The sequence below is a fragment of the Kitasatospora sp. NPDC097605 genome, assembly GCF_040302725.1.
GTDB lineage: Bacteria > Actinomycetota > Actinomycetes > Streptomycetales > Streptomycetaceae > Kitasatospora.
In genome coordinates this window covers 1-41,253 of sequence record NZ_JBEOSF010000059.1, presented here as the reverse complement: position 1 = coordinate 41,253, position 41,253 = coordinate 1, and the positions used below count along the sequence as shown (strand labels likewise).

The 41,253-nt window shown below is 75.9% G+C and carries 42 protein-coding genes and 2 pseudogenes; 24 read left to right on the top strand and 20 right to left on the bottom strand.

Going from position 1 to position 41,253, the window contains the following annotated elements; genetic code table 11:
- The first annotated feature begins 141 nt into the window (after positions 1-141).
- Genes ABTX81_RS37855 through ABTX81_RS37840 form a run of 4 tightly spaced genes read left to right on the top strand, consistent with a single transcriptional unit; the run spans position 142 to position 4,529 of the window.
- Complete coding sequence (locus ABTX81_RS37855; RefSeq protein WP_350555164.1) at positions 142-1,635, top strand: hypothetical protein; 1,494 nt, start codon at positions 142-144, stop codon at positions 1,633-1,635.
- 46 nt (positions 1,636-1,681) lie between these two features.
- On the top strand, positions 1,682-2,245 hold the full coding sequence (locus ABTX81_RS37850) for a helix-turn-helix domain-containing protein (RefSeq protein WP_350555162.1): 564 nt from the start codon (positions 1,682-1,684) through the stop codon (positions 2,243-2,245).
- Positions 2,242-3,747 carry an MFS transporter gene (locus tag ABTX81_RS37845; protein ID WP_350555160.1) on the top strand — a complete coding sequence of 502 codons (1,506 nt, stop codon included), beginning with the start codon at positions 2,242-2,244 and terminating at the stop codon, positions 3,745-3,747. The genes ABTX81_RS37850 and ABTX81_RS37845 overlap by 4 nt, the downstream gene beginning before the upstream one ends.
- Positions 3,748-3,800: 53 nt before the next feature.
- The gene (locus ABTX81_RS37840; protein WP_350555158.1) at positions 3,801-4,529 is read left to right on the top strand and encodes an alpha/beta fold hydrolase; all 729 of its coding nucleotides are present in this window, start codon (positions 3,801-3,803) and stop codon (positions 4,527-4,529) included.
- Here the strand turns inward: ABTX81_RS37840 and ABTX81_RS37835 are convergent, their stop codons facing one another.
- Positions 4,530-5,966, bottom strand: coding sequence for a DUF2252 domain-containing protein (locus tag ABTX81_RS37835; protein ID WP_350555170.1), 1,437 nt, complete (start codon positions 5,964-5,966; stop codon positions 4,530-4,532).
- Positions 5,967-6,139: 173 nt separating this feature from the next.
- Here ABTX81_RS37835 and ABTX81_RS37830 point away from each other — a divergent pair, with 173 nt between their 5' ends.
- Positions 6,140-6,541, top strand: coding sequence for a ribosomal maturation YjgA family protein (locus ABTX81_RS37830; protein ID WP_350555156.1), 402 nt, complete (start codon positions 6,140-6,142; stop codon positions 6,539-6,541).
- A gap of 7 nt (positions 6,542-6,548) precedes the next feature.
- On the opposite strand, the gene ABTX81_RS37825 is transcribed toward ABTX81_RS37830, so the two are convergent.
- Positions 6,549-7,331: an SGNH/GDSL hydrolase family protein gene (locus ABTX81_RS37825; RefSeq protein WP_350555154.1), complete on the bottom strand. Its 783-nt coding sequence runs from the start codon at positions 7,329-7,331 to the stop codon at positions 6,549-6,551.
- Between the two features lie 219 nt (positions 7,332-7,550).
- Here ABTX81_RS37825 and ddaH point away from each other — a divergent pair, with 219 nt between their 5' ends.
- Complete coding sequence (gene ddaH / locus ABTX81_RS37820; RefSeq protein WP_350555152.1) at positions 7,551-8,378, top strand: dimethylargininase; 828 nt, start codon at positions 7,551-7,553, stop codon at positions 8,376-8,378.
- A 58-nt stretch (positions 8,379-8,436) separates the two neighbouring features.
- On the top strand, positions 8,437-8,829 hold the full coding sequence (locus tag ABTX81_RS37815; RefSeq protein WP_350555151.1) for a hypothetical protein: 393 nt from the start codon (positions 8,437-8,439) through the stop codon (positions 8,827-8,829).
- A gap of 14 nt (positions 8,830-8,843) precedes the next feature.
- Here the strand turns inward: ABTX81_RS37815 and ABTX81_RS37810 are convergent, their stop codons facing one another.
- The 3 genes from ABTX81_RS37810 to ABTX81_RS37800 are packed head-to-tail and all read right to left on the bottom strand — an operon-like array spanning position 8,844 to position 11,718.
- On the bottom strand, positions 8,844-9,518 hold the full coding sequence (locus tag ABTX81_RS37810) for a LutC/YkgG family protein (protein ID WP_350555149.1): 675 nt from the start codon (positions 9,516-9,518) through the stop codon (positions 8,844-8,846).
- Positions 9,515-10,972 (bottom strand): lactate utilization protein B, encoded by a 1,458-nt coding sequence (locus ABTX81_RS37805; RefSeq protein WP_502892948.1) that lies wholly within the window; start codon positions 10,970-10,972, stop codon positions 9,515-9,517. The genes ABTX81_RS37810 and ABTX81_RS37805 overlap by 4 nt, the downstream gene beginning before the upstream one ends.
- A complete protein-coding gene (locus ABTX81_RS37800) occupies positions 10,969-11,718 on the bottom strand; it encodes a (Fe-S)-binding protein (protein WP_350555147.1) in 750 nt (249 codons plus the stop codon). The genes ABTX81_RS37805 and ABTX81_RS37800 overlap by 4 nt, the downstream gene beginning before the upstream one ends.
- 24 nt (positions 11,719-11,742) lie before the next feature.
- On the opposite strand from ABTX81_RS37800, the gene ABTX81_RS37795 reads away from it, so the two are divergent.
- Positions 11,743-12,177, top strand: coding sequence for a hypothetical protein (locus ABTX81_RS37795; RefSeq protein WP_350555145.1), 435 nt, complete (start codon positions 11,743-11,745; stop codon positions 12,175-12,177).
- Between the two features lie 33 nt (positions 12,178-12,210).
- Here the strand turns inward: ABTX81_RS37795 and ABTX81_RS37790 are convergent, their stop codons facing one another.
- Together ABTX81_RS37790 and ABTX81_RS37785 are read right to left on the bottom strand one after the other, a co-directional pair.
- Complete coding sequence (locus ABTX81_RS37790; RefSeq protein ID WP_350555143.1) at positions 12,211-13,425, bottom strand: globin domain-containing protein; 1,215 nt, start codon at positions 13,423-13,425, stop codon at positions 12,211-12,213.
- Positions 13,426-13,566: 141 nt separating this feature from the next.
- Entirely contained in the window at positions 13,567-14,046 is a 480-nt protein-coding gene (locus ABTX81_RS37785; RefSeq protein WP_350555141.1) for an RrF2 family transcriptional regulator, read from the bottom strand.
- Positions 14,047-14,341: 295 nt separating this feature from the next.
- Here ABTX81_RS37785 and ABTX81_RS37780 point away from each other — a divergent pair, with 295 nt between their 5' ends.
- The 3 genes from ABTX81_RS37780 (at position 14,342) to ABTX81_RS37770 (ending at position 17,595) form a co-directional block, all read left to right on the top strand.
- Positions 14,342-16,192, top strand: coding sequence for an AbeC-like domain-containing protein (locus ABTX81_RS37780; protein ID WP_350555139.1), 1,851 nt, complete (start codon positions 14,342-14,344; stop codon positions 16,190-16,192).
- Complete coding sequence (locus tag ABTX81_RS37775) at positions 16,189-16,608, top strand: hypothetical protein (protein ID WP_350555137.1); 420 nt, start codon at positions 16,189-16,191, stop codon at positions 16,606-16,608. The genes ABTX81_RS37780 and ABTX81_RS37775 overlap by 4 nt, the downstream gene beginning before the upstream one ends.
- 132 nt (positions 16,609-16,740) lie before the next feature.
- Entirely contained in the window at positions 16,741-17,595 is an 855-nt protein-coding gene (locus tag ABTX81_RS37770) for an SAM-dependent methyltransferase (RefSeq protein WP_350555135.1), read from the top strand.
- 9 nt (positions 17,596-17,604) lie between these two features.
- On the opposite strand, the gene ABTX81_RS37765 is transcribed toward ABTX81_RS37770, so the two are convergent.
- Positions 17,605-18,504, bottom strand: coding sequence for a PaaX family transcriptional regulator C-terminal domain-containing protein (locus ABTX81_RS37765; protein ID WP_350555133.1), 900 nt, complete (start codon positions 18,502-18,504; stop codon positions 17,605-17,607).
- A gap of 288 nt (positions 18,505-18,792) precedes the next feature.
- Here ABTX81_RS37765 and ABTX81_RS37760 point away from each other — a divergent pair, with 288 nt between their 5' ends.
- Both ABTX81_RS37760 and ABTX81_RS37755 read left to right on the top strand, forming a co-directional pair.
- Positions 18,793-20,187 carry a beta-propeller fold lactonase family protein gene (locus ABTX81_RS37760; protein WP_350555131.1) on the top strand — a complete coding sequence of 465 codons (1,395 nt, stop codon included), beginning with the start codon at positions 18,793-18,795 and terminating at the stop codon, positions 20,185-20,187.
- 107 nt (positions 20,188-20,294) lie between these two features.
- Positions 20,295-21,431: an aminotransferase class I/II-fold pyridoxal phosphate-dependent enzyme gene (locus ABTX81_RS37755; protein WP_350555129.1), complete on the top strand. Its 1,137-nt coding sequence runs from the start codon at positions 20,295-20,297 to the stop codon at positions 21,429-21,431.
- A gap of 42 nt (positions 21,432-21,473) precedes the next feature.
- On the opposite strand, the gene ABTX81_RS37750 is transcribed toward ABTX81_RS37755, so the two are convergent.
- The gene (locus ABTX81_RS37750) at positions 21,474-21,899 is read right to left on the bottom strand and encodes a hypothetical protein (RefSeq protein ID WP_350555127.1); all 426 of its coding nucleotides are present in this window, start codon (positions 21,897-21,899) and stop codon (positions 21,474-21,476) included.
- Positions 21,900-22,195: 296 nt separating this feature from the next.
- Here ABTX81_RS37750 and ABTX81_RS37745 point away from each other — a divergent pair, with 296 nt between their 5' ends.
- From ABTX81_RS37745 to ABTX81_RS37735, 3 genes are all read left to right on the top strand, one after another.
- On the top strand, positions 22,196-23,020 hold the full coding sequence (locus ABTX81_RS37745; RefSeq protein ID WP_350555125.1) for a serine/threonine protein kinase: 825 nt from the start codon (positions 22,196-22,198) through the stop codon (positions 23,018-23,020).
- Positions 23,017-24,678, top strand: coding sequence for a serine/threonine-protein kinase (locus ABTX81_RS37740; protein ID WP_350555123.1), 1,662 nt, complete (start codon positions 23,017-23,019; stop codon positions 24,676-24,678). The genes ABTX81_RS37745 and ABTX81_RS37740 overlap by 4 nt, the downstream gene beginning before the upstream one ends.
- Positions 24,679-24,751: 73 nt before the next feature.
- The gene (locus ABTX81_RS37735) at positions 24,752-25,852 is read left to right on the top strand and encodes a calcium:cation antiporter (RefSeq protein WP_350555121.1); all 1,101 of its coding nucleotides are present in this window, start codon (positions 24,752-24,754) and stop codon (positions 25,850-25,852) included.
- A gap of 97 nt (positions 25,853-25,949) precedes the next feature.
- On the opposite strand, the gene ABTX81_RS37730 is transcribed toward ABTX81_RS37735, so the two are convergent.
- Positions 25,950-27,062 carry an LAETG motif-containing sortase-dependent surface protein gene (locus ABTX81_RS37730; protein ID WP_350555119.1) on the bottom strand — a complete coding sequence of 371 codons (1,113 nt, stop codon included), beginning with the start codon at positions 27,060-27,062 and terminating at the stop codon, positions 25,950-25,952.
- Between the two features lie 348 nt (positions 27,063-27,410).
- Here ABTX81_RS37730 and ABTX81_RS37725 point away from each other — a divergent pair, with 348 nt between their 5' ends.
- A complete protein-coding gene (locus ABTX81_RS37725; RefSeq protein WP_350555117.1) occupies positions 27,411-28,808 on the top strand; it encodes a geranylgeranyl reductase family protein in 1,398 nt (465 codons plus the stop codon).
- A gap of 40 nt (positions 28,809-28,848) precedes the next feature.
- On the opposite strand, the gene ABTX81_RS37720 is transcribed toward ABTX81_RS37725, so the two are convergent.
- A complete protein-coding gene (locus ABTX81_RS37720) occupies positions 28,849-29,211 on the bottom strand; it encodes a hypothetical protein (RefSeq protein WP_350555115.1) in 363 nt (120 codons plus the stop codon).
- A 399-nt stretch (positions 29,212-29,610) separates the two neighbouring features.
- On the opposite strand from ABTX81_RS37720, the gene ABTX81_RS37715 reads away from it, so the two are divergent.
- The gene (locus ABTX81_RS37715; protein ID WP_350555113.1) at positions 29,611-30,261 is read left to right on the top strand and encodes a TNT domain-containing protein; all 651 of its coding nucleotides are present in this window, start codon (positions 29,611-29,613) and stop codon (positions 30,259-30,261) included.
- Positions 30,262-30,294: 33 nt separating this feature from the next.
- Here the strand turns inward: ABTX81_RS37715 and ABTX81_RS37710 are convergent, their stop codons facing one another.
- A complete protein-coding gene (locus ABTX81_RS37710) occupies positions 30,295-30,456 on the bottom strand; it encodes a hypothetical protein (protein ID WP_350555111.1) in 162 nt (53 codons plus the stop codon).
- A 233-nt stretch (positions 30,457-30,689) separates the two neighbouring features.
- Between ABTX81_RS37710 and ABTX81_RS37705 the strand changes: the two genes are divergently transcribed.
- The 5 genes and pseudogenes from ABTX81_RS37705 to ABTX81_RS37685 form a co-directional block, all read left to right on the top strand.
- Positions 30,690-31,286: a GNAT family N-acetyltransferase gene (locus tag ABTX81_RS37705; protein WP_350555109.1), complete on the top strand. Its 597-nt coding sequence runs from the start codon at positions 30,690-30,692 to the stop codon at positions 31,284-31,286.
- A 97-nt stretch (positions 31,287-31,383) separates the two neighbouring features.
- On the top strand, positions 31,384-31,836 hold the full coding sequence (locus ABTX81_RS37700; protein WP_350555107.1) for an HAD family hydrolase: 453 nt from the start codon (positions 31,384-31,386) through the stop codon (positions 31,834-31,836).
- 68 nt (positions 31,837-31,904) lie between these two features.
- On the top strand, positions 31,905-32,387 hold the full coding sequence (locus ABTX81_RS37695) for a DUF3040 domain-containing protein (RefSeq protein WP_350555105.1): 483 nt from the start codon (positions 31,905-31,907) through the stop codon (positions 32,385-32,387).
- Positions 32,387-32,719 carry a PRC-barrel domain containing protein gene (locus tag ABTX81_RS37690; RefSeq protein ID WP_350555103.1) on the top strand — a complete coding sequence of 111 codons (333 nt, stop codon included), beginning with the start codon at positions 32,387-32,389 and terminating at the stop codon, positions 32,717-32,719. Before ABTX81_RS37695 ends, ABTX81_RS37690 begins: the two co-directional genes overlap by 1 nt.
- 36 nt (positions 32,720-32,755) lie before the next feature.
- Positions 32,756-33,310 (top strand): annotated as a pseudogene (locus ABTX81_RS37685) (type 1 glutamine amidotransferase domain-containing protein); the annotation flags it as partial.
- An 82-nt stretch (positions 33,311-33,392) separates the two neighbouring features.
- Here the strand turns inward: ABTX81_RS37685 and ABTX81_RS37680 are convergent.
- The 8 genes and pseudogenes from ABTX81_RS37680 to ABTX81_RS37645 all read right to left on the bottom strand — a co-directional run bounded on the left by ABTX81_RS37680 (position 33,393) and on the right by ABTX81_RS37645 (position 40,543).
- Positions 33,393-34,391 (bottom strand): cyanobactin maturation protease PatG family protein, encoded by a 999-nt coding sequence (locus ABTX81_RS37680; RefSeq protein ID WP_350555101.1) that lies wholly within the window; start codon positions 34,389-34,391, stop codon positions 33,393-33,395.
- Between the two features lie 87 nt (positions 34,392-34,478).
- On the bottom strand, positions 34,479-35,333 hold the full coding sequence (locus ABTX81_RS37675; protein WP_350555166.1) for an ATP-dependent DNA ligase: 855 nt from the start codon (positions 35,331-35,333) through the stop codon (positions 34,479-34,481).
- Between the two features lie 93 nt (positions 35,334-35,426).
- A pseudogene (gene ligD, locus ABTX81_RS37670) lies at positions 35,427-36,308 on the bottom strand (non-homologous end-joining DNA ligase); the annotation flags it as partial.
- 84 nt (positions 36,309-36,392) lie between these two features.
- Positions 36,393-36,935: a TetR family transcriptional regulator gene (locus ABTX81_RS37665; protein ID WP_350555099.1), complete on the bottom strand. Its 543-nt coding sequence runs from the start codon at positions 36,933-36,935 to the stop codon at positions 36,393-36,395.
- Positions 36,936-37,519: 584 nt separating this feature from the next.
- Entirely contained in the window at positions 37,520-38,671 is a 1,152-nt protein-coding gene (locus ABTX81_RS37660) for a saccharopine dehydrogenase family protein (RefSeq protein ID WP_350555097.1), read from the bottom strand.
- A 36-nt stretch (positions 38,672-38,707) separates the two neighbouring features.
- Positions 38,708-39,064 carry an MmcQ/YjbR family DNA-binding protein gene (locus ABTX81_RS37655; protein WP_350555094.1) on the bottom strand — a complete coding sequence of 119 codons (357 nt, stop codon included), beginning with the start codon at positions 39,062-39,064 and terminating at the stop codon, positions 38,708-38,710.
- A 45-nt stretch (positions 39,065-39,109) separates the two neighbouring features.
- Positions 39,110-39,562 carry a VOC family protein gene (locus ABTX81_RS37650; RefSeq protein WP_350555091.1) on the bottom strand — a complete coding sequence of 151 codons (453 nt, stop codon included), beginning with the start codon at positions 39,560-39,562 and terminating at the stop codon, positions 39,110-39,112.
- A gap of 63 nt (positions 39,563-39,625) precedes the next feature.
- Entirely contained in the window at positions 39,626-40,543 is a 918-nt protein-coding gene (locus tag ABTX81_RS37645) for a helix-turn-helix domain-containing protein (protein ID WP_350555089.1), read from the bottom strand.
- A gap of 171 nt (positions 40,544-40,714) precedes the next feature.
- Here ABTX81_RS37645 and ABTX81_RS37640 point away from each other — a divergent pair, with 171 nt between their 5' ends.
- Positions 40,715-41,149 (top strand): CBS domain-containing protein, encoded by a 435-nt coding sequence (locus ABTX81_RS37640; RefSeq protein ID WP_350555087.1) that lies wholly within the window; start codon positions 40,715-40,717, stop codon positions 41,147-41,149.
- Positions 41,150-41,253: the final 104 nt, after the last annotated feature.

Genomic DNA, 41,253 nt, shown 5'->3' with positions numbered 1-41,253 from the left:
GCCCTGCTCGCCGGCGCCGGGCGCCCGGAGGGCCGTGTTTATTCGTTGTCCATCGCCGCCCGGGAGCATGCCGTCCGGACATCGCCGCGCGAACCCGCCCCTCGGGAAGGCCGGTTCGCGCCGAGGGACGCGGAGGAACACGTGAGCAGAGCCCTGACCGCCGCCGAGCAGAAGGTGCTGGAGGCGCTGACTGTCCGGGTCGAGCGCATCGTCGCCCTCGGCACCGCCGCGGAGCTGGCCGGGACCACCGTCCTGAGCGGCCCCGGCCCGGCCCCGGACTACACGGTCTTCCACCGGCGCTTCGCGCTCCTGGCCCGCCGGATGCGCGAAGTGCGGTTCGTGGTGCGGGAGGACCTGCCCGAGACGATGGGGGCGAGCACGGTCATCAGCAGCGGACCGGTGCCCTCGGTGCTGGAGATCCAGCTGCGCCCGGCCATGGTCGGCCCGGGCACCCGCGCGCTCACCACCCGGGCGCTCACCCTGGTGCACGAGCTGTCCCACAGCCTGCCGGAGGGCCTGACGCACCCGGTCAAGGACTACGCGTACCGGACCGGCTGGGCGTGGGGCCACCTGCCCGCCGTGCTCGCCCAGGACAACGCCGACACCTACGCGGAGGCCGCCGCGCTGCTCGTCGAGCGCGACGAGAAGACCTGGGGCCGGTACCAGGTGCTCGGCCGGGTGGCGGCGCAGCGCGGCCGGCTGGTGAAGCGGGCGCGGACCACCACCCTCGGCGCGGCGCTGGCCTGGCTGGACATCCTGGTCAACCGGGCCTGGGTGCGCGCCAACGACTGCACGGGGTTCGCCCGGCTCACCTTCGGCGAAGCCAAGTGGAACACTCCCGAGTGGTCCGTCTGGAAGCAGCACGCCCGGCTGCTCGGCGTGGAGTGCGGGCTGGCGGCCAGGGGGTTCATCGCCGGGCGGAGCCTGCGTGCCGGTGTCGCCGGGCTGAGCGCCGGCGACCAGGCGGTGGTGGACGAACTGTTCACCTACCTGGGCGAGTTGAAGAACGCCGTGGACCGGATCGACCCGCTCCCGGTCGAGCACGGTGACCGGATCGACTACGACCCGGCCACCGGCGCGCTGCGGCTCCCGCGCACCGTGGTGAACCGCGGGCCGCTGGAGCTGGCCGACCTGGTGCTGGACGCCCTGATCGCGGCCACGGGCACCACGTCGGCGGCGCGGCGGTTCGGCGCGCAGGCGCGGGAACTCGTCCACACGCTGGTGAACGAGGACCGGCCGGAGGAACGGGAGGCCGTCGCCGCGCTGCGGACCGGGTTCGCGGCGGTCCCGGCCGTCCAGCCGACCGCCGACCAGTGGGCCACGCTGGCCATCGAGTTGCAGGCGGCCGTCCTGGAGGACGTGCGGACCCGGTGGGAAGGCCTGCGGGTGTCGGTTCCCGAGGTGGCCGCGATGCCGGAGGAGGTGGACCGCAAGGTGCTGGGCGACCTCGCCGGGTCGTTCACGAAGGATGTCGACCTGCTGCACGCCCTCAACGGCCGGGTGCCGGTGCCGAGTCCGCTGGTCACCGGCCTGACCGGACTCCTGGACGGTATGACGCCGTACCTGGTGAAGGCCGACGGGCGGCAGCGGCCGGAGCTCGCGAAGCTGCGCGGACGGCTGGGCGAGCTGCTCTGAGACCCGTTCTCCTGGGGCGTCCCGTATCCGGGATAGCATCACGGATATGGGAATCGAAACGGCCGCCGACGAACGGTTGGCGGAGCGGCTCGCGGAGTTGCGGGTCGCGCGCGGATGGACGCTGGAGGAGCTGGCCCGACGGGCCGACGTCAGCCGCTCGACGCTGTCGCGGGTCGAGCGGGCGGAGGTGAGCCCGACGGCGGCGCTGCTCGGGCGGCTCTGCGCCGTGTACGGGCGGAGCATGTCCCGGCTGCTCGCCGAGGTGGAGGCGGCGCCCGCTCGGCTGGTGCGGGCGGCGGACCAGCGGGTCTGGCGGGACGAGGCGACCGGGTTCGTCCGGCGCTCCGTCTCGCCGCCGCACGGGTCGCTGCGCGCCGAGGTGGTCGAGGGCCGGCTGCCGGCCGGCGGTGACATCGCCTACGACAAGCCCTGCGACACCGGCCGGGAGCACCACCTCTGGCTGCTGGAGGGCCGGTTGGCGCTGACCGTCGACGGCGCCGAGGAACTGCTGGAGGCCGGCGACTGCCTGCGGTTCGTCCCCGGGACCACCCGCTTCCGCTGCCCCGGCCCGGACGCGGCCCGGTACGCGCTGGTGGTGGTCGAGCCGTGAGCGCGACCGGCGCGATACCGGCGCCGCCCGGCAAGGAGAGGTTCGACGCGGCCGGGCGGCGGGTGCTGCTGGTCTGCGTCGCCGGCGGCTTCACCACCCTCCTCGACCAGTCGGTGCTCAACACCTCGATCCCCGCGCTGCGCGAGTCGCTGCACGCCCAGCCCGCGCACCTGCAGTGGATCGTGGCCGGCTACTCGCTCGCCTTCGGCCTGGCCCTGATCCCCGGCGGGCGGCTCGGCGACGTCCGGGGCCGCAAGTGGTTCTTCGTCGGCGGCCTCGCCGTCTTCACCGTGGTCAGCCTGCTCTCCGCGACCGCCACCGAGCCGTGGGTGCTGGTCGCCTCCCGGCTGCTCCAGGGCGCGGGCGCCGGACTGGTCAACTCCCAGATGATCGGCACCCTCCAGGACGTCTTCCGGGGCCAGCTGCGGGCCCGGGCGCTCGGGATGTACGCGGTCACCGGCGGCCTCGCCTTCGCGCTCGGCCCGCCGGTCGGCGGGGCGGTGCTCGCCGCCGTCGGGCCGGAGCACGGCTGGCGGCTGACCTTCCTGCTGAACGTCCCGTTCGGGCTGGCCACCGTCTGGCTGGCGGCCCGCCACCTGCCCCGCCCGCGCCCCGCCACCCGCGGCGCCGACCTCGACCTGGTCGGGCTGCTGCTGGTCGGCGCGCTCACCCTGGTGCTGATGCTGCCGTTCGTCCAGCCGCCCGGCTGGGCGGGCCGGATCGGCTTCGTCGGCGCCGCGGTCCTGCTGCTCGCCGCGCTGGCCTGGTGGCAGCGCCGCGTCGCCCGGGCCGGCGGCCATCCGCTGATCCACCCGGCGCTGACCCGCTCGGCGCCGTACGCGCTGGGGACGGCGGTGGCGATGGCCCAGTTCGGCTCCTCGCTGGCCGCCGGGCTGGTGCTGACCATGTTCCTGCAGGACGGGCTCGGCCTGTCGCCGCTCGGCGCGGCGCTGGTGGCGCTGCCCTCGGCGGTCGCGATGGGCTTCGCCTCGGCGGTGGCCTGGCGGGTGGTGCAGCGCTTCGGCCGGCGGACCGTCACCGCGGGCATGACGTGCTCGGCGCTGACCATGCTGACCGGCGGGCTGGCCGCGCTCTGGGCGCCGGCCGGCTCGCTGCCCTGGCTGCTGGCGCTGCTGCAGCTGCTGGGCGGCGCCTCGATCGGGCTGATGGGCGCGCCCAACCAGGCCTTCGTGCTGCGGCACGCGCCCGCCGAGGCGGCCGGGGTGAGCGGGGCGATCCTGCAGATGGCGCAGCGGATCGCGGCGGCGGTCGGCGTCTCGGCGCTCTCCGGCGTCTATCTGCGGGCGACCGGCGGGGGCGGCGGGCACCGGGCGGCGTTCGCCTGGTCGAGCGGCGTCTGCGCGGCGGTGGCCGCGCTCGCGGTGCTGGCCTCGGTGCTGGCGGGCCGGGCGACGGCGCGCGAGGAGGCGGCCCGGGCGGCCGCCCCGGGGGAGGCGCGGGCGGCCGCGCCGCTCCGGGAGGGGACCCGGGCGTCCGGTTGAGCGGTGGGCGAACGCCGGGTCCTCGGACGCCGGACCGGCCTACCGTGGTCGGCATGACTGAGCATCGGACGCCTCGGACGCCTCGGACGGTGGAACTGCCGGGCCTCTCCCTCGCCTACCGGGAGAGCGGCCCGGCCGACGGCCCGCCGCTGGTCCTGCTGCACGCGCTCGGCGAGCGGGCCGCCGACTGGGAGCCGGTGCTGCCCGCCCTCGCCCCGCACCACCGCGTGCTGGCGCTCGACCAGCGCGGCCACGGCGACAGCGCCCGCCCCGGCCACTACGGCCTGGAGGCGATGCGCGACGACGTGCTCGCCTTCCTGGACGCGCTCGGGCTGCCCATGGCCGACCTGGTCGGCCACTCGATGGGCGGCGCGGTCGCCTATCTGGTCGCCCAGGAACGGCCCGAGCGGGTCGGCCGGCTGGTGCTGGAGGACGTCCCCGTCCCGCGCCCGCGCCCGGCGAGCCCGGTGGCCGACGCCCCCGACGGGCCGGTGGACTTCGACTGGGCGGCGGTCCGGGCGGTCAAGGAGCAGATCGACCGGCCCGACCCGCGCTGGCTGGAGCGGATGGCCGCGATCACCGCGCCCACCCTGCTGGTGGCCGGCGGCGCGGCCAGCCACGTCCCGCAGGCCGGACTGGCCGAGCTGGCCGGGCTGATCGCGGACTGCCGGCTGGTGACCATCGAGGCCGGGCACCTGGTGCACCTGGCCCGGCCGGCCGAGTTCGTCGCGGCGGTGGCGCCGTTCCTGGACCCGGCCGGCCGTGACGACCGGGCGGGTTGATCAGACGCCGTGCTCGGCCGGGAGCCGGCCCGAGCGGATCGCCGCGACCAGATCGGCGTGGTCGGCCTCGGTGCGGTCCGCGTAGGCCACCGCGAACGCGGCCACCGCCTCGTCCAGCGCCTCGTTCTTGCCGCAGTAGCCGGTGATCACCCCGGGGTCGGCGGTGTGCGCGTGGGCGCGGGCGAGCAGCGAGCCGGTCATCCGGGCGTAGTCGTCGAGCTGGGCCGGCAGCAGCGCCGCCGGGTCCACGCTGCCCTTGCGGTTGCGGAACTGCCGCACCTGGTAGGGGAGTCCGTCCACCGTCGTCCAGCCGAGCAGGGTGTCGCTGACCACCTGCATCCGCTTCTGGCCGAGCACCACCCGGCGGCCCTCGTGGCTGTCCGGCGCGGTCACCGGGTACCCGGCCCGGGCCAGGTACGGCAGCAGCACCGAGGGCCGGGCCTCCTTCACCTGGAGCACCAGCGGCTGCTCGCGGTGGTCGGTGAGCAGCACGACGTACGAGCGGGTGCCGACGCTTCCGGTGCCCACCACGCGGAACGCCACGTCCTGCACCCGGTAGCGGGACAGCAGCGGGTGCAGCTCGGCCGGCACCGTGCGCACGTACGGGCCGAGCGCGGTGGCCACCGCCGAGGCCGTGTCGTCCGCCACCTCGCTGAGCACCGGAGGCGCGGCGGTGAACCGCCAACCGCCGTCCTCCGCCCGGACGGTGGACTTGGCGGCGAAGCGCGCGCTGGTGTTGCCGAGCGCCTTGGCGGCCACCTTCTCCAGCACCTCGGCGAGGTCGTGCGCCTGGGCGAAGGAGACCAGCTGCTCGTCCGCGACGGCGTTCCAGGCGTCCAGCGCCGACAGCTTCGCCAGCGTGCGCATGGTGCGGCGGTACGCGCCGACCGCGTCGAAGGCGGCCCGGCGGGCGGTGTCCTCGTCCGCGCCGACCTCCCGGCCGGCCAGCACCAGGCTCGCCGCGAGGCGCTTGAGGTCCCACTCCCACGGGCCGGGCACGGTCTCGTCGAAGTCGTTGATGTCCATCACCAGCCGGCCGCGGGCGTCGCCGTACAGGCCGAAGTTGGCGGCGTGCGCGTCGCCGCACAGCTGGGCGACGACGCCGCTGGTCGGCGTGGCGGCGAGGTCGGCGGCCATCAGGCCGGCCGAGCCGCGCAGGAACGCGAACGGGGTGGCGGCCATCCGGCCCAGCCGGATCGGCACCAGCTCGGTGAGGCGGCCCGCGTTGGAGGCCTCGATCGCCTCGACGGCGGTCGGCCGGTCGGCGGCCGGGGCGAACTCGGCGTGCCGCTCGCGGGGGCTGCGGGCGCGCAGGGCCTTGCCGCGCGCCCGCGCGCCGCCGTCCTGGCCCGGCGCGAAGCCCTCCACGGTGAACCGCCGCCCGGGCCCCTGCCCGGTCCCCGCCGCGTCCGCCGGTATCCCGGACCCGATCACCATCTCGGTCAGCTGCGTCACTGCGCCCCGCCCTGTTCTGAGTCGTTCCCGCCCGCGACCAGCGCGGACCCGGCCGCGTACGGGCCGGCCAGCAGGCTACCGGGCCGCCCGCGCGGCCTGTCGGCAGGGAGGGACGCCGAAGGGGCCGGCAACGGTTCCGGGGTTAGGGTGCCGTGATGGACGATCTTCGGGGGCGGTGGGCGGTACGGGGCTCGGCCGCGGTGGCGGCCGGGCTGACCGTGGTGGCGGGGCTCGGGGTGCGGGCGGTGGCCGGCGGCGCGGCCGCCAAGTACGCGGGCGACGCGCTCTACACCGTGCTGCTGTACGCGCTGGCGGTGCTGGTCGCGCCGCGCCTGCGGCCGTGGGCGGCCGCGGCCTGGGCCACCGGGCTGAGCTGGGCCGTCGAACTGGGCCAGCTCACCGGCGTCCCCGACGACCTCGCCCGGCGCAGCACGCTCGCCCGGCTGGTGCTCGGCTCCACCTTCAATCCGCCCGACCTGTTCTGGTACCCGGTCGGCGCGGTCCTGGCCGCCCTCGCCCACCTGGGCGCGCGGGCGGCCGGGCGGCGCTACGCCTGACCGGCCGTCAGAGCGGCATCAGCTCGGGCCGCTTGGCCTCGACGTGGTCACCGGACGACTCGCCGCGGATCCGGCGGCCGACCCAGGGCAGCAGGTACTCGCGCGCCCACTGGAGGTTCTCCCGGCGCTGCTCGGCGGGCGAGAGCACCGGCGCGGACGGCCACGGCGCCTCCGGGTCCTGCCCGGTGCGCAGGCCCAGCGAGCGGGCGGCCAGCAGGGCGACCCGCTGGTGGCCCTCGGGGGAGAGGTGCAGCCGGTCCTCGCTCCACGCCCGGCGGTCCTGGACGGCCCGCAGCGACCACAGGTCGGCCACCTGGCAGCCGTGCCGGTCGGCGACCGCCCGCATGTGGCCGTTGTAGGTGGCGATCTTGCCGCGCAGGTGCTTGAACAGCGGCACACCGCGGGTGTCGAAGCCGGTGCAGATCAGCACCGTGCCCGCCGATTCGGCGAGTTGGGCGACGGCGGCCTCGAAGCGCTCGGCGACCTCGTCCGGGTCGCTGCCGGGCCGCAGGATGTCGTTGCCGCCGGCGCAGAAGGTGACCAGGTCCGGCTGGATGCGGCGGACCTGCGGCACCTGCTCGGCCATGATCTGGTCCAGCAGCCGGCCGCGCACCGCGAGGTTGGCGTACCGGAACCCGCCCGGCGGCCGGCCCGCGGCGAGCAGCGCCGCCAGCCGGTCGGCCCAGCCGGCGAAGGCGCCGTCGGCCGCGGGGTCGTTCAGCCCCTCGGTGAAGCTGTCGCCGAGGGCGACGTACGAATCGAGGTCAAGAGTCTCCTGGAGGTTCGGCATGACAGAGATAGTTCACCTTCTGAAGTGACCTACGCCACCGTAGGTGACCGGTTGCGGTACGTGAGATCGGCCACGTGCGGTTCCGCGCCCCCGTGCGCCGGGGCACTGCGCCGTTCGTCCGCCGATCCCGGGTGTGCGAACCGCCCGGTCGGGGCAGCCGCCCTGTGGGCCGCGAGACGCCCGTAGCGCAGTCCCTTCCCGATGGCGGAGGTCGCCGCAATGCCCCACCGTTTCCCGGAGCGCACCGCGAGGCCGCGGCGCTACCTCATGTGCCGTCCGACCTACTTCACCGTCGAGTACGCGATCAACCCCTGGATGGACCCCTCCAAGCCGACCGACACCTCGCTCGCCGTCCGCCAGTGGGAGCGGCTGTGCGCGCTGTACCGGGAACTCGGCCACACCGTGGAGCTGATCGAGCCGGTGCCGGGCCTGCCGGACATGGTGTACACGGCCAACGGCGCGACCGTGCTCGACGGCCGGGTGCTGGTGGCGACCTTCCGGCACGCCGAGCGGGCCGCCGAGTCCGAGGCCCACCAGGCCTGGTTCCGGGCCGGCGGCTACCGCGAGGTGCGGCGTGCCCGGCACGTCAACGAGGGCGAGGGCGACCACCTGCTGGTCGGCCGCCGGGTGCTGGCCGGCTCGGGCTTCCGCACCGACCCGGCCGCGCACGCCGAGGCGCGGGCCGTGTTCGGCCTGCCGGTGCTCGGCCTGGAGCTGGTGGACCCGCGCTTCTACCACCTGGACACCGCGCTGGCCGTGCTCTCCGACGACCAGGTCATGTACTACCCGGAGGCCTTCACCCCCGACAGTCAGGCGCTGCTGCGCAGCCTCTACCCGGACGCCGTCCTCGCCGAGCGGGAGGACGCCGAGGTGTTCGGCCTGAACGCGGTCTCCGACGGCCGCCGGGTGCTGCTCCCGGAGGCGGCGAAGTCCCTGGCCGCCCGCCTGGCCGACGCCGGCTACGAGCCGGTGCCGGTCGACCTCTCCGAACTCTTCAAGGGCGGCGGCGGCCCCAAGTGCTGCACCCTGGAACTCCGCCCGGCCTGAGGCGTTATGGAGTGACAGACCGAGTGCGAACGGTGTACGGGTTCGAAGGGGAGGGCCGATGGGCGGAGAACGGGTGGACGCCGAGCCGAAGCGGGGGGACTGGGAGTTCCTGGAGCGCGTTGCCGAGGCGTGGGACGAGCGGAGCCGTACCTCCACGGACACCTGGGTGCCGCCCATCATGGCGCCCCTCGTCCGGGAGGCACGGCGCAGCACGCTGTCCCGGTTCCATCCGTTCACCAGCCACGCCAGGCTGTGCTTCAGCGACGGTCCGGAGTACTGGTCGGGCAGGGGGAAGAAGCTGCCGGTGTGGATCGGCCTGCTCCCGGAGGGCTGTTACGAGGTGGGCCGGCTGTACGAGCGGCGCGACCTGCCGGGCTACGAGGTGCTGCTGGAGACGGCCGACCCCGTCGAGGCGGTCGCGGAGGCGGAACGGGCGCTGAGCGGGTTCTGACGCCCGGCCGTCGGTCAGCCGCCGTCCGTCACCAGGACGACCTCCAGGGTGCGGGGGCCGTGCACGCCCTCCACGCGGTCGAGTTCGATGTCGCTGGTCGCCGAGGGGCCGGAGATCCAGGTCTGCGGGCGGGTCGGGTCGAGGCGGGGGAGGGCGAGCGGGACGGAGGCGACCACCTGGCCCGGGGCCAGCACCACGCAGACGTGGTGGTCCGGGACGAGGGTGAGCAGCCGTCGGCCCTGGGCCGGGCCGGCGTCCAGCACCAGGGTGCCGGTCTCGGCGATGGCCAGGGCACAGCCGGTGAGCACGCTGTCGACGGTGTCCAGCCGGGCGGCGGTGAGCGGGCCGTCCGGGCCGTCGTCCGGCAGCGGGCGGGCCCGGGTGACGGCGAGCCAGTCGGGCGGCAGGCCGGGCGGGACGGCCACGGTGCGGGTGCCGCGGGCCTCGAACAGGGCGGCGAGCAGCAGCGGCAGCCGGTCGGGGGTGCAGCGGTGGACCAGGGCGCGGTAGTCGGCGAGGTTGTGCTGCAGCAGGTCGAGCAGCGCCTCGGGATCGTCGGCGGGGACGTGGGCGCGCAGGTAGTCGCGCGGCACGGGCGCCTGGTCCGGCCCGCTGCCGCGCAGCGCGGCCCGGATCCGGGCGAGCACCAGGTCTCGCGAGCCGCCGGCGGCGGACGGCGGGCTGTTCATGAGCGATTCCTCCGCCACCAGTCGCGGAACGGTTCGGGTGGGACGGCCGGCAGTTCGCGGGTGTCGGTCCAGGCCTTGCCGGGGCCGGGCAGGCGGCGCGGGTGGAGCCGGCGGGTGCGGGCGGCGGCCCGTTCGGCGGCCCGCAGCAGGGCCGGCCGGTCGAGGACGTAGGTGGCGGCGGCCATCGCGGCGCGCTCCAGCCGGTGGCCGCGCTGCCCGGTGACCCGCTCGCGCAGGTGGACCAGCACCTCGGGGATGTCGATGGCGACCGGGCAGACCTCGTAGCAGGCCCCGCAGAGCGACGAGGCGAACGGCAGCGAGGCGTCCAACGGGGTGGTGGTGCCGCGCAGTTGGGGGGTGAGGACGGCGCCGATCGGCCCGGGGTAGACCGAGCCGTAGGCGTGTCCGCCGGCCCGCTCGTACACCGGGCAGACGTTGAGGCAGGCCGAGCAGCGGATGCAGCGCAGCGTCTGGCGGCCGACCCGGTCGGCGAGCGCGTCGGTGCGGCCGTTGTCGAGCAGGACGAGGTGGAACTCCTCGGGCCCGTCGCCGTCCGGACCCTCGCCGTGGGTGCCGGTCCACAGCGAGGTGTAGGGGTTCATCCGCTCGGCGGTGGCGGAGCGGGGCAGCAGTTGCAGGAAGATCTCCAGGTCCTGCCGGCTGGGCAGGACCTTCTCGATGCCGACCACCGAGATCAGGGTGCGCGGGAGGGTCAGGCACATCCGTCCGTTGCCCTCGGACTCGACGACCACCAGGGTGCCGGTCTCGGCGATCATGAAGTTGGCGCCGGAGACCGCGACCCGGGCCCGCAGGAACTTCTCCCGCAGGTGCAGCCGGGCCGCCTCGGCGAGTTCGCCGGGCGCGTCGGTGAGCCCGTCGGGGGCCGGGCGGCCCCAGTCGGCCATCCGGCGGGCGAAGATCTCCCGGATCTCGCCGCGGTTGCGGTGGATCGCCGGGACGAGCAGATGGGAGGGCCGGTCGTCGCCCAACTGGACGATCAGCTCGGCGAGATCGGTCTCGTAGGCGCGGATGCCGGCCTCGGCCAGCGCCTCGTTGAGCCCGATCTCCTGGGTGGCCATCGACTTGACCTTGACCACCTCCCGCTCACCGGTGGCCCGGACCAGCCCGGTGACGATCCGGTTGGCCTCGGCGGCGTCGGCGGCCCAGTGCACGGTGCCGCCGGCGGCGGTCACCTTCTCCTCCAACTGGAGCAGGTAGCGGTCGAGTTGACCCAGGGTGTGGTCCTTGACGGCCTTGGCGGCGGCGCGCAGCTCGGCCCAGTCGGCGAGTTCGGCGACGGCGCGGGCCCGCTTCTCCCGGATGGTGCGGGTGGCGTGCCGCAGGTTGGCGCGCAGCCGCTCGTCCCGCACGGCCCCGGCGGCGGCCTCCGGGAAGGCGACCCGCGGGGAGACGCCCGGCGGGAAGGCGGGCATGCCGAGGAAGGTCCCGCTCACGGCGCCGCCCGCCAGGGCTCGGCCTCGGTACTGGCGAGGATCTCGGCGAGGTGGACCGTCCGCAGCGGCGCGCCCTGCCGGCGCAGCGTGCCGTCGAGGTGCAGCAGGCAGGAGTTGTCGCCGCCGCACAGCACCTCGGAGCCGGTGGCCAGGGCGTTGGCGGTCTTGTCGGCGGCCATCGCGGCCGAGACCGCCGGGTTCTTCACGGCGAAGGTGCCGCCGAAGCCGCAGCACTCCTCGGCACCCGGCAGCTCGACCAGCTCCAGCCCGCGCACGGCACGCAGCAGCCGCAGCGGCCGGTCGCCGAGGCCGAGCAGCCGCAGGCCGTGGCAGGAGGGGTGGTAGGTGACCCTGTGCGGGAACCAGGCGCCGACGTCCTCGACGCCCAGCACATCGGTGAGGAACTCGGCCAGTTCACGCACCCGGGGCGTCAACTCGGCGACAGCGGTGGTGAGTGCGCCGCCGGCGCGGGCGGCGATCCGGGGGTGGGCGTCGCGCACCATGGCCACGCAGGAGCCGGAGGGCGCCACCACGTGGTCGTACCCGGCGAAGGCCCGCACGGTGCGGCGGACCAGCGGTTCGCAGGCCTTCGGGTAACCGCTGTTGTACTGCGGCTGACCGCAACAGCTCTGCGCGGGCGGGAAGTCGACCTCGACGCCGAGGCGTTCGAGCAGCCGCACGGTGGCGATCGCGGTGGACGGCAGCAGCGCGTCGTTGACGCAGGTGGCGAACAACGCGACGCGCAACGGTCCTCCCGCGCCCTCGGTCCGATGTCGAGCCGGATGCTACTGGAAAACCCCGCCGGATGCGCGCACGCTGGAAAGAAGGAATTCTCGATCGTCGATTTCGAGGCGGACCCGAATCTGCAGACCCGGGGCGGCGCCGGATCGATCGTGTACCGCAACACGGTGCAGACCGCCAAGACCGAGATCACCCTGTGGAACCGGGTCGGCATGACCCCGAGCACGGGGGAAACGGTGAACCTTCCGATCGCCGACCTCACCGGAATGTCCGGCGGGCCCTTCCCCGGAATCCGGCTCTTCCCGGTCGTCTTCGACATCGACGCGGGGGATGTCTGCGAAGTGTGGATCTATCTGTGGAACGCCTGCTCCGGCACCGAGGGCAAGCCCTTCCTCTGCACCCAGCTCGGCCGGGTGCCGCTGGTGACCGTCACCGCCGAACCGCCGTTCGTCCCGCCGCACTGAGGCGGGCGACGAACGGCGGCCGGGCCGGTCGGGTCAGGCGTCCTGGCCGAGCCAGAGGTCCGGGCCGAACACCTCGTAGTGGATGTCCGCGGCCGGGACCCCCGCGGCGAGGAGCTGGCCGCGGACGGCGCGCAGGAAGGGCAGCGGGCCGCACAGGTAGGCGGTGGTGCCCGCCGGGACCTCGACCGAGGAGAGGTCGACCAGGCCGGTGCGCTCGGCCGGCCACGCGCCGAGCGGACGCTCGTAGAAGACGTGGCTGGCGGCGTTCGGCAGGGTGGCGGTCAGCTGGACGAGGTCGGCGCGGAAGGCGTGCGACAGCTGGTCGCGGTCGCCGTGCACGGTGACGATCCGGCGGGTCGAGCCGGTGGCGGCGAGGTGGGCCAGCATCGCGGTCATCGGCGTGTTGCCGATGCCGGCCGAGGCGAGCAGGACCGGGCCGTCGCCGTCGGCGAGCGCGACATCGCCGAACGGCGGGGCGATGTCGAGGGTGTCGCCGGCGCGCAGGGTCGCCTGGAGGTGGTTGGAGACCTCGCCCTCGGGACCGCCGGGGACCTCGGCGGTGGCGCGCTTCACGCTGAACTGGAGCGCGCCCTCGGGGGCGCCGGAGAGGCTGTACTGGCGGATCTGCCGGGCGCCGTCCGGGAGTTCGGCGCGCACCGAGACGTACTGGCCGGGCTTGGCGGCGGGCAGCGGCTTGCCGTCGGCCGGGCGGACCAGGTAGGTGGTGACGTCGTCGGTCTCCTGGTAGCGGGCCACCACCGTGTAGGGGCGCCACAGGTCGGCCGGGTCGAGGCTCTGGGCGGCGGCGGATTCGGCGCGCAGGCGGTCCTCGATGGCGATCAGCGCGTTGGCCATCAGCCAGTAGACCTCGTCCCAGGCGGCGGCGACCTCGGGGGTGACGGCCTCGCCGAGCACCTCGACGATGGCGGCGAACAGGTGCTCGTGGACGATCTTGTACTGCTCGTCGGTGATGCCGACCGAGACGTGCTTGTGGGCGATCCGGGCGAGCAGGGCGTCCGGACGGCTGTCCGGAGTGGCGAGCAGCGCGGTCGCGAAGGCGGCTATCGAGCCCGCGAGTGCCTGCCGCTGGGAGCCGTTGGCCTGGTTGCCCCGGTTGAACAGGTCGCGCAGCAGCTCCGGGTGGGCGGCGAACATCTTGTCGTAGAAGAGCGGCGTGATGTCGCCGATCGCACCACCCACGACGGGCAGAGTGGCTTCGACGACCTCGGCGGACTTGGCGGACAGCATCGAATGCGCTCCAAACTGGAATCTGATATTCGTATTTTCGGCCGTGCGGATGCGCGGACCGGCGTGGGGAGGTGACGCGGCGCGACGGTGGGGCCGTGCGGTGCGGTACTGCGGTGGTGCGTTGGGGGGTGCCGGGACGCGTCAGCCGGTGGGGCCGGTGACGGGTTCGGGTCTCGGGGCGAGACCCGGTCTCAGGGTGAGGCCGAGCAGGACGGGCCCGGCCGGCGCGGTGACCAGATCGCCGATCGAGAGCGGGTCGAGGGTGGCGAAGAACGCCTCCTGTGCGGTGCGCAGTGCCCCGCGCAGCCGGCAGGCCGACCGCAGCGGGCAAGGTGGTTCGTCCTCGCAGCCGACCACATCGCCCACTCCTTCCAGCTCGCGCAGCAGCAGTCCGAGCGAACCGGTGCGACCGGTCGTGGTGAGGGACAGGCCCCCGCCGCGACCGCGCCGCGCCGTCACCACGCCCAGGTGCTGCAGCCGGCTGACCACCTTGGCGGCGTGGGTGTACGGCACGCCGACCGCCTCGGCCACCTCGCGGGTGGTCGGGTTGGCCTCCTCGTCGAGGACGGCCAGCCGCATGGCGATGCGGAGGGCGATGTCGGTGCTCTTGGTCAGCCTCACGTTCGAAAGCTATCGAATACGAATACAAAACTCCAATTTCTTGCACGCGCCACGCGGCGGAGCCGAACCGTTACCGGTCGGCGCGGTCCGAAGGCTGTCCGGCGGAGAGGTCAACTGCTTTACTGGCCACGCTTGTTCGGGGGAAGCCAGCCCGGGGAATGGGGGCATCATGGACAGTGGCACCCCACCGCCACCGCCGTCACAGGGACCACCGCCGTATCCACCGCCACGCCCGTCCACCCCGCCGCCGGGGTATCCGCCGGCTCCGTCGATCCCGCTCGGCCCGGTCCGGCCCGTGACGCACGACACGCCGACCTACCTCGGCCCGTCCTTCACCGCGCCGCCCGCCGCTCCGCCGCCCGCCGCCGCTCCGCCGCCCGCCGACGTGCCGCCGATCGCCGCCGCCCCGCCCGCCGGCGCACCGCCGCCCGTCGGGCCCGCCGTGCCGGCGACCCCCGAGAACCTCCGCCACCAGGCCGGCCCCGTCCCCGGCGACGCCACCCGCTACCTCTGCGCCGCCGCCTGGCTGGACCGGCGCTTCCGGGCCGAGCTGATCGGCGAACTCGTCGAGCAGTCCTTCCGCATCCCCGCCCCCTCGCCCGGCACCGACCTGGTCCGGGTGCTGCACGAGGCCCTCACCGCCCGCCGCTGGGAGGCCTGGACCGGCGCCGGCTGCCTGCTCGTGCTCGCCCTGGGCTTCCCGCTGTTCGGCGTCGCCGCCGGCACCACCGCCCTGCTGCTGGTCCTGCTGCTGAGCGTGCTCGGCGGCCTCGGCGCCGACCGGATGGACCACCGGCTCGGCCTGGAGGTCGAGCGGCTGGTGATCGCCCCGCGCTCCCCGCGCCGCACCGGCCGCGGCGCCGGCGTCCTCGCCGCCCTCGGCCAAGTCCTCGCCGTCGTCGTCCTGGTGGTGTTCCTCCTCGGCTACGGCCTGGAGGACCAGCTGGAGGACCTCGACCCGGAGCTGCTCGACGGCGCCTGGTACGCCGTCCTCGAACTGCTGCTGCTCTGGCTGGCCGCCGCCGTCCTCCGGTACCGGATCCGGCGCCGGCTGACCGCCTTCGGCCACGCCGGCGGCGCCCCCGCGCCGCCCCCGGAGCCGCACGGCGCCCGGGCCGCCTGGCTGTACGAGCGGCTGCGCGAGCAGCAGAGCGGGCCCGAGCTGCTCTACCGCCGGCAGGCGCCGCTGGTCGGCCTCGGCCGCGCCGGGCGCACCTGGCGGATGACCTTCGAGCTGCGCCCCTCCGGCGAACGGGCCGCCCAGGGGCGCGCGCCCGAACCGATCGACGCCACCGTGCTCTACCGCACGATCGCCCAGCGGGTCCGCGCGCTCGCCCAGGACCCGCGCTACCCCGAGGACCCGTTGCGCGGACTCTCCGTCACCGACCGGGTGTTCCGGCCCAGCCTGCGCGGCGACGACCCGGCGGGCTGGCTCGGCGCGATGTCCGGCCGGGCCGGCGACCAGGTGCTGCTCGAACCCGCCTGGGCCGACCTGCTGAGCCGCACCGGCCACGAGCGGCTGCGCCACTACCTGGCGGTCCGGGTCGGCTCCTGGCAGGAGGAGGTGGTGATCACCGTCCTGGTCCGCGCCACCACCCGCGGCGGACTGCTCTACCTGGAGTGGCTGCCCTACGTGCTGGAGCCGGTCGCGCAGGCCTACCACGTGGTCGACCTGCTCGGGCGGCGCTCCGGCCTCGCCCACGCGGCGAACGCGCTCGGCTGGGCCGCCCGCCGGCTCGGCGGGGACGTCGGGATCGCCGTCGGCCAGCTGGCGGCGGTCCGGACCTCGCGCAGCCGGGCGGCCCAACTGCGCCGCCGCTACCGCCACCTCACCCGGGCCGGCTACGCCGTCGACTACGCGCCCCGGCTCAGCGTGCGTGAACTCGGCGCCGGCGGCGAGTACCAGAACATCTTCCAGGCGCACGACGTCCAGCGGTTCCTCAACACCGTCGCCCAGCGGGTGTTCAGCGCGGTCGGTGACGAACTGCGGGCACGCGGCTACGACAGCGCGGCCTTCGAGGAGCAGGCCCAGAGCATCACCAACGTCAACAACGGAGGCGTCCAGGTGGTCAACTCCACCGTGCACGGCCCGGTCGCGGGCGGAGCCGGCGCGAACGTCAACCTGCCGAAGGGGAAGGCCTCATGACGGAGCAGCAGCCACCGGGCGGCAACCACAACGACGGCGGCGTCCAGGTGGTCGGCTCCACCGTGCGCGGCCATGTCGCCGGCGGCCGGGGCGCCACCGTCTCGATCGGCGCCGAGGCGGCCGGGCCCGCCGCCCCGGCCGGCCCCGAGCGGCTGCGGACGGCCGCCGAGGCGCTGCGCACCGAGCTCGCCCGGCTGCGGGCCGAACAGCCGGACGCCGTACCGGAGGAGGACGCCGCGGACGCCGACGCCGCGCTGGCCGGCATCCTCGACGAGACCGCCCTCGACGAGCCCCGCGAGGGGCCGCTGCGCCGCCGGGTCCGCGCGGCGGCCGACGCGCTGCGCGCGGTCGCGGTGCTCGCCGCGGCGGTGAGCGGTCTGGAGGCAGCCTTCGCCGCGCTGTTCGGGCAGAGCTGATGCCCTGACCGGCCGTCGGGCCCCGGGTTACGGTTACCATGCGCACCAAGGCGTCGCGCCCGCGGAGTTGACGCGGGCGGAGCGGCGGCGGGGTGCGGACGGAACGTCAATGGGGCTGTACGGAGGGTGGGCATGGCGCGCGCTGACCAGGTGTCGGGAGAGCGGACGGGCGGGCGGGGCGAGGACGGCTGGACGGGGGCCGACCTCCGGATGGACGTCCCGCACTCGGCGCGGGTGTACGACTACCTGATCGGCGGCAAGACCAACTTCGAGCCGGACCGGGCCGCCGCGCACGCCTCCGTGCGGGCCTGGCCGGCCCTGCCGACCTCGATGCGGACCACCCGCGGCTTCATGGAGCGGGTGGTCCGCCACCTCGCCGAACAGCACGGCGTGCGGCAGTTCCTGGACATCGGCGCGGGCATTCCCGCCTCCCCGAACGTGCACGAGATCGCCCAGGAGGTGGCGCCCGGGTCGCGGGTGGTGTACGTCGACAACGACCCGATCGTGCTGACCCACGCCCGGGCGCTGATGACCAGCCGGCCCGAGGGCCGCACCGCCTACCTGGACGCCGACCTGCGCGACGTCGACGCGATCCTGGGCGCGCCGCGGCTGCGCGAAGTCCTGGACCTGTCGCAGCCGGTGGCGCTCTCGCTGATCGCGATCGTGCACTTCGTGCTCGACGAGGACGACCCGCAGGGCATCGTGCGCCGGCTGATGGACCGGCTGGCGCCGGGCAGCTTCCTCGCCCTGACCGTCTTCACCGGCGACACCGACCCGGTCGGCGTCGGCGGCGTGGGCCGCGAGTACAACGCCCGGGGCATCCCGCTGCAGATCCGGGACCGCGCCGAGACGCTCGCCTTCTTCGACGGCTACGACCTGCTGGACCCGGGCGTCACCCTGGTCCACCACTGGCACCCGGAGCCCGGCGCCGCGCCGGTCCGCGACCGGGACATCGCGATGTACGGCGGCGTGGCCGTCAAGCGCTGACCGCCGGGCTCAGGACGTCCGCGGCTCGCCGGTGATCTCGGCCATCACCTCGTCGTAGCGCCGGAAGAACCGGGGGCCGGGTTCGGAGGCCCGCCGCTCGGCGCGGCGCAGCAGGCGCCAGCAGTCGGCGGTGAGTGCGCGGGCCTCGGCGCCGGGCCAGGGGCGGGGGAGGAGCTCGGGCGGGAGCAGCGGGTCGGGCGCGGTGGCACGGGTGAACCCGGCGGCCAGTTCGACGGCGATCGCCAGGTGCTCGACCCGGCTGGGCGCGCCGCCCGGGCCGGTGGCGGTCAGCCGGGCGAGGCGGTCGGCGGCGAGGGCGGCGAGCCGGCGGTGGCCCTCGGCGAGGTCGTCGAGCGGCCAGAGCCGGCGGGCCAGCGCGGCCGGGTCGTCGTCGCCGGCGATGCGCAGGTCGGTGGTGGTGAGCAGGGTGACGTTGTCCCGGACGCCGAGGCGGTCGGCCTCGGCCTCGACATAGGGCTCCCAGTCGTTGGCGCTGACGTAGACGCCGCCCTGGACGGCCGCGCCGCCGAGCCGGACCAGCGCTTCCCGCAGGGCGTCCCGGGCGGTACGGGCGGACTCGGGGACGGCGAAGGCGACCAGGTGCCAGCGGCCGTCCCACGGGGCGAGCCCGGCGTCCTGGGCGTACATGTGGCGGACGAACCCGACCTCGGGTTCCGCGGACCGCCGGGCGTGTTCGGTCTCCCGCAGCACGGCGCGCCGGCCCCGGCCCTCCTGGACGAGCAGGCCGTCGGCCGCCATCCGCTTGACGCACAGCCGCACCTGCTGGTCGGTCATGCCGAGCTCGCCCGCGACGGCGTACAGCTCGCCGGCGTCGATGGTGCCGTCCGCCCGGACCATGCCCTCGACCAGGGTCCGGGTGGGCACCTCGGCCCGTGCCTCCTCGGCCATCGCCGCCGCTCCTCCCGTGCTCTCCGTCTCCTCGGACGAGTGTAATGGCCGGAAACGATCGGTGTCCGAACGAGCGTTTCCGTCGTGGCGGCCCGGGCGACGGTTCGAATGGGGACCAATTGACCGGACCTGAACGGTTGGCGACAATCCCGGTCATCCCCTGACGCTTCGTCAGCCCGGCTTCTACGCTTCGGGCGATCCGGGTGGGCCGGGTGAGCCGAGCGGTCCCCCTGGGGCGCTCGAAGCGACCGCGCGCCGCCCGGCGAACCGACGACTCCGGAGATCCCGTTGACCACACACCCCTCTCCCCGCCGCCGCCGGCCGGCCCTCGCCGCCGTCGGCGCGGCCGTGGCCGCCCTGCTCGCCCAGCCCGCCGGTGCCGTGGCCGCCACGCCGCCGCCCACGGTGACGGCCACCATCGCCGTCGCGCCGTACCCGGCGGGCCTCGCCCTCGCGCCGGACGGCGGGCGGGCCTATGTGACCAGCCAGAGCGACGGCACCGTGACCGTGCTGTCCACCGCCACCGGCGCGGTCACCGGCACCTTCACCGCCGGCACCGGCTCGTACGCGCTCGCCCTCGCGCCCGACGGCGGCCGCGCCTACCTCACCCACCACCTCACCGGCACGGTCAGCGTGGTGGACACCGCGAGCGGCACGGTCACCGCCACCGTCCCGGCCGGCGACGGCGCCTTCGGAGTGGCGGTCGCCCCCGACGGCGCCCGCGCGTACGTGACCAACGCGGGCGCCGGCACGCTCAGCGTGCTCGACACCGCGAGCGGCACCGTCGCCGCCACCGTCCCGGTCGGCGCCGAGCCGCACGGCGTGGCCGTCGCCCCGGACGGCGGGCGGGTGTACGTGGCCGCCTCCGGCGCGCGGCGGATCGACGTGCTCGACACCGCCACCGGCAGAGTGAGCGCCTCGATACCCGTCGGCCACGGCGTCTTCGGCCTCGCCCTGGCCCCCGACGGCTCCCGGCTGTGGACCGGCAACGGCGGCGACTCCACCGTCAGCGTGGTGGACACCGCCACCCTGGCCGTGACCGCGACCGTCCAGGTCGGCGCCAACCCGTACGCGGTCGCCGTCGCCCCCGACGGCCGGACCGTCTACGCGAGCGACTACGCCGACGGCACGCTCAGCGTCATCGACGCCGCGAGCGGCACCGTCACCGCCACCGTCCCGGTCGGGGCGAGCCCCTTCACCCTGGCACTCACGCCCGACAGCCGGCGCGGCTACCTGGCCGACTTCGACGGCGGCGCGGTGCGGGTGCTCGCCTTCCCGCCGCCGCCGGCGCCGACGGCCGACCTCGCCGTCGCGCTCACCGCCTCCCCGGTGTCCGGCCTGCTCGGCGGACGGGTCGACTACACGCTCACCCTCACCAACCAGGGCCCCGGCGAGGCGACCGCCGCCACCGTCGCGGCCGCCCTGCCGACCGGGCTCACCGCGACCAGCCCGGACTGCGCCGTCTCCGCCGGCCGGCTGACCTGCGCGCTCACCGCCCCGCTGGCCGCCGGCGCGAGCACCACCCGCCACCTCACCCTCCAGGCGGGCCTGCTCGTCAACCTCGGCCGGACCTTCACCCTCACCACCGCCCGCACGGCCGGCGCCCCGGCCGACCCGGTGTCCGCCGACGACACGGCGAGCCGCACCTGCACGGTCGGGCTGCTGGCGATCAGCTGCGACTGAGCGTGGTTCAGGGCCCGGGGCCCGCCCCCGTCGCACCCCGGGGGCGGGCCCGCCCGCTCGCGCACGGTCCTGGACGGAACGATCAATCCGGACGTACAGTCCGCCCCATGACCAGGCTCCCCGACTTCCGGCTGGAGACGTACTTCTCCCGCTGGGAGTTCACCGCCCGCCACCACCTGACCGCCTCCGACGCGCAGACCATGGCGATGTCCGAGCTGCTCGCCCTGGCGGACCCCGAGGACCGGCGGGCCTGGGACACCCTCGCCCTCGGCTACACCGAGACCTTCGGCGACCCGGCCCTGCGGGAAGCGATCGCCGGCATGTACGAGCTGGCCGGCCCCGAGGACGTGATCTGCTTCGGCGGCGCCCAGGAGGGGCTCAACCTGGCCATGCAGGTGCTGCTCGGCCCCGACGACCACGCCGTCGTGCTCACACCCGGCTACCAGTCGGCCGAGACCGTCCCGCTCTCGCTCTGCGAGGTCACCGGCGTCGCCCTCGACCCCGCCCGCGACTGGGCCCTCGACCTCGACGAACTCACCGCCGCGCTGCGCCCCGACACCCGGGTGGTGTCCGTCAACTTCCCCAACAACCCCACCGGGAAGGTGATCGGGGCCGCCGACTTCGTCCGGCTGGCCGAACTCTGCGACGAGCGCGGCATCCACCTGTTCAGCGACGAGGTCTACCGCGGCCTGGAGCGCGACCCGGCGCGCGCCCTGCCACGCGCCGCGGACCTCTCCGCGCGCGCCCTCTCGCTCGACGTCACCTCCAAGTCGCTCGGCCTGCCGGGCCTCCGGATCGGCTGGATCGTCTGCCGCGACCGGGAACTGCGCGGCCGCCTGGAGCGCGCCAAGCACTACACCACCATCTGCAACGCCGCGCCGAGCGAGGTCCTCGCCCGGATCGCGGTCAAGGCCCGGGAGCGGATCCTGGCCCGCAACCGGGCGGTCATCGCGGCCAACCTGCCGCTCTTCGAGGAGTTCTTCGCCCGCTACGACGACCTCTTCGAGTGGCGCGCCCCGGACGGCGGCTGCGTCGCCTACCCGCGCTACCTCGGGGCGGACGGCGTCGAGGCCTTCTGCGCCGGGCTGGTCGAGGAGGCCGGCGTCCTGCTGCTGCCGGCCTCCGTCTTCCGCTCGGAGCTGACCCCGACGCCGGCCGACCGGTTCCGGATCGGCGTCGGCCGGCGCGACCCGGCGCCCGCGCTGGAGGCCTTCGCCTCCTGGCTGGACGGCCGCCGCCGCTGACCCGGCCACCGCTCCCTCAGGTCCCCGTCCCCGGACGGGGCGTCAGAACGGGTTGGTACAGGTGGTCACCCGCTGCGCCGCCTCCAGGACGGGGCCGGCGGTGGCGCACACCATCCTGAGGTCCTGGGTGACCACGCGCGGCGTCACGGCCGTCGCGGAGCCCCGGGTGACGGTGGTCGCGGAGGCGGCCGTCACCCACGGGCCGCCCCAGGCGCGCTGGGTGCGCACCTCGACCTGGACGACCGTCAACTGCTCCGGGTCGGCGGAGACCTGGGCCATGCCGACGACGCCCGCACCGTCGTTCTCCTGCCACACGCACGGGTGATTCAGCACCGCCGTGCACGCGACGGCGCCGGTCCCGGTCGTGGGGGTGGTCGCGGCGGTGGCCGTCACGGCCGCGGCCGGAAGGACCGTGGCCGCCGTGATCCCTGCCGCCGCCAGCATCAGAGCTGCGATCCGAGCGCGCATGATGTCAACCTCCTTGGAAAGAAAGGGAATCTCACTCTGTGGGATGAGTCTTGCACACATCCTGGACATGCCCTATGTGTGCTGCATCACACTCATGGTGACCGTTCAACTACGTACTGCGATCCCGCCGGTGACATCGCGGTTACCCTCAGGTGTCGGCCGGGCGGCGCGCCGGAGCGGAGCGGCACCGGCGGGCAACTCGCCCACGGTGGCGCGGCGTTCACTCGTCCGGGTGGCCTGCCGCTGCCGGGTGGTTCGGACGGCTACGATCGGGCCGACCCACGGAGGTGACCCGGATGGCCACGGTCATCGTGCAGTTGCCCGACCCCCGTCCGCAGACCCCGCCGGACCGCCGCTTCGCCCGACTGCCGCGGCCGCCGCGCGGCGCTCCGCCCACCCGCCCGTCCCTGCTGCACCTCGGGCCGGGCGACACCGCCGCGTTCGGGCGCGGCGAGCCCGGCCGCCCGCCCGCCGTGCCGATCCCCGACCCGGGCGTGTCGCGCCGCGCCGGCGAGATCACCGCCGCCGAGGACTACTGGCGGCTCTCCAACTTCAGCACCACCGCCACCTATGTCGTGGAGAACCTCGAAGGCGCCGGGGAGCACGTCAAGGTCGCGCCCGGCCGGCTCGGCGCGCCCGTCCCCTTCGAGATCTCCCGGGTGCTGCTGCCCGCTCACGGCGAACCTGCGGCGTTCAAGGTCTTCGCGCCGCAACACGCCTACCTGACCTGCGAGTCGGCCGCCTCGGCGGCCGCGGCCGATTCCGTCGGGGTGGACGGCGAGCGCACCGTCAGCCCGTTCGCCCTGGACCCGACCGCCAAGTACTTCCTCGTGCTGCTCGCGCTCTGCGAGCCGCGGCTGCGCTCGCCCTCCGCGGCGGTCGTCCCCGGCGCCACCGACGTGGTCGCGCGGCTGCGCGGCCTGCCGTCCTGCCGTGACCTCAGCCGCTCGGCGGTCAACTACCACATCGACTACCTGGTCGGCAGCAAGCTCCGGCTGCGCGACCCGGTGGAGGCGGGCGAGCCGGGCGGCAAGCGGGAGGAACTCGTCGCGCTGGCCCTGCGGTTCGACCTCGTCCGGGAGGAGCACCTGGCGCTGCTCCCGTCCCGGCCCGGCGGGTGACCCGGCAGCCGCACAGCCCCGGGCCGCCGGACGGCGGGGCGGACGGCGAGCCCGGGTTCGAGGTGCCGCCCGGCTACCCGGTCGCCGGGTACCGGGTGGGCGAGCGGATCGGCGCGGGCGCCTGGGGCAGCGTGCACGCCGCCCGGCGCGACCCGGCGGACCCCGGCGGCGACACGCCCGGCGCCGGGCCCCGCGAGGCGGCCGTCAAGTTCCTCCACCCCGGCCGGCTCAGCCCCGGCCAGCGCGACACCATGCTCCAGCTCGCCCGCCGCGAGCTGCGGTTCAGCCGCCGCGCCGACCACCCCCACCTGATCCGCACCCTCGCCGTGGTCGCCCTCGCCGACCCGGCCCGCCCCGCCCTGGACGGCGCGCTCGCCCTGGTGATGGAGCGTGCCGCGCGCAGCCTCCAGGACGTGCTGGCCGGCAGCCGGCCGCCGGAGCCCGTCCCGGACGCCGGCCGGATCCTCGCCGAGGTCGCCGCCGGGCTGCGCCACATGCACACCGCCGGCTGGGTGCACGGCGACCTCAAGCCCGCCAACGTCCTGCTCATGCCCGACGGCACCGCCAAGCTCGCCGACTTCGGCCTGACCGCCGAACTGGACGGCACCCACGCCTACGCCCCGCCGCTCGGCTCGCCCGACCACGTGCCGCCCGAGTGGTGGTCCCAGCGGACCGGCACCCACGGCGTGGCCCTGCGCCCGAGCGCGGACCTGTGGGCCTTCGGCGTGCTCGCCCATCAGCTGCTGACCGGCGGCCTGCACCCGTTCCTCGGCGCCACCGCCCGCGCCCGCTCGCTCGCCGCCCTGGCGTACGCGCGCGGCAGCGCGCCGCTGCGCCTGGACGCCGCGCTGCCCGAGCGGTGGCGACCGCTGGTCACCGCCTGCCTGGCGGCCGACCGGCGGCGGCGCGCGGAGGTGGACCTCGCGGCGCTGCTCGCCGACGCGCTCGGCGAAGGCCCGGCCGCCCGGCACCCGGCCCGGCACCCGGTCCGGCTGCGGCACCGGCGCACTGCCGTCGGCGTGACGGCGGGGCTCACCGGGGCGGCGGTCCTGCTCGCGCTCACCGGCGCGCCGGAGCCGGTCGTGTCCGGCGCGCCGGTCCTCGGCGGGTCGCTCCCCGGCGGCTCGGTCCCCGGCGGGTCGAGGCCGGCCGCGGCCGCGCGGGGCACGGTGCGGGTCGGCGCGATCCCGCCCGACGCCGACGTCCCGGCCGCGCTGCGCGGCCCGATCGACGACGCGGCCCGCCGCTGCCCCGAGCCCGAGGTCACCCCGGTGCTGCTGGCCGCGATGATCAAGACCGAGTCCCATTTCGACGTGGCCGCCGCCGACACCAGGAGCGGGGAGTACGGCGTGGCGATGTGGACGCCCACCGTCTTCAATGCCTGGGCGCAGGACGGCGACCACGACGGCGTCAAGGACTACATGGACCCCGACGACGCGATCGCCGCGATGGGCGGCTACGTCTGCTGGCTCGCCCAGCGCTTCAAGCAGCGCGGCTACCCCTCCGCCGAGCTGCCCGCCCTGGTGACGGCCGGCTACCGGACGAGCGACAAGACCGTGGCCGATGCCGGCGGCGTCCCCGATCGGGTGAAACCGCACGTCAGCAGGTTCCTCGCCTACCTCGCGGCGTACGGCGGGAGTACGGTGGCCGGGTCATGAGGTCGGCCACATCCGCCGCCTCCCCGGTGGCGTCGCCGCGGAACCTGTGCTTCCGGATGGGATGCTCGGCGGCATGTTCACCAAGCTCCGACCAGTCGTCTCGCAGTGGACCGTCGTCGTGCCCCTGCTGGCCTTCGCCGTCCTGGCCCTGACCTGGCACCGCGAACTCCCCGGCTGGGTGGTGGGCGTGGTGTCACTGTTCCTGGCGGGCGCGGTGCTCGCCGCCGTGCACCACGCGGAGGTGATCGCCCACAAGGTGGGGGAGCCGTTCGGTTCCCTGGTGCTGGCGGTCGCGGTGACGGTGATCGAGGTCGCGCTGATCGTGACCCTGATGGCCGACGGAGGCGACAAGGCGTCGACGCTCGCCCGGGACACCGTGTTCGCCGCCGTGATGATCACCTGCAACGGCATCCTCGGCCTGTCCATCGTGGTGGCGGCCAGCAAGCACCGGGTGGCGGTCTTCAACGCCGAGGGCACAGGCGCGGCGCTGGCCTGCATCGGCACCCTCGCCACCCTGAGCCTGGTCCTGCCGACCTTCACCACCACCTCGCCCGGCCCGCAGTTCTCGCCCGCCCAGCTGGCCTTCGCGGCCGCCGCCTCGCTGGTGCTGTACGGCCTGTTCGTGGCGACCCTGGCGGTCCGCCACCGGGAGTACTTCCTGCCGGTCACCGCGGAGGGCAAGGTGGTCGAGGAGGAGGACCACGCGGCGCCGCCGACCCGCCGGGCCACCCTCGTCAGCCTGGTCCTGCTCGGTGTGGCGCTGGTGTCGGTGGTCGGCCTGGCCAAGGGCGTCTCGCCGACCATCGAGTCGGCCGTCCAGTCGGCCGGGCTGCCGAACTCGGTGGTCGGTGTGGTGATCGCCCTGCTGGTCCTGCTGCCGGAGACCATCGCCGCCCTGCGCGCGGCCCGGCGCAACCGGGTGCAGACCAGCCTCAACCTGGCGCTCGGCTCGGCGCTGGCGAGCATCGGCCTGACCATCCCGGCCGTCGCCGTCGCCTCGTACTGGCTCTCCGGGCCGCTGGTGCTCGGCCTGGACTCCTCCCACCTGGTGCTGCTCACGCTGACCATCGTGGTCGGCACGCTGACGGTCATCCCGCGCCGGGCCACCCCGCTCCAGGGCGCGGTGCACCTGGCCATCCTGGCCGCCTACGTGGAACTGGCGATCACGCCCTGAGCGCACTCCGGTGAGCGCAGGGGCGGGCGGGACGGGCGAACGGGCCGGCGACCTCGGAAGGTCGCCGGCCCGTTGGCGTGCCCGGGCTCCGGAAGGATCAGGAGGAGCGGCGGCGGCGGGTGTAGACGACGGCGCCGGCGCCGCCGAGCAGCAGGACGGTGCCCGCGCCGGCCATCAGCAGGGTGCTGCCGTCGCTACCGGTGGACGCGAGGTCCTTGCCGACCGGGGCGGCACCGGCGATCGGGGTGGGCACGCTGACCTCGGCCGGCATGATCAGCGGGTTCTGCGGGTCGATCACGGTCCCGGGGGGCGCGGTGTGCACCGGGACGGTCGCGGTCGGCTTGGGGGCCTGGCCGCTCTGGGCCGGCGCGGGGGCCTGGCCGCTCGGCGTGGCGGAGGCCGACGGGCTCGCCGAACCGGTGGCGGACGGGGCCGGGGTGACGCTCGGGGTGCCCGAGGGGGTCGCGGACGGGGTGGTGCTCGGCGTGGGCGAGGGGACCCCGCTCGGCGAGACGGTCGGCACGACGGTCGGCGGAACAGTCGGCGGGACCGTCGGGTTCGGCGGCGTCGCGGTCGGGGTCGGCGTCTGCGTCGCGCTGGGGGTCACGCTCGGGGTCACCGTGGGCGTGGCACTGGGCGTCGTGCTCGGCGTCGTCGACGGGGTGGTGGTCGGCGTGCTGGTCGGCGTGGTGCTGGGAGTCGGCGGCGGCGGAACCGGGGTCGTCCTGGTCGGCGTCGGCGTCGGCGTCGGGGTGGCGCTCGGCGTCGGGGTGCCCCCGCAGGCCACCTTGAACACCTTCTGCTTTGGGTGGTTGGGCTTCGGCGGCGGGGTCGGCAGCTTGCCGTCCTTCAGCTCGATCGCCTCCCAGTACAGCTTGTACTGGCCGTCCGGCAGGTTGATGTCCTCGGTCCGGACGTGGCCCTTGCCGTCCACCGGGAGGTCGCCGTACACGACGGCGGTCTCCTTGTCGCCGTGCATCCGGGCGATGGTCCAGACGATGTCCTGGCCCGCGTCGAAGCCGAAGGAGTCCAGGTAGAAGGTGCAGACCTTGGGCTCGTTCTCCCGGGGCTCCTCGCCCGTCGAGGAGTCGTGGATCTTGACGGTGCCGTTGTTGCCCTTCGCGGCCTCGGCGGCGGGGGCGGCGAGCAGCAGAGCGGCGATGGTGGGAACGGCGACCAGGGATTTCGCCGCGGTGGAGTGAATGCGCATGGCTGTGTCCAACGGGGATCGGCGGTCCCGGGGGACCGCGCGGGAGGTGTGGGAGCCCTCGGCCGACGGCGGTCGGCGGACGAGACGCATCAAAATCCCGCAGCGGGTCCGGCCTCGCAAGGAGGGTTTGGCCGCATTGCGATGGAGCAGAGCCGATTGTCCGACAAGTCCACCGCAACGATTCGGTCACTCGGATGTGAGAGACCCGTGCGCCGGATCGGGTCGGCGGAGCCGGACGGGGCGCCCGATGCCCGCGTGTCGGGTTCGACGGGGCGTTCGCGGTCCATATCGTCTGTGTCCGCCGAATTCGCCGAGTCCGCCGCAGGACCGACACCGTGGGAGCGTCGCATGCCCGGCCCAGCACAGCAGTCGTCCACCCGCCCCGCCCAGCCGGACCCCGCCCGGGCTCCCGGCGGCGCCGACCCGGTCGGCGGCGTGGAGCCGTCCGCCGCCGCCGACGCGTCCGGCGACGGCGTGGCGGAGGCCGATGTGATCGTGGTCGGCGCGGGCCCGGCCGGCTCCACCGCCGCCTACCACCTGGCCCGCACCGGCCTGGACGTCCTCCTGCTGGAGAAGTCCGCCTTCCCGCGCGAGAAGGTCTGCGGCGACGGCCTGACCCCCCGCGCCGTGCGGCAGTTGATCGACCTCGGCATCGACGTCTCGGAATCCGCCGGCTGGCTGCACAACCGCGGCCTGCGGATCGTCGCGGGCGGACGCCGGGTGGAACTCGACTGGCCCGAGCTGTCGGCCTTCCCGGGCTTCGGACTGGTCCGCCGCCGCGCCGACTTCGACGAACTGCTCGCCCGCCGCGCCGCCGCGGCCGGCGCCCGGCTGGTGGAGCGGGCCAACGTCGCCGGCCCGGTGGTCGACGAGCGGACCGGCCGGATCACCGGGGTCACCGCCCGGCTCGGCGAGGAGCGCCGGCCCGTCACCTACCGCGCGCCCCTGGTGGTCGCCGCCGACGGCAACTCCACCCGGCTCTCCCTGGCGATGCGGCGCTACCGCCGCACCGACCGCGCGATGGGCGTCGCCTACCGCACCTACTTCACCACCCCGCGCCACGAGGACCGCTACCTGGAGGCCTGGCTCGACCTGCGCGATCCCACCGACCCGGCCCACCGCCTGCTGCCCGGCTACGCCTGGGTGTTCGGCATGGGCGACGGCACCGCCAACGTCGGCCTCGGCGTGGTCGACACCGGCGCGGTGCCCCACGAGGTGGACTGGCGCCAGCTGCTCCGCCGCTGGTGCGACGACCTGCCCGCCGAGTACGGCTACCACCCCGAGGCCGTCACCGAGCCGATCCGCGGCTCCGCCCTCCCGATGGGCCTCAACCGGCAACCCCACTACGCCGACGGCCTGTTGCTGGTCGGCGACGCCGGCGGCACGGTCAGCCCGGCCACCGGCGAGGGCATCGCCTACGCGATGGAGTCCGGCCGCTACGCCGCCGAGGCGATCGTCCAGGCCCTCGCCCGGCGCACCGACCGCGGCCGGGACCTGGCCCTGCGCGCCTACCCGCAGGCACTGCGCGCCGCCTACGACGGCTACTTCGCGCTCGGCCGGCTCGCCGCCGCGGCGCTGAGCCGCCCGCGCCTGGTGGGCGCCGCCGGCGCGGCCGGGCTGGGCAGCCCCGCCCTGCTGCGGGCGACCTTCCGGCTGATGGTCAACCTGACCGAGCCCAACTCCCGCGACGCCCTGGACCGCCTGCTGCACCTCGTCGGCCGCCTGGCCCCGAGCACCCGGGTCTGACCCCGGTCCCGGCCCCGGTCCCGGCCCTGACGGGCGTGCCCTAATCGCTGAACCAGGCACGCCCGTCGGCGGACAGGAACGCCCGCAGGACGAATCCGGCGAGGGCGATGCCGGTCAGGGCGGCGAAGGAGCCGGTGGCCACCAGCAGCGCGCCGACGGCGACCCACAGCGCCTCGATGACGGCCACCGTCGTCCTGGTCCAGCCGGCCCGGCGGGAGGCGAGGCCGGCACAGGTGCCGAGCAGCAGGGCGACCAGCACGGAGGCCATCGCGACGAAGCGCGCCAGCGCGACCTCGTCGCCCTGGTTCCGGCCGAGGGCCCCGAGCAGCAGGAGGCCCGAGCAGCCGCTGAGGCCGGCGTGGATCCACACGCACACCACCGCCCGCCGGACCGACGTCGGCATCTGCCGAGCGGCGCACTGGTCCGTCATCGCTGACCACCCCCGGTCGTCGAGCGGCCGTGGCCGGTGGCCGGGCCGTACCGGCGAGGATCGGGCCGGTCCGACGGGCTGTCAATGGAACTGATGCGTTGGTGCGGTGGCTCCGTCACGGTCCGCCGCTGGTTGCGGCGGCTGTGCGGGGTCCAAGGCTGGGGGCGTGACCCTCCAGTGTGCGCGCCCCCCGGTGTCCGGCGTGCGCGGTTGGCCGAATCCGGGGGATCCGGACCCGTTGCGGACCACGGTGGTTGACGATCAATCAGATGATCCGCTTGCCTGGTGCCGGACCGGGCACGGAGGGCGGCCGATCACGCTCCGGCCGCGCTTCACCACCCCACCACCCCACCACCTCACGACGGAGACAACGTGCGCCTTCGCCTGCTCGCCGTGCCGCTCGCCGCGGTCGTCGCCCTGCTCGCCCCGACCGCCCCGGCCCTCGCCGCCGGAACGGCCGCCACCCCGTCCGGCGAGTGCTCCACGGCGGACTTCCGCGGCGACCCCCGGCTCGGCCCCGCCGACCTGCCGACCACCGGCACGGTCGGCCGCGAGCTGGTCGGCTACCGGCGCACCGGCGGCCTCGACGAGGAGAAGTTCCTCGCCACCTACTACAGCCCCACCGGCAACAACGGCGGCCCGGGCTGGATCTACCCGCCCGCCGACGGCTACGTCACCCTGCCCGACGGCACCCCGGTCGAGTTCGAGATCACCCTCTACCCGAACCAGCGGATCGACCGCTACGGCAGCGAGTACGGCGCGTTCCTCGCCCCCGAGGGCCTGCCCTACGCCAATCGCTCGATCCCGCCGCAGAGTCTCGACAGCAACCCGGCCGCGAGCTGCAACTACCACGACTACCAGGTCCTGAAGCCCTTCAAGGTGCACGCCGGGCCGATCGCGCCCTGGTTCGGCCAGCCCGGCTACGGCCTGCAGTACCAGCTCGACGCCGCGCTCGTCCCGAACGGCCCGGCCCGGCTGAACGTGCTCTGGCTGGTCGACAACGGCTACCTCGCCCGGATCTGACGCCCCGGCGCGACGGCGGCCGCCGGGTTCCGGCTACCAGAGGCCGCCGTCGCGCCAGTCGCACTCCAGCTGCCCGTCGAGGTCCAGCGCCACCGTGCCCGGGAGCACGAACACCTCGCCCTCGTCGTCCGGAGTGAGCACCGGGCCGTAGGGCGTCAGCGCGACCGGCGGTCCGCGCACCACGACGTTCTCCACGCACGGGCACTCCGCCGAGCCCGTGCTCCCAGTCCTCCCCGGTCAGGTCGTCGGACTCCTCGACCAGCAGGGCGCGGGCGGCCTCCAGGGTCTCGTGGTCCAGGGCGGCGGTGCGGGCGGTGACGAGTTCGGCCGCGGCCCGGGCGTGGCACGCCGGGGCGGCCGCGCCGACCGGATTTCCGCCGGCGGCAATTCCGTTGCACGGCGGGAGGACCGGGAGATAGGAAGAGCGGATGAGCACCGCATCCATCACCCAGCCCACCTTCGTCCCGGCCACGCTCGACCTGGGCGACCTCCTGCTGCGCCCCTGGGGGCCGGAACTCGAGGTCAGGGGTGGTGCGGTGGCGAGCCTGGCCGCGGCTGCCGCCGACCCGGAGATCTCCCTCTGGAACCCGCTGCGCGCCGCCGACCCGGTACAGGCCCAGGCGTTCATCGACAAGTGGGCCGCCGGCTGGGAGAGCGGCACCCTCGCCTACTTCGCGATCCTGGACCCCGCCGGCGCCGACCTGCTCGGCACCGCCGCCCTGCGCTGGACCGACCGCGCCGACGGCCTCGCCATGGTCGGCTACTGGCTGCTGCCGGCCGCCCGCGGCCGGGGCGCCGTCACCCGGGCCACCCGCGCGATCACCCGCTGGGGCTTCGAGACCGCCGGAGCGCGGCGCATCGAACTCGCGCACGCCGTCGACAATCCCGCCTCCTGCCGGGTCGCCGAACGCTGCGGCTTCCCGCTCGAAGGCACCCTGCGGGCCTCCTACCGCTTCGGCGACGGCCGCTACCACGACGAGCACCTGCACGCCCGCCTGGCCACCGACCCCTGGACCGGCCAGTAGGGGCGCGCACCGGCCCCGGGCGGGGGGCGGGCTCCGGGGTGCGGGCCTAACCTGGAAGGGCGCGCCGGTGCGTGGTGCGGAACGGGAACGGTGGGCCATGACGGTCATCTCGGCGGCACTCTTCGGGGCCGATTGGCGTGCGACGCCATACGGTTCCGCCGAGCTTCCGCGCGAGTGCGCCGCCCGCGGCTGGACCGTGGTGCTGACCGCCCCCGGACCGGCCGGAGCCCCCGTGCTCACCGTGACCGACCCCGGCCGCGACCCGGTCCGGGCCGCGCTCGACCTGGTGGACGGCGAACCCGCGCACGCGGTCTTCGTCGCCGGCAGCGTGCCCGAGGTCAGGGCGGCGCGCCGGGCCGGGGTGGCCTGCGTCGCCGTGCTCGGCGCCGGCTCCACCGCCCCCGAACTGCGGGCCGCGGGCGCCGTCGAGGTGCACCGCGACCCCGCGGCCCTGTTGCGCGCGCTGGACGACAGCCTGCTCGCCCGCCCCCGGGCGTTCGGTGACCGCCGTCCGGCCGCTTCGACCGCCTCGGCGGGCCGGAGCGGTTAGCCCGCACCCCGCCGGGCACTCGCCCGGACGGGAGGACGACGTCACCGGAAGTGCCGGAGGTGACCGAGATGGACGGACCCGCGCTGAGCGGACGGGAGCGGCGGCTCCTGGCCGAGATCGAGGGTGAACTGCGCCGGGACACCCGGCTCGACCAGCGGTTGAGCACGATGGGAGCGAAACGGCCGAACCGGTTGGCGCGCGTCTTGTGCGGCCTCGGCCGCCTGGTGCCGGGCGGTGTGCTGATGACGGCGCTGGTGATGTCGGCGATCTGCCTCAGCGTCGCGGTGCGCAAGCCCACCGTGACCATGGCGATCGCCACGGCCGTGGTGTGGGTCGGCAGCATCGCGCTGGCGGCCGGGGTCTCGGCGGTGCTGCGCCGCCGGCGGCGCGGCCGGGTGGAAACGGCGGACGACCTGCTGGACGGCGGGTACCGCGAGCCGCGGACCCGCGGGTGGCCGGGGGAGCCCACGGACGGCGGCGGGCCCGGGGAGGAGCGCCGCGACCGTCAGGACCGCCGGGAGCGACGGCCCTGGGACCATCCGGAGATGTGATGACCACCGAACTGTGGGAGTACCGCCCGGGCTCCCACCACGCCGCGGACCTGACGCTGGTCGGCTATGACGTCGAGGCGACCGACGGTCCGCTCGGCCGCGTCGACCAGGACGCCGGGGACCACCTGCTGGTGGACACCAGGCCGTGGGTGCCGGGCGCCCCGGTCCTGGTGCCGGTCGGACTGGTCGCCCGGATCGACCACCTGGAGCTGGTCGTCCACCTCGACTGCCCGCGCGCCCGGGTGCGTTCGGCCCCGCCGCCGGCCGCGGTCGACCGGACGGGCGGCGGCGGGTTCGGCCGTGGCCGCTCCGATGCGCGCCGTACGGGCTGAAGCCGTGCGGGCCGGGCGGCGGACGGGGTGAGGCGGGTGAAGTTCGTCGCCCTCACCGGCCGCACGGTCGCCTTCCTGGTCGCGCCCGAGGGCGCCGAGCAGTCCGAACTGACCTCCACCTGGCAGGCCGTCGCCGAGGCGGGCGGCACACCGCGGCTGGTGTCCACCCGGCCCGGACGCGTCCAGGCGTTCCGGTACCTGGACCGGGCGGACACCTTCGCCGTCGACGACGTGGTCGGCGTGGCGCAGCCGACCGACTACGACGCGCTGGTCCTGCCGGGCGGCGTCGCCAACCCCGACATCCTGCGGCTGCACCGGACCGCCGTCGCCTTCGTCCACGAGCTGTCCGCCGCCGGCCGGCCGGTCGCGGTGATCTGCCACGGCGCGTGGACGCTGATCGAGGCGGACGCGGTGCGCGGCCGCACCCTCACCTCCTGGCCGAGCATCCGCACCGACCTGGTCAACGCGGGCGCCTACTGGGTCGACGAGCCGGTCCACGTCTGCCGGGACGGACCCGGGGTGCTGGTCTCCGGCCGGCGGCCGGCCGATCTGCCGGCCTTCACCGAGGCGCTGGTGACGGAGTTCGCGCACGCCCGCCCCGCCGAGGGCCCGCACCCGCCCTGGCCGGTCGCCCACGAGGCCGCCCCCTCCCGCCACACGGCGCCGGAGGAGGTCAGCCGAGGAAGCGGTGGACCGGCGCCAGGGTGACCGGCGGCCGGTCGCTGACGTCGACGGTGTGGACGTAGGTGACGGCGGCGCGCCGCTCGTCGGCCGGGTCGGAGAACCGGATCATCACATCCCGGCAATCGGAGCCGGCCCGGCAGTGCGGGCTCCTGGCGACGGTGATCGTCTCCAGCGTGTAGAGGCCGGGCGCGCCGGTGGGGTGCTCGGGCCCGCCGGGGACCAGCCCGGCCGAGAGCGGGCCCTCGCCGAGCAGCCCGCCGGTCAGGAAGGACTCCGTCGCGGCGTGGTTCAGTGCCCGCTCGGCGGCGCTCAGGCCCGCGTTGCGGAACTGGAAGTACACCTTGTCGAGCAGCGCGCGGACGTGCCCGGCCACCCGGCCGTGGTCGTCGGGCCGCGGATCGACGGCGTCCACGGCGGCGGCGAGGAGCGGGGTCTCGGCCCAGCACGCCAGCCCGAGCGTGCCCACCTGGACGACCGGGACGATCTCGCCGGAGAACAGCCGCGCGGTGCGCTCGGTGAGCCGGCCGGGCACCGTGAGCCGGCCGATCCGGCCCGGGTCCCCGGCCGGGAGCGACTGGCCGAGCAGCGCCTCGCGCAGCGCCCGGTGCACGGGGTGCACCGGCGGGGCGGCCGCGATCCGGCGCAGCAGCGCGAGCCGTTCCTCGTCGCTCCCGGCCGGCCCGGGGTCCGGGAGCGGGCCGGCCCAGTCCATCGCGACGGCGGGTTCGGCCTCCAGGGCGTAGACCGGGGTGCTGCCGACGGAGAGCGTCCAGGTCAGCGCGGAGGAGGCCCAGGGGCTGCGGACGAGGTGGTCGTACAGCTGCCGGACGTCCCCGGGATCCGGGGGCGGGCCGCCGGGGGCCGCCTCGGCGGCCAGCCGGCGGCGGAAGCCGTCGCGGCGGGCCTCGGAGCGGAAGTCGACGCCGATCCGGCCGACGGCGTGGACGGGCGCGCCGTCGCGGGGTTCGGGGGCGGGCGTGTGCTCCATGGTGCTGGGCTCCCTCGGCGTGCGGGACCGGTGGGCGGGTGCGGGTGGGCGGGCGCGGGTGGGCGGGACCGGTGGGCGGGCGCGGGCTCAGTCACCGCGCAGCCGGACGAAGAGCGCCGCCGGCGGCCGTCCGGTCACGGTCACCTCGGCGCGCAGCGGGGTGGTGAGCGGCCGGACGGAGCCGTACTGCGGATCGTGCACGGGCGCGCCGAGCCGTCCGGCCGCCGCCTCCGCCACCTGCCGGGACTGCGGCGGCGACAGCGGCGGCGAGGAGAGCAGCACCCGGCCGTCGTCCAGTTCCAGGACCACCGCCCTCGGCCGGGTGGGCGGCCCGGTGACGGCGCGCACGGTCGCGTCCACGGTGTCGCCGCGCCGGTACTTCACCCAGGCCCGCCCGGCGCCGCGGGCCCGGTACGGCGAGCCGGCCGCCTTGCAGACCAGCCCCTCCACCCCGGTGTCGGCGAGCTGTTCCATCCAGGCCACCGCCTCCGTCCGGTCGGTGGTCGCCAGGACCGCCTGGACCGGGGGCGGGACGTCGGCCAGCGCGGCCAGCAGCAGGCGCCGCCGGTCGGCCAGCGGCAGCCCCCGGACGTCCCGGCCGGGCAGCGCCAGCACGTCGAAGGCGACCAGCCCGAGCGCCACGTCGTCGGCGGCCCGGGCCTGGCGGGTCCGCAGCAGCTCCTCGAAGGCGAACCGCCCGCCGCGCCAGGCGACCAGCTCCGCGTCCAGCACCAGTCCGGCCGGCAGCCGGGCGACGGCGGCGGCGATCGGCGGGAACTCGGCGGTGAGGTCCCGCCCGGAGCGGGACTGCAGGAACGGCGGGCGCGCCGGCCCGCGGGCGAAGGCCACGCAGCGGAAGCCGTCCAGTTTCAGCTCGTAGACCACCCCGGAGCCGCCGAGGCCGTCCGTCGGCGGGACGGCGGGCACCGCGGCCGGGCGCATCACCTCCACCGGGGGCTCCAGGACCACCGAGTCACGGGAGGTGGGGCGGGATGCCGGCGGGGGCGCCTCGCGGGGCGTGCGGGACTCCGTGGCGGCGGGCAGCGGGCGGGCCCGCGCCGGATCGATGAGGGGCGCGAACAGGTCGCCGTGCGCCGCCAGCCGCTCCGGGACGTCGGCGATCGTGAACACCAGCTCCTCCGCCGACCGGGCCCCGTCCAGCTCCGTCCAGGACAGCGGCGCCGACACCGTCGGCCGCTGCTGCGCCCGCACGGTGTACGGCGCGGCGGTGGTCTTCTTCGCCGCGTTCTGCGACCAGTCGACCAGCACCCGGCCGGTGCGGCGGGCCTTCGCCATGGTGTGCACGACCAGGTCCGGGTGGGCCGTCTCCAGCTCGGCTGCCAGCTGCTTGGCGTAGGCGGAGACCCGGGCGCTCGGCGTCGGCTCCAGCGGCACCAGCAGGTGCAGGCCCTTGCCGCCGGAGGTCTTCACCCAGGCCTCCAGGCCGTCCGCCGCGAGCCGCTCGCGCAGCATCCCGGCCACCGTGCGGCAGGTGAGGACGGTCGCCCCCGCGCCCGGGTCGAGGTCCAGCACCAGCCGGTCCGCCAGCCCGGGCGCGGCGGCGTGCCACTGCGGCACGTGCAGCTCCAGGCAGCCCAGGTTCACCAGCGAGAGCAGGGCGGCGCCGTTCTCCAGCACCACCTGGCGCAGCTCGCCGCTGCTGCTCGGCACCTCCACCGTGCGCACCCAGCGGGGCGTTCCCGGGGGCGGGTTCTTGGCGATGAAGACCTCGGCCGCCACGCCGTCCGGGGTGCGCAGGAAGGACACCGGGCGGTCGTGCAGGTGGGGCAGCAGGGCGGTGTGGACGGCGGCGTAGTAGCGCAGCACCTCGCCCTTGAGGGTGCCGGTCTGCGGGTAGTACACCTTGTCCAGGTGCGAGAGCGCGAGGGTGCGCCCGTCGACCACCATCTGCGGCATCGCCGCCTCCGAGGCTGCGCGTGTCCCGGCCGGGCCGGGTCCGTCGCGGCCAGTCTGCCCGCGGCGGGGGTGGGGCGCGAGCGGTCACGGCCCGAGCAGGCCCAGGGCGGTGCGGAGCAGCACGCCGTCGGTGGCCGGCGCGCGTTCGGCCGCCACGCCGGAGCGGAACAGCGACGCGCCCTCGATCAGCATGACGAACACCCCGGCGCGGGCCCGCCGCTCGGCCTCCGGCAGCTCGGGACGGCGCCGGGCGAGGAACGCGGCCACCTGGTCGCGGTAGTCGTCGTAGAACCCGCGGACGGCGTCCGCCACCGCCGCCTCCCGGGCGGCCAGCGCCCACACCTCGGCGAACAGCCGCACCAGCCGGGCATCCTCCTGCTCGGCCAGCAGCGCCGCCACCACGGCCTCGGCGGTGTCGGCGGCGCCGGGGTCCTCGGGGGCGAGCAGCGGGGCCAGCCGCTCCGCCGACCGCCGCAGCACCCGCTCCAGCACGGCCGCCACCAGCGCGGCGTGGGTGGGGAAGTAGTACTGGAGATGGCCCAGCCGCACCCCGGCCGCCGCCGCCACGGCCCGCATCGTCAACTCCGCACCACCCCCGGCGACCAGCACCCCCTCCGCCGCATCCACCAACGCCTCCCGCCGCTCGGCCCCCTTCCGCCCCCGCCCCCGCGCCGGCCCCGCCCCGGCCCCCTCCGGCGCGGCGGGGTCCGGCTGTTCCGCCCCCTTCGGCCCGGGCGCCGGCGCCGGGGGCGTGCTGGGGTCCTCCGGCGCGGCGGGGCCCGTTCGCGCCGCCTCCGTTCGCCCGCGCGTCCGAGTGGGAGGCGTGCCGGGGACGGCGTCGGCGTGGTGCGCCGCCGCGTACGGCGGCGCCTCCCACCGCTCGGGTCCCTTCGGCTCGTGCATCGGGGAGGGGGATGCGCCGGGGTCTTCGGGCGCGGTGGGGGCGGCACGCTCCGCCCCCTTCGGCCCGGGCGCCGGCGCCGGGGGCGTGCTGGGGTCCTCCGGCGCGGCGGGGCCGGTCGGCTCAGCGCGCTTCTGTGCTGCGGGCGTCTCGGGGGTGGCCGGGGTGGGATCCGGCAGTTCCGCTCCCTTCCGCCCGCGTGCCCGCGCGGGGGATGCGCCCGGGGTGGACGGGGCGGCTGCCGGCCGGTCCGCCTCCTCCCGGCCGTGTGGCTGGGCCGGGGGTTCGGCGCCGGGGATGGGTGTGGTGCTCATGCGGCAGCATCCAAGCCTGTGGCGGGGCGGATGTCGACCGTGACGCCGAGGGCGGTGAGGGCGGGCAGGATCGTGGCGGGGCGGGGTGCCTGTTCCGGGAAGGAGACGCCGGCCGGGGCCGGGGCCGAGCCGTCGGTGCCGAGGGTGCGGCGCAGGGCGAGCAGCCCGCCGACGGCGGTGAGGTGGGCCTGGCCGGCGCGGTCCGCGACGACGGCGGACAGGGTGCGCCCGCCGTGCGTGACGTCGATCCGCAGCAGCGCGGTGCCGCCCTCGCCGGGGGAGTAGAGCAGGGCGCGGCGGGCGGACTGCCAGCGCTCGCCCCGGCCCCAGCGGAAGAACCCGGTGTGCTTGGCGGCCAGCAGGGCCCGGGTGCTGAGGCCGGAGCTGAAGCCGATCCGGGTGGTGGCGGTGCCGGTGCCGAGGGTCAGCGGCAGGGTGAACTGCTCGGGCGTGTCGATCCGGGCGACCCGGGTGGGGTGCTCGCCGATCCGCACGGTGCCGGCGTCGCTCAGCGGGGCGACCGTGCCGCGGCGGCCCTCGCGGATCACCTCGTAGTCCAGCCCCAGCCGGTCCATGAACTCGACGGAGTCCGCGCCGGCCCGGTCGGCGAGGTCCCAGCGGATCGCCGTCTCGACCCGGTCGGCCCCGCCGAGCCGCTCCGCCAGCGCGGCGGCGACCAGGCTGACGACCCCGCCCATCCAGGCGGAGGAGAGCAGCACCGGCGCGGCGGGGCGCAGCAGGGCGGCCACGGTGGCGGCCCGCTGGAGCCGGGCGGTCCAGCGGGTGACGTCCGCGTACGGCACCCCGCCGGCGGCGGCCGCCCGCAGCACCCGGTCGTCCGGGTCGTTGACCACGGCGACGACGGCCCGCACGGCCGCCGCGAACGGCGCCGGGTCGGCGAGGTCCCAGCGGCGGACGGCGGCGTGCGGGGCTCCGCCGAGCTCGCGGACGAGTGCCGCGCCCCGCTGCTCGGAGCGGCCGGTGAGCAGGACGGGGTGCTCGGCCGCCACCAGCCGGGCGAGTTCGGTGCCGACCGTCCCGTAGCCGCCGACCAGCAGGACCGGTCCCTGCGGGTCGTGGGTGAGGGCGTCGAGGGTGTCGAGGGTGTCGAGGGCGTCGGGTGCGAAGACAGCTTCCGGGGTGCTCATGGAGGAAAAAATAGGTCATCCGACCTAAAAATTCCGTCAAGGCGCCCGCCCGGTCACCAGGGCGTGGGCGTCCGCGACCAGGTCCTCGATCCGTTCCCAGTCGAGCGGCGCCACGTCGAGGCGCACGCCCACCCAGCCCCGGTGGCCGACGTACGGCGGGCGGAAGAACCGTTCCGGCTCCTCGGCGACCAGGAACTCCTGCGCGCCGGCCGCCGCCGGACACCAGAACGCGAGGCGGTCGTCGTGGTGGTGGTCGGCGAGCATCACGAACACCCGCGCCCGGCGGCCGGCGCTGGCGAACCAGGTCGGCTCGCCGTGGCTGACCCGCTCCGCCGCCTCGGGCAGGGCGAGGCAGACGGCCCGCAGCCGCTCCACGGCCCGCCGCGCCTCCACGGCCCGCCGCGCCTCCCGGGCCGCCGTGCCGGCGGGGCGCACGGCTCAGCCCGCCGGGGGCCGTGGCGCGCCCGGGTAGGTGCCGAAGTACCAGTGGTTGCCCTCCGGGTCGGCGGCGGCGAAGTCGCGCGAGCCGTAGTCGGTGTCATACGGCGCGGTGGTGATCCGGGCCCCGGCGGCGATGGCCCGCGCGTGCAGGGCGTCCGGGTCCGCCGTGACCACGTACGCGGTGAACGTCCCGGGGCCGCCCGGCCAGGGCTCGCCGCCCTCGGGTGTCGGGCGGTCGGAGCCCAGCATCACCCCGCCGCCCTCCGGCCAGGCCAGTTCCGCGTGGGCCACGAACCCGCCCTCGCCGTAGGCGACGACTTCCTGGAAGCCGAACGCCTCCGCCAGGAAGCGGATCAGTGCGCGGGCGTCGCGGGCGCGCAGACTCGGCCAGACCTGCGGCGCGGGCGTCGTGCCACGCTCCGCGCGGTCGGTGTCGGTGTCGGTGTCCATGGCGGGGTACCTCCTCCAGGTGGTGGCGGCCGTTCCCCGGACGGGCACCGGGCCGGACCGCCGTCATGCCCCCCACTCTGGCGCGGGCCCGCCGGCCCCGCCTTGAACGTTTCGGAACTTCGCCGCGTCCGGCCCCTCCTCGGCCAGCCAGGTACTCGGCGCGCACCCGGCCAGCGCGCGGAACTCGCGGGCCAGGTGGGCCTGGTCGGCGTAGCCGCAGCGCGCCGCGAGCTCCGCCAGCCGGGGCGCCGGGCCGGGCGCGGCCAGCAGCCGGCGGGCCCGGTCGAAGCGGATGACCCGGGCGGCGGCCTTCGGCGTGAGGCCGGTCTCCCGGCGGAACCGGTCCTGCAGGTGCCGTCCGCTCCACCCGGTCTCCCAGGCGAGCGCGGCCACCGGCAGGGCCCCGCCGCTGCGCCGCAGCGCGTTCCAGGCCTGCACCACCTCCGGCGGCACCTGGCCGGACGGGTGCGCGAGCCGCAGGAGCGCGCCGTCCAGCGCCGCGAACCGCTCCGGCCAGTCGCGGGCCTCCCGCAGCTCCTCCTGGAGACGGGCGGCCACCGTGCCGAGCACCGCCTCGGCCGGGACGTCCACGCCGGACAGCTCCCCGGCCGGCAGGCCGAACAAGGCCCGCGCCGCCAGCGGGTGGACGGCGAGCTGGATCCCGGACTGCCGCCCCCGGTGGCTGATTAGCGCCGGCGCCGTGTGCAGACCGCCGAGCAGGGTGGCGTACCGGCCGGGCGGCTGCGCCGGGTCGGGGTGGCCGGCCATGGTGAGCGGTTCGTCCAGGGTCAGGATGAAGGTCAGGTACGGCGACGGCAGGCCCCGGTGCAGGGCCGGCGGCAGGCCGCGCTGCCGGTAGCCCGAGTACCAGGCCACGTACGGGCGCAGCGCTGTCGCGGGCCGCACCCGCACCGCCTCGTCGACCAGGTCGCCCGGGGCCGTCGCCGCCGCGCCGGGCGCCTCGGTGAACTCCTCCGTCACGTCCCCAGTATCGGCCCGCACCGCGCTCCCGGCAGCGGCCCGCGGCCCGGGCCGGCGGTGACCGCGGGGGTAGCTCCGGGCGCGATGCGCTCGCGGACCGTCGGCGGCGTGCATAGCGTGGGAGGACCGGACCATCCGGTGCTCGGGGGGAGAACCCTGAGGAGGAGCCCCGTGACCACTGCCCGAGACATCATGCATCCCGGCGCCCAGTGCATCGGCGCCGACCAGAGCCTCGCCGACGCCGCCCGGATGATGCGCGACATGGGCGTCGGCGCCCTGCCGATCTGCGGCGACGACCAGAAACTGAAGGGCATCATCACCGACCGCGACATCATCGTGCGATGTATCGCGGAGGGGCGGGACCCGGCCGCCACGAAGGCCTCGGAGCTGGGCGGCCATCTGCACTGCGTCCGGGCCGGCGACGGCATCGACGCCGTGCTGCAGAAGATGGAGCAGCACCAGATCCGCCGCATCCCGGTGATCGACGGCGACCGGCTGGTCGGCATGATCAGCGAGGCCGACCTGGCAATGGGCCACCGCGAGGGCCAGCGCCTGACGGACCAGCAGATCGTCGACTTCATGGACAGCGTCTACATGAAGCGGTGACGCCACGGGCGGGCCCAGCAGCGGGTCCGACTTGGCGTGGATCGCCGCGTCGGTGAGGACCCGGGTCGTCTCCTGGAAGGAGGCGGCCGACAGCCAGGACTCGG

Excerpts from the sequence above, each read along its gene's own strand:
- ABTX81_RS37850 (WP_350555162.1), top strand. The coding sequence starts at position 1,682 with ATGGGAATCGAAACGGCCGCCGACGAACGGTTGGCGGAGCGGCTCGCG.
- ABTX81_RS37840 (WP_350555158.1), top strand. The coding sequence starts at position 3,801 with ATGACTGAGCATCGGACGCCTCGGACGCCTCGGACGGTGGAACTGCCG.
- ABTX81_RS37835 (WP_350555170.1), bottom strand. The coding sequence starts at position 5,966 with ATGGTGATCGGGTCCGGGATACCGGCGGACGCGGCGGGGACCGGGCAG.
- ABTX81_RS37830 (WP_350555156.1), top strand. The coding sequence starts at position 6,140 with ATGGACGATCTTCGGGGGCGGTGGGCGGTACGGGGCTCGGCCGCGGTG.
- ABTX81_RS37825 (WP_350555154.1), bottom strand. The coding sequence starts at position 7,331 with ATGCCGAACCTCCAGGAGACTCTTGACCTCGATTCGTACGTCGCCCTC.
- ddaH (WP_350555152.1), top strand. The coding sequence starts at position 7,551 with ATGCCCCACCGTTTCCCGGAGCGCACCGCGAGGCCGCGGCGCTACCTC.
- ABTX81_RS37815 (WP_350555151.1), top strand. The coding sequence starts at position 8,437 with ATGGGCGGAGAACGGGTGGACGCCGAGCCGAAGCGGGGGGACTGGGAG.
- ABTX81_RS37810 (WP_350555149.1), bottom strand. The coding sequence starts at position 9,518 with ATGAACAGCCCGCCGTCCGCCGCCGGCGGCTCGCGAGACCTGGTGCTC.
- ABTX81_RS37795 (WP_350555145.1), top strand. The coding sequence starts at position 11,743 with ATGTCGAGCCGGATGCTACTGGAAAACCCCGCCGGATGCGCGCACGCT.
- ABTX81_RS37790 (WP_350555143.1), bottom strand. The coding sequence starts at position 13,425 with ATGCTGTCCGCCAAGTCCGCCGAGGTCGTCGAAGCCACTCTGCCCGTC.
- ABTX81_RS37775 (WP_350555137.1), top strand. The coding sequence starts at position 16,189 with ATGACGGAGCAGCAGCCACCGGGCGGCAACCACAACGACGGCGGCGTC.
- ABTX81_RS37770 (WP_350555135.1), top strand. The coding sequence starts at position 16,741 with ATGGCGCGCGCTGACCAGGTGTCGGGAGAGCGGACGGGCGGGCGGGGC.
- ABTX81_RS37765 (WP_350555133.1), bottom strand. The coding sequence starts at position 18,504 with ATGGCCGAGGAGGCACGGGCCGAGGTGCCCACCCGGACCCTGGTCGAG.
- ABTX81_RS37755 (WP_350555129.1), top strand. The coding sequence starts at position 20,295 with ATGACCAGGCTCCCCGACTTCCGGCTGGAGACGTACTTCTCCCGCTGG.
- ABTX81_RS37750 (WP_350555127.1), bottom strand. The coding sequence starts at position 21,899 with ATGCGCGCTCGGATCGCAGCTCTGATGCTGGCGGCGGCAGGGATCACG.
- ABTX81_RS37745 (WP_350555125.1), top strand. The coding sequence starts at position 22,196 with ATGGCCACGGTCATCGTGCAGTTGCCCGACCCCCGTCCGCAGACCCCG.
- ABTX81_RS37735 (WP_350555121.1), top strand. The coding sequence starts at position 24,752 with ATGTTCACCAAGCTCCGACCAGTCGTCTCGCAGTGGACCGTCGTCGTG.
- ABTX81_RS37730 (WP_350555119.1), bottom strand. The coding sequence starts at position 27,062 with ATGCGCATTCACTCCACCGCGGCGAAATCCCTGGTCGCCGTTCCCACC.
- ABTX81_RS37725 (WP_350555117.1), top strand. The coding sequence starts at position 27,411 with ATGCCCGGCCCAGCACAGCAGTCGTCCACCCGCCCCGCCCAGCCGGAC.
- ABTX81_RS37720 (WP_350555115.1), bottom strand. The coding sequence starts at position 29,211 with ATGCCGACGTCGGTCCGGCGGGCGGTGGTGTGCGTGTGGATCCACGCC.
- ABTX81_RS37705 (WP_350555109.1), top strand. The coding sequence starts at position 30,690 with ATGAGCACCGCATCCATCACCCAGCCCACCTTCGTCCCGGCCACGCTC.
- ABTX81_RS37700 (WP_350555107.1), top strand. The coding sequence starts at position 31,384 with ATGACGGTCATCTCGGCGGCACTCTTCGGGGCCGATTGGCGTGCGACG.
- ABTX81_RS37695 (WP_350555105.1), top strand. The coding sequence starts at position 31,905 with ATGGACGGACCCGCGCTGAGCGGACGGGAGCGGCGGCTCCTGGCCGAG.
- ABTX81_RS37690 (WP_350555103.1), top strand. The coding sequence starts at position 32,387 with ATGACCACCGAACTGTGGGAGTACCGCCCGGGCTCCCACCACGCCGCG.
- ABTX81_RS37680 (WP_350555101.1), bottom strand. The coding sequence starts at position 34,391 with ATGGAGCACACGCCCGCCCCCGAACCCCGCGACGGCGCGCCCGTCCAC.
- ABTX81_RS37675 (WP_350555166.1), bottom strand. The coding sequence starts at position 35,333 with ATGCGCCCGGCCGCGGTGCCCGCCGTCCCGCCGACGGACGGCCTCGGC.
- ABTX81_RS37660 (WP_350555097.1), bottom strand. The coding sequence starts at position 38,671 with ATGAGCACCCCGGAAGCTGTCTTCGCACCCGACGCCCTCGACACCCTC.
- ABTX81_RS37650 (WP_350555091.1), bottom strand. The coding sequence starts at position 39,562 with ATGGACACCGACACCGACACCGACCGCGCGGAGCGTGGCACGACGCCC.